Source organism: Pseudomonas sp. JL2, from assembly GCF_031570495.1.
Lineage (GTDB): Bacteria > Pseudomonadota > Gammaproteobacteria > Pseudomonadales > Pseudomonadaceae > Aquipseudomonas > Aquipseudomonas rhizophila.
Window position 1 is genome coordinate 172,340 of the sequence record NZ_JAKUDH010000008.1, and the last position, 47,305, is coordinate 219,644.

The window sequence follows — 47,305 nt, forward strand, 5'->3', positions numbered from 1 at the left end:
ACGGCGCCGCCGACTTTATAGATCTGCATAAAAAACCTCCGTTGGTCTGACAGGATAACCTTTGCGCCAGGCCTTCGGAGGTGGAAACGGGTTCAAAGATGAATGACAGCCAGGTCCAACCGGCCATAATCTCCTTCGGTTTGCTCGGTTCTGGGGGGCACGTGATGGGTTTTCATCACCTGCTCGCCTTGCAGGGTTTCGAGATGGATGTCGAACCCCCAGAGGCGGTGCAGGTGCTTGAGGACTTCATCGGTTGAGTCGCCCAACGGTTTGCGATCATGCGCCTGATGGCGCAGCGTCAGCGAGCGATCGCCCCGGCGATCGATGCTGTAGATCTGAACGTTGGGTTCGCGGTTGCCCAGGTTGTATTGCGCCGCCAGTGTCTCGCGGATGACGCGATAACCGCTTTCATCGTGGATGGCAGGCACCAGCAGGTCATCTTTCTGGTCATCATCGAGGATGCTGAACAGTTTCAGGTCGCGGATGACCTTGGGCGAGAGGTACTGGAGGATGAAGCTCTCGTCCTTGAAGCTGCTCATGGCGAATTTGATAGCGGACAACCAGTCCGAGCCGGCGATGTCCGGGAACCAGCGCCGATCCTCCTCTGTGGGGTTTTCACACATGCGCCGGATATCGCGGTACATGGCAAAGCCCAGTGCATAAGGGTTGATGCCGCTGTAATACGGGCTGTCGAAACCGGGCTGGAACACCACGCTGGTGTGGGACGTGAGGAACTCCATCATAAAACCGTCGGTGACCAGGCCTTCGTCGTACAGGTCGTTCATGAGCGTGTAATGCCAGAACGTGGCCCAGCCTTCGTTCATGACCTGGGTCTGGCGTTGCGGATAAAAATATTGAGCGATCTTGCGCACGATGCGCACGATCTCCCGCTGCCACGGCTCCAGCAGCGGCGCGTGTTTTTCAATGAAATAGAGGATGTTTTCCTGAGGCTCGGCAGGGAAGCGCGCGTTGTCTTTCTCGCTGTACTTATCCGCCCCTTTGGGAATGGTGCGCCACAGATCGTTGATCTGCTTTTGCAGATGTTCTTCGCGGTCCTTTTGGCGACGGCGTTCTTCTTCGGCGGAAATCGGATACGGCCGTTTGTAGCGGTCCACGCCGTAGTTCATCAGCGCGTGGCAGGAGTCCAGCAGGTCTTCCACGGCATCGATGCCGTGACGCTCCTCGCATTGCATGATGTATTGCTTGGCAAATACTAGGTAATCGATGATCGAGCTGGCATCGGTCCAGGTGCGAAACAGGTAATTACCCTTGAAGAAGCTGTTGTGGCCGTAGCACGCATGGGCCACCACCAAGGCCTGCATGCAGATGGTGTTTTCTTCCATCAGGTAGGCGATGCAAGGGTCGGAGTTGATCACGATCTCATAGGCCAATCCCATCTGGCCGCGGCTGTAGGACTTCTCGGTACTGAGGAAGTGCTTGCCGTAGGACCAGTGATGATAGCCCAGTGGCATACCGACCGAGGCGTAGGCGTCCATCATCTGCTCGGCGGTGATCACCTCGATCTGGTTCGGATAAGTGTCCAGGGCATAACGGTCCGCGATACGGCTGATTTCCCGGTCGTAGGCCTGGATCAGCTCGAACGTCCATTCGGAGCCGGTGGAGATGGGTTGACGCTTCTGCTCTTTTTTGGCGGTCATGTCACTAACCTGCGCTGGAAGAGTTCACGGAAGACCGGGTAGATGTCCCCGGCCGAGACCAGTTGCTGCTGGGCAAATGTGTCGGAAAACGCTTCGGCAATGCGTTCATATTCGTACCACAAGGCCTGATGTTCCCGTGGAGTAATTTCCACATAGGTGTAGTACTGGACGAACGGCATGATCTGGTTAATCAGGATGTCGCGGCAAATGGGTGAATCATCGTTCCAGTTGTCGCCGTCGGACGCTTGGGCTGCATAGATGTTCCATTCATTGGCTGGATAGCGTTCGGCCATGATTTCCTGCATCAGCTTCAGGGCACTGGAAACGATCGTGCCGCCGGTTTCCCGGGAATAGAAGAACTCCTCTTCGTCCACTTCCCTGGCGCTGGTGTGGTGGCGGATGAACACCACATCTATCTTGTCGTAGTTCCGTTTGAGGAACAGGTACAACAGGATGAAGAACCGCTTGGCAATATCCTTGGTGGCCTGGGTCATGGACCCCGACACGTCCATCAGGCAGAACATCACGGCCTTGGAGCTGGGGTTGGGTTGTTTCACCAGCAGGTTGTACTTGAGGTCGAAGGTATCGAGAAATGGCACACGGTGAATCCGCGCGCTAAGTTTTTCGATCTCCGCTTCCAGCTCCTGAATATCGCCAAAATTGTCGGGTTCTTCGCGCTTGAGGCGGGCGAGCTCCTCCTTGGTCTCGCGCAACTTTGCCCGGCTGCTGCCAGACAGCGCGATGCGCCGGGCATGGGCCGAGCGAAGCGTACGGATAATGTTGATACGCGAAGGATTGCCTTCATTGCTGATGCCGGCGCGCACCGTCTTGAACGTATCGGTGCCGGTCAGGTTGCGCTTGACCAGATTCGGCAGCTCGAGGTCCTCGAACATGAACTCCAGGAATTCCTCCTGGGTAATCTGGAACACGAATTCGTCCATGCCCTCGCCGGAGTTACCGGCCTTGCCCGGACCTCTCCCGCCACCTCCGCCTTGCGGACGCGGAATGTGTTCGCCGCTGGTGAATTCCTTGTTGCCGGGGTGCACGACAGTCTGTTTGCCGCCACGCCCGTGGTGAAGCACCGGCTCGTCGATGTCGCGTCCGGGGATGCTGATCTGCTCGCCATGTTCCATGTCGGTAATGGAACGGCGACTGACCGCCTCTTCGACGGCCTTCTTGATATGGTCGCGGTAACGCCGCAGAAACCGCTGGCGGTTCACCGTGCTTTTGTTCTTGCCATTAAGGCGTCGGTCGATCACATAGCTCATAGGTGGCCCTCTGGGCAGCTTCAAGTTCTCAGCTTCAAGCTGCAAGCCGCAAGCGCAGGGACGGTGAGCGCCCCTGCAGCTCATGGCTTGAAGCTTGCCGCTGCTTCACTGCCTCACTGCGATTTCCGGACCCGCAGGTACCACTCGGAGAGCAGTCGTACCTGTTTGTCGGTGTAGCCACGTTCGACCATGCGTGTGACGAAGTCGTTGTGTTTTTGCTGGTCCTCCTTGCTGGCCTTGGCGTTGAAGCTGATGACTGGCAGCAGGTCTTCGGTGTTGGAGAACATTTTCTTCTCGATGACCACCCGCAGCTTCTCGTAGCTGAGCCAGGTCGGGTTCTTGCCGTTGTTGTTGGCCCGGGCCCGCAAGACGAAGTTGACGATTTCGTTGCGGAAATCCTTGGGGTTGCTGATCCCGGCCGGTTTCTCGATTTTTTCCAGTTCCTCGTTCAGCGCCACGCGGTTGAGGATTTCGCCGGTTTCCGGATCGCGGTATTCCTGATCCTGGATCCAGAAGTCCGCGTAAAGCACGTAGCGATCGAAGATGTTCTGCCCATATTCGCTGTAGGACTCCAGGTACGCGGTCTGGATTTCCTTGCCGATGAACTCGATATAACGCGGAGCCAGATACTCCTTCAGGAAACGCAGGTAACGCTCGCGGGTTTCCGCCTGGAATTGTTCCTGCTCGATCTGCTGTTCCAGCACATACAGCAGGTGAACCGGGTTGGCTGCGATCTCGTGTGGATCGAAGTTGAAGACCTTGGACAGGATCTTGAAGGCAAACCGTGTGGACAGACCATTCATCCCTTCGTCGACCCCCGCGTTGTCGCGGTATTCCTGGATCGACTTGGCCTTCGGATCAGTGTCCTTGAGGTTCTCACCATCATAGACGCGCATCTTCGAATAGATGTTGGAGTTTTCCGGCTCCTTCAGGCGCGACAGCACCGTGAACTGGGCAAGCATCTTCAGTGTATCGGGGGCGCAGTGGGCCTTGGACAACGAGCTGTTGAACAGCAGCTTGTCGTAGATCTTGACCTCATCGGTGACTCGCAGGCAGTAGGGCACCTTGACGATGTAGATCCGGTCGATGAAGGCTTCGTTGTTCTTGTTGTTGCGGAAGGTGTGCCATTCCGATTCGTTGGAGTGCGCCAGCAGGATGCCGCTGAACGGAATCGCCCCGAGGCCTTCAGTGCTGTTGTAGTTGCCTTCCTGGGTTGCGGTCAGCAGGGGGTGCAGCACTTTGATGGGCGCCTTGAACATTTCGACGAATTCCATCAGGCCTTGGTTGGCCCGGCACAGCGCACCCGAATAGCTGTAGGCGTCGGCGTCGTTTTGAGGAAACTCTTCCAGCTTGCGGATATCGACCTTGCCCACGAGGGCCGAAATGTCCTGGTTGTTTTCATCCCCCGGTTCGGTCTTGGCCACCGCGATCTGGTTGAGGATCGAAGGGTAGAGCTTGACCACCCGGAACTGGCTGATGTCACCGCCGAACTCGGCCAGGCGCTTGGTGGCCCATGGCGACATGATGGTATTGAGGTAGCGGCGCGGAATACCGAAGTCTTCCTCCAGAATCGCGCCATCTTCGGTAGCGTTGAACAGCCCCAGGGGGGATTCGAACACTGGAGAACCCTTGATGGCGTAGAAGGGCACCTTTTCGATCAGCTCCTTGAGCTTCTCGGCCAGGGACGATTTACCGCCGCCGACGGGACCAAGCAGGTACAGGATCTGTTTCTTTTCTTCCAGACCCTGAGCTGCGTGGCGGAAATAGGACACGATCTGGTCGATGCACTCTTCCATGCCATGGAAGTCCTGGAAGGTCGGATAGCGGCGAATCACCTTGTTGGAAAAGATCCGCGAAAGCCTCGAATTGGCCGAGGTATCCAGCAGTTCCGGTTCTCCGATTGCCAGCAACAGGCGTTCCGCAGCCGATGCGTAGGCGCTGCGGTCCTGCTTGCAGAGATCGAGGTATTCCTGCAGCGAGTATTCCTCCTGCCGCGTGGACTCGAAACGTTGCTGGAAGTGGCTAAAAATACTCATGACGTCACCTCGCTCGATACGTGGAGCCGGTGTCGGATCAATCAGTCGATGCTGGTCGGCCGCTGGGAACCCAGCTGCCGTTTACCCCCCAGAATGCTTTCAGAAATGCCGTCTCCTGAAAGCTGTCTCCCGATGAACCCGCGCGCCGGTGTACCGGCTCTCCCCTGTTTTGGATGGCCTGAGGCTAAGGATAGTTCGGAATCGGAGAGGTAAAGGTTGAATGCGTAATTAGTTGTGGCAGACCGTTCGTCCGCCATCACCCAAACCCGCGGTTCACGTGGGCTTGGGCGTCATAAAAATTATTCCGGGTTACCTGGGGCTGTTTCTGCAGGATAAGTCGTGCGCCACAGCTCAAAACCGCCGTCCAGGCTATAGACATCGGAGAAGCCTTGGCTGACCAGGTAAGCGGCTGCGCTCTGGCTGGAGTTGCCGTGATAACAGACCACCACCACGGGGGCATCGAGGTCCGCATTGCGGATGAAATCGGAGAGGGAGTGGTTATCCAGATGGGTCGAGCCGCTGATGTGCAGGGCGGCGAAGGTGGCCGGATCTCGAACGTCGACGACAACCGCGCCTGTTTCACGCAGGGCCTGGGCCTGCTCTGGGGGGATGCGTTTAAAAGCGGTCATTTGGGACTCCTGTAGCCTGACGCGCGGCATCGATCAAACGATGGTAGCGGCCGTTACTGATGCAATGGTCGGATGATGAAGGGATTTGGCGTGACCCTGTTCGTCACACTCGCAACGCAGTTGCTCGCCAGAGTCGACGTTCATCAGCGTCATCGCGCTACCCCATACACATCCGGTGTCGAGGGCGAAAACCCCAGGTTCGTCGGATTGGCCTTCCAGTGCCGCCCAGTGCCCGAAAATGATCTTCAGATTACGGGTCTTGCGCTCTTTGTGTTTGAACCAAGGGGCGTAGCCAGGTGGCGCGGTCTCGATGCCTTCCTTGCCCTTGAGGTCCAGCTTACCGTCGCGGGTGCAGAAGCGCATGCGGGTGAAATAATTGGTGATGACTCGCAGACGGGCGGTGCCGGTGAGATCGTTGTCCCATTTGACCGGTTCATTGCCGTACATGCCATCCAGGTAGGGGCCGAACAGGTTGTCGTCGCGTAGCGCGTGTTCGACTTCGCCGGCGTACTTGAGCGCCTTGCGCAAGGACCACTGGGGTGGGATGCCGGCGTGCACCAGCGCCAGGTTGCGTTGCTCGTCGTAGTGCATGAGCTTTTGCAGGCGCAGCCATTCCAGCAGCTCGACGCAATCGGGGGCATCGAGGATCTCGCTCAAGGTATCGGATTTTTTCAGGCGTTCGATGTTCTGCCAGGCGGCCAGCAGGTGCAGGTCGTGATTACCGAGCACGCAGACCAGCGAATCGCGGATGTTGTAGAGAAAGCGCAAGGTCTCAAGCGATTGCGGGCCGCGATTGACCAGATCGCCCACCAGCCACAGCGTGTCTTTCTGTGGGTCGAAGGTGACCCGTTCCAGCAGGCATTTGAGCGGGTCCAGGCAACCTTGCAGATCGCCGACCGCATACGTGGCCATCAGTGCAAGGCTCCGGGCACCGCCAGGCGAAACGGCTTGATGATCGCGTCGAAACGCGTGCCGTCCTCCGCCAGCATCTGGTACGTGCCCTGCATGGTGCCGACCTTGGTCGTCATGACCGTCCCGCTGCTGTAGCTGTGGCTTTTTCCAGCGTCGATCAGCGGTTGCTGACCGACCACACCCTCGCCCCGCACGTGCTCAACATGACCATCGCCGTCGGTGATGACCCAGTGGCGTGATAGCAGGCGGGCTGGCAATGAGCCGTTATTGCTCACGGTAATGGTATAGGCGAAGGCGAAACGGTTGTGCTCAGGTTGCGACTGTTCTGCCAGAAAGCGGGTGGCGACGCTGACGTCGACCTGATAACGAAGATCGGACATGCAAAAAGGCCTTAAAAGCGAAGCGGGACGCGGGCGTAGCTGAGAAGATCAGTCTAGGCCATGTATCGGGTAGTAGACCAGACGTCCCTCCCGATAGCGATGAGCTTGTCAGATGGCGTCGGCTTTGGGCGTTACCTGTTCGCTGAGTTTGTCGGCCAGGCGCACGAACGCCGCCAGGTCCAATTGCTCGGGACGCAGGCTGCCGTCAACGCCGGCGGCTTCGATTTCGGCGCTGCTGAGCAATAGCTTCAGGGTGTTGCGCAGGGTTTTGCGACGCTGATTGAAAGCTTCGCGTACGACGCGCTCCAGCAGGCGATGATCCTTGGCCGGGTGCGGCAGGACGGCATGGGGTACCAGGCGGACGATGGCCGAGTCGACTTTGGGGGGCGGGTTGAATGCCCCAGGGCCTACGTTGAACAGATGTTCGACCCGGCAATGGTACTGAACCATGATCGACAGGCGACCCCAGTCACCGCCGCCAGGGCCTGCAGCGAGCCGTTCGACCACCTCTTTTTGCAGCATGAAGTGCATGTCGCGGATCAGGCCAGCGTTGCTCAGCAAATGAAAGATCAGCGGCGTGGAGATGTTGTACGGCAGATTCCCCACCACCCGCAGGGTATTGGGCGCAGCCTCCAGGCTATTGAAGTCGAACTTCAGCGCGTCGCCCTGGTGCAGGTTGAAATTGCTCATGCCAGCGAACTGCTGGTTGAGGATCGGGATCAGGTCCTTGTCCAGTTCCACCACATCCAGTTGCGCACCGCTGCCGAGCAGGCCTTCGGTCAGCGCGCCCTGGCCCGGGCCAATCTCCAGCAGGCGATCGTCGGGTTTGGCATTGATGGAGCGCAGGATGCGATCGATTACGCCAGCGTCATGCAGGAAGTTCTGGCCGAAGCGCTTACGCGCGCGGTGTTGGTATTGCTCGGTCATAAATGGGTCTCGGCCATCTGGTAGGCGGTTTCCAAGGCGACCTGCAGGCTGCCGGTATCGATCCTGCCACTGCCGGCCAGGTCCAGGGCGGTGCCATGGTCCACCGATGTGCGGATGATCGGCAGGCCCAGGGTTACGTTGACTGCCGCGCCGAAGCCTTTGTACTTCAGTACGGGCAGGCCCTGATCGTGGTACATCGCCAGCACCGCGTCGCAGTGCTCCAGATATTTGGGGGTGAACAGAGTGTCGGCAGGCAGCGGGCCACGCAGGTCCATGCCCTCGCTGCGCAAGCGCTCCAAGGTGGGTTCTATGGTGTCGATTTCTTCATGGCCCAGATGTCCGCCTTCACCGGCATGGGGGTTGAGCCCGCACACCAGGATACGGGGCCGGGCGATGCCGAACTTTTCCTGCAGGTCGGCGTGCAATATCCGCGTGACCCGCTCCAGGCGTTGCGGGGTGATGGCCTCGGCGACGTCCCGCAAGGGCAGGTGCGTGGTCACCAGTGCCACGCGCAGGCCGCGGGTGGCGAGCATCATTACCACCTGCGTGGTGTGGGTCAGGTCCGCCAGGAACTCGGTATGCCCGGAAAAGGCAATCCCGGATTCGTTGATCACGCCCTTGTGCACCGGAGCGGTGATCATGCCGGCGAAACTTCCGTCCAGGCAGCCCTGGCCAGCGCGGGTCAGGGTTTGCAGGACGAATGCCGCGTTGGTCTTGTCCAGTTGCCCGGTAACCACCGGGGCGCCCAGTGGCGTATCCCAGACATACAGGCTGTTGGCGGGTGCCGGAACATCCGGCCAGGCTCCCGGTGTCACCGGCAGCAGGTCGACGACCACCCCCAGCTGCGCAGCCCGCTCGAGGAGCAGGTCGCGGCTGGTGATGGCTATCAGGGGATGTGGCTGGGGTTGCGAGGCGAGCAGCAGGCACAGGTCGGGACCGATGCCGGCAGGCTCGCCGGGTGTCAGCGCGAAACGCTTGGGTTTCACTGCGCTGCCTGGTCTGCACCAGGGAGTTTGATTTCGACGTAGGCTTCATCGCGAATCTGACGCAGCCAGGTTTGCAGCTCTTCGTCGTATTTGCGGTTGCGCAGCACGGTCATCGCCTGTTGTTCACGAGCCTGGGTGGTGCTGTCGGTGGCGCGGCGGCCAAGGACTTCCAGTACGTGCCAGCCATAAGGGCTCTTGAACGGCTTGGACAACTGGCCTTGTGGTGTCTCGGCCATCACCTGGCGGAACTCGGGCACCAGTGCGTTCGGGTCAACCCAGTTCAGGTCGCCGCCGTTGAGGGCTGAACCCGGGTCTTCCGAGAAGCTCTTGGCCAGCTCGGCGAAATCTTCACCCGCTTCGATGCGCTCATAAAGCTTTTCCGCCAGACGCTGGGTCTCGGCTTCGCTGCGGATCTCGCTTGGCTTGATCAGGATATGACGAACATGCACTTCGTCACGCACCTGAGCACCGCCACCGCGCTTTTCCAACAGCTTGAGGATAATGAAGCCGCCGGGCGTGCGGGCTGGTTGAGTGATGTCACCCACGGCCATGCTGCTCAGTTCGCGATCGAACGGAGGGGGCAATTGGGCGGCTTTGCGCCAGCCCATATCACCACCTTCCAGGGCGTTGTCACTGCCAGACCTGGCAATGGCCATCTGACCGAAGTCGGCGCCTTGCTTGAGCTGCTGGTAGATGTCCATCGCCTGACGGTAAGCATTCTGGATGGCTTCGGAGTTGGCGCTTTCCGGGGTAGGAACCAGGATGTTCGCCAGGTGCAGTTCCTCGGAAAGCTGCATCTTGCCCAGATCGGAGGCGAGGAAGTTTTTCACTTCCTGCTCGGACACCTGGATGCGTTCGGCTACACGACGCTGGCGCACACGGCTGATGATCATCTCGCGGCGGATCTGATCGCGAGCGTCCTCGTAAGAGAGGCCGTCGCGAGCCAGGGCGGCGCGGAACTGGTCGACGCTCATGTTGTTGCGCTGGGCAATGGTGCCGACGGCCTGGTTCAATTCTTCATCAGTGATGCGGATGCCCGAGCGTTCGCCAATCTGCAATTGCAGGTTTTCGACGATCAGGCGTTCGAGCACTTGTTGATCCAATACGCCCGGAGGCGGCAGGCCACCACCGCGCTTGGCGATGGTCTGCTGCACTTCATGGACGCGCTGGTCCAGCTGGCTTTGCATGACCACGTCGTTGTCGACGATAGCCACCACTTTGTCGATGGGCTGTACCGCAGCGTTGGCCGCGGTACCCAGGAACAGCGCGCCCAGCATCAGCGGGCGCAGACAATCAGAAAGCTTGGTCTTCACGTTCACGATAACCTTGGATGCCTTTGTCGAGGAAGCTCTCTACCTTGGCGCCGGTGAGGCCGCCGAGTCCCTTCAGGACAATTTGGAGGAAGATGCCGTGGTCGCCCTTCTCGTTTTCCGGGGCGGCTTGACTGAACTCTTCATAGTCGACCCAGTAACGGTTGATCAGGCGCAGTTTCCAGCAGCAGTTGTCGTATTCGAAACCACCAAAGGCTTCCAGGGTACGGTTGCGGTTGTAGTCATACTGCCAGCGGCTGATGAGATTCCACTGCGGCACGACAGGCCAGATGACCGAGAAGTCGTGCTGCTGGATCTTGTAGTAGTCCTTCACGTAGCCCGGAGTGCCCGGAGTGCCATAGTCGCCGCCGCCCACGGACCATTGGCCAGTAGTCTGGTCGTAGCGCACCTGGTCGTTGCGGTAGCGGTAACCGGCGTTGATGACCTTGTTCGGGTTGTCTTCAGGCTGGTAGTGGAACATCGCGCTGCCCGAGCGAGGGCTGCGGGTGTCCGGGTCCCAGTTGTAGGTAGCCGTGGTTCGCCAATCGCGGTTCCAGCGGAATTCGTACTCCAATGCATAAGGAGATACGTCTGACTTGGCATCTTCACGCGTGTTGAAATCGATGCCTGGCAGTTGAACTTCGCGGTCCTTGAAGTAAAAGGCCTGGCCAACGCTGACACGCTGGCGCTCGAAACCGTTTTCCTGGATCCAGCGGCTGGTCACGCCCAGGGAGAGTTTGTTCTCGTCGCCGACACGGTCGGAGCCGGAGAAACGGTTGTCCCGGAACAGCGAGGAGTAGCTGAAGGTGGATTCGCCAGTGTCGAAAACCGGGATGTCGCTCTGATCTTTCTCTGGAACATAGAGGTAGAACAGGCGCGGCTCCAGGGTTTGACGGTAGTTACTGCCAAACCACTGGGTGTCCCGGTCGAAGTACAGACCGCTGTCGATGCTGGCGATTGGGACGCCGCGGCTCTGGCTGCCACTATAAGTACCCCGCAGGCGATCAGCCTCGGCAGACTGTGCGGCGATTTGCGACTTGCCCGTACCATCCAGGTCCAGATCGTATTGGGTGTACTGGTATTTAAGCGACGGCTTGATGAAGCCATAGCTTGCTTCCATCGGAAGGCTCACAACCGGCGACAGGTTCAGGCGATTGCCGTTAGCCCGTGCCAGGCCGCGAACGTTGGTATCCAGCCATGGCTCGAAGTTGCCGTCCTCATCGGTGTAATTGCCGGTCCGCAAATCCCGATCAAACCGCACCAATTCCGTCTGGTAAGCGAAATCCAGACCATACGGGTGCTGCGGCAGTGCGCCATTGAAGGTGATCTGCGGTAGGCGGTTGTACGGCGTGATCTTCGAAATCGTCGCCATCTGGTAAGCCTGTACATTCAGCCGCGCAACGTAGTAGTCACCCCGATAACTGACTGCACCCTGCTGGTTTACCCGGTCATTGGACTCAACACCAATCTGGTCGGACTGCAGATCCTGGAAGTAATAAGGATCGCTGATCTTGGTGTAGTCGACTTCCGTCAGCACGCGCGAATCGAGCCCGCCCTTGTGCTGCCAGTTGTACATGTAGCGGGTCTTGTCGTAGTCGGACTGGCCGCTGCGTTCATCGTCTTCATCGTTGAGGTACGCCGCACCGAACTGACCTTCGCTGGACTTGGTCAGGTAGCGGAATTCGCCTTCCATCAACAGGCCGCGCTTGCTCATGTAGCGCGGATACAACGTGGCATCGTAGTTGGGTGCCAGGTTGAAGTAATACGGGGTGACCAGCAAAAAGCCGGTATCGCTGCCGGTGCCGATGGTCGGCGGCAGGAAGCCGGACTGGCGACGGTCATCGATCGGGAAATAGATGTACGGCGTATACAGGACCGGGAAGTCCTTGACCCGCAGCGTCACGTTGGTGGCGGTGCCGAAGCCGGTAGCCGGGTTCAGGGTGATGTTGTTGCCCTTGAGCGCCCAGGCGTTGCTGCCCGGCTCGCACGTGGTGTACGTACCGTCCTTGAGGCGGATGATCGCGTTTTCGGCACGCTTGGCGTACAGCGCGTTACCGCGGATGCGCGACTTGTGCATCACGTATTCGGCGTTGTCGACTTTGGCTTCGCCAGTGTCCAACTGCACATCGGCGTGGTCGCCGACGATGAGCGCACCGTTATCGCGAACGCGCACGTTGCCGCTCAGCTCGCCGCGGTTTTCAGCCTGGTACAGGTTGGCCTCGTCGGCCTCGACCTGCATGCTGCCTTGACGCATGACCACGTCGCCGGCCAGCGTTGCCACCTGCTCTTCCTGCTGGTAGCGCGATGCTTTGGCGCCAAGGAAGGTCGGAGCGTCGCTTTTGTCCGTCTTGTCATTCATGCCAGGACGAACGGGCTCGATATAGGCGCCGGCGCAATAAGGACCGGTTTCGGCCAATTGGGCAGGGGTGAGGTTCTCCCGTGGAACCCAGTCCAGGTGACTGTAGTCCGCACTGCGAGACTTCAGGCCGCGGCCTTTGGCTTCGGTGACGAGCACGGGCTTGTCGCCGGCTTCTTCGCCCGAGCCGCTGTCGGCCGGGGCCTCGCCGCTGGCGGAAACCGCACTGCCGTCATGCACCGGACGTGGCGGCAATGCAGCAGCCGGCGTCTTGGGCGAACAGTCCCAGGCACCCGAAGCGGAGACGGAGCAGTCATACTGCTCTGCCGCGACGACGAATGAAGAGGCCAAGGGTTGCAGGGCCAGCAGACTGCCGGTGACCAGCAACGGAAATTTTTTACGAAACGCGGGGGATTTCAATGCCATCTTATTAGTCCGGGCTTCCTGCGTGCCATCTGCCCGCGGTGTGGGCCGCACGCCTCTCGATGGTCTGAAAAAGATGCTGGATAATAAAGCATGACCCGCTTGACGGCTAGCGCCGTCGGAGACCCTTGCAATGCCTGACCAAGATGTACGCCTGCAACACCTGAAAGTTTGGCTCGATGAGCAGCTGCCGATCCTTTTTGTTCAGCAGGGCTGGGGCGCCGTACCCCCGGCCACGTTGACTACGGCCAGCAGCGACGCGAGTTTCCGCCGTTATTTCCGCTGGGAAGGCGAGGGCCGCAGTTTGATCGTGATGGATGCGCCACCGCCCCAGGAAAACTGCAAACCCTTCGTGGACATTGCTTTTTTGCTGGCTAAATCCGGCATCAACGTGCCAAAAATTTATGCCGAAGACCTTGAACGCGGTTTTCTTTTGCTCAATGACCTGGGCAATCAGACGTATCTGGATGTGATCAACGGCGACAATGCCGACCCATTATTCCGTGACGCCCTCCAGGCCCTGCTGGCTTTCCAGCAACTGCCGATGGTCGCGCCACTGCCCAGCTACGACGTCGCTTTGCTGCGCCGGGAGCTGGAGCTGTTTCCTGAGTGGTACGTCAAGCATGAGCTGGGTATCGAATTCGATGCTGCTCAACAAGCGCTCTGGCAGCAGGCCAGCGACCTGCTGATCAACAGCGCGCTGGCTCAGCCCAAAGTGCTGGTTCATCGCGACTACATGCCGCGCAACCTGATGCTCAGCGAACCGAACCCCGGCGTACTGGACTTTCAGGATGCGGTCTACGGCCCGGTGACCTATGACGTCACGTGTCTGTTCAAGGATGCCTTTCTCAGTTGGCCCGAGGAGCGCGTGCGTGGCTGGCTCGAGGATTACTGGCAGCAGGCCGGTGCGCTTGGCATCCCGGTCCAGCCGGACTTCGAGGATTTCCTGCGGGCCAGCGACCTGATGGGCGTGCAGCGCCATCTCAAGGTCATCGGGATTTTCGCGCGTATTTGCCACCGCGACGGCAAGCCGCGCTATCTGGGCGATGTGCCGCGCTTCTTTGCCTATATAGAAGCGGTCATTGCCCGTCGCCCTGAACTGGCGGAACTGGATCAGTTGCTCTCCAGCCTGCGTCAGTCGGCCGGAGCGACGGCATGAAAGCGATGATCCTGGCGGCGGGTAAAGGGGAGCGGATGCGGCCCTTGACCCTCACCACGCCCAAGCCGCTGGTTCGTGCCGGCGGCGTTCCCTTGATCGAATACCATCTGCGTGCCTTGGTTCGGGCCGGGTTCAAGGACATCGTGATCAATCACGCCTGGCTCGGTCAGCAAATCGAAGATTATCTGGGGGACGGTTCACGCTTTGGCGTGAGCATTCATTTCTCGCCCGAAGGTGAGCCGCTGGAAACCGGCGGTGGCATTTTCCGCGCCCTGCCGTTGTTGGGCGACGAGGCGTTCCTGGTGGTCAACGGCGACATCTGGACCGATTACGATTTCAGCGCCTTGCGCCGACCTCTGGACGGCTTGGCGCACCTGGTACTGGTGGATAATCCCGAACACCATCCGGGCGGCGATTTCCTCCTGGCCGACGGACAGATTCATGATGGCGGGGCGGCTGCCGACAAACTGACCTACAGCGGCATTGCCGTCTTGCATCCGCGGTTGTTCGAGGGTTGCCTGGACGGCGCGTTCAAACTCGCACCGCTGCTACGCAAGGCCATGGCCGAGGGCCAGGTCAGCGGCGAGCATCTGAAGGGACACTGGGTGGATGTGGGGACTCATGAACGTTTGGCGCAGGTTGAAACCTTGATAGAAGCGAGCCGTTGATATGTGGTGGCCAGGGACTCTGATTGGAGCCGGGGCGGGCTTTGCCATAGCCAGCATTCCGGGGGCCATGCTGGGAGCGTTATTAGGACAGGCGCTGGATCGGCGACTTAATCTGCAAGGCTGGGCGCAGCTGCGCGAGCGTTTGGGTGGCCGTCCGGCATTGCGCAACGATGAGTTGCTGTTTGTATTGCTGGGCCGGCTGGCCAAGAGCGATGGACGAGTGGTGGATGGGCACATCCAGCAGGCGCGTCAGGAGATGCGCGCGCTGGACCTGAGCGAGCCAGCGCAACGCCGGGCCGTCGCCGCATTCAACCGGGGCAAAACCGGAAACGACCATTTGCGCGGTTATTTGCGTCGCCTTGCGACCCAGCCCCATGCGGCTGAGGGTGTGCTGCGCGCCTGCTGGCGGATGGTCTGGGCCGACGGTCGCGCGGGCATAGCCGAGCGTGAGTTGCTTGCTCAGTGGGGCAAATGGCTGGGGTGGACGCCGCAACAGGTCCAGGCACTGGCGGCGGATTACGAACCACACAAACAGTCGTTGCCCAACAGCGGCGCGACCTATCAGGAGGCGTTACGCTTGCTGGGAGTTTCGGCCACCAGCGAGCCGTCGCAGATCAAGCGGGCTTATCGCCGTCTGCTCAGTCGTCACCACCCGGACAAGATTGCCGGCAGTGGGGCGACGCCGTTGCAAGTGCGTGACGCCACCGACAAGACCCGGGAGTTGCACAACGCCTATCGGTTGATCCGCGAGCGCCGGGACTTTCGCTAGAAGGGGATCACCACGGTGGCTGGCTTGGGGGCTTGTCTAAGCCTCACTCCCCCGGCTTCTGCGGGTTCAACCAACCCCGTACCCGACGAAACAGCTGTTCTTGCTGCGCCGATGAGTTGGGCACCGCTTTGAGTGACACCTGACTGAAGCTCGACCCTTTAAGACGCTTACTGGCCTGTAAACGCTCCAGCGCTGCATTGCGATCCTGCGGTTTGTCCATGTAGAACATATCGGCGGTGGCCAGCTTCAAGGTGGGGGTCAGTTCGGCCAGGGCGGGCTTGACTGCGAGCGGGGTCTGGGCGGCGACCATCACGAAACGCTCGATCTGCGAGGGCTGTTTTTCATTCAGGTAACGTGCCGCCCAATAGGCGCCGGTGCCGTGGCCCAGCAGAACAATACTGCGGGCGCCCTGCTGTTCGGCGTAGGCCAGTGCCGCATCGATGCGGGCATAGATACGTTCGGCATCGGCCAGGAGGTGTTCCTCGCTGGTTTGGGCAACGACCGGATCCACAGCGTCAGCCTCGCCGCCCGCCACTTGTTCAATCGGTGCTGCGGTCGTGGCGTCCGGTGCCGCGCCAGCCACGTCGGCCGGTTTGGTCTCGGGCGGTGTTTCCACCACGCGCGGTGCGATGACGTCGCTTTGCAGGTCCGGCAGGGTGATACTCAGGCTGCTCCACTCGATATCCGGTAACTTTTTGCGCATCGGGCCGATCACTTGAGGCCAGTCAGCGGTTTCGCCGGCGCCGGGGACTATGATGACCGCACCCTTGGGTTCGCTGGTGTTGGCTGGTTTCCAGAGAGCCAGGAAGGTGTCGCTGCCGGTTTGTAGCTGTTGTTGCTCCTGGACCGGGATCTCCCGTTCAAGTGCTGTCGCTTCTTCTTCGCTGCGCTCGAGCAAAGGCGGACGTTCGACCGGTTTTTCCTCGGTGGCTTGATCCGCCGCCGCGGGGGCCGGTTCTTCAGCCTGTACAGAAAAGGCACTCGGCAGGATCAGCGACAGGCACAATGCTGGCAATGCCAGGCGATAAACAAAGGGCATCGGATATTCCATGACCAGAAGTATTTCCGGCAGCCTAATGGGTTGGTCAGTATTTGTCAGTGCATGAGACTTCGATGATGCGTTTTTGCTGCCTGTGGGTTATCGGCTGTTTATGGCTTCCCTTGATGGCGTGGGCCGCGCCCGCACCGTCGTTGACTGGGGTGCAACTAGACGCGGGCCAGCGACAATGGCTGCTCCAGCATCCGCAACTGCGCGTCGGCCTCGTGTTGCAGGCGCCCTATGCGCAATATGACCGGCGCTTGCAGCGTCTGTCCGGCACCAATGTCGAGCTGATGCAGTGGTTGGGCAAGGCGTTGAATGTCGAACTGACCTGGCGCAATTTCCAGGACGTGGCGCAGTTGGAAGCCGCGTTGCGCTCCGGTGAGGTGGATATTGCCCCAGGGCTGACCCAGACCCCGGCCGGGCTGCGACTCTGGCGGTTTTCCGACCCCTACATGCGCGTGCCGCAATTGATCGTGGGCCAGAAGAAGGGCGCCGAAGGGGTCGAGCTGGAAAAGCTCGATGCTCAAGTGCGGGTGGCGGTGCGCATGCCCAGTACCACGGCCGATTATTTGCGTAGCAACTACCCGACGTTGAATCTTCAAGGCGTACCGTTGGAGCGTCAGGCGCTGCAACTGTTGTTGAGCCAGCAGGCCGGTTACGCGGTGGTCGATGAGGCGCAGTTGGGGCGACTGATGGTCGAGCCTGAGTTCTCCGGGCTGGTGGTCGTAGGCGATATCGGCCTGCCGCAACTGTTGCGCGTCGCCACTCGCCGGGATTGGCCTGAGTTGGCCGACATCATCGAGAGCGGTTTGCAGGCGATCCCGGCCAAGGAACTTGAGCAACTGCACAGTCGCTGGCTCAAGCCCAAATATCCGCGGCTGACCGACACCCCAGGTTTCTGGCAAAACCTGACCCTATTGCTGCTGGCCCTGCTCTTGAGCTGCGTGGCGATCGTGTTTTGGCAGCGCCGCGAGCAAAGGGCGCTGGAGCGGCGCCTGCGCAATGCGCGAAATGATATCGCCCAGCGGGCCGCCAGCGAGGAAGCCCTGCGCCTGACGCAATTTTCCATCGACCAAAGCACTGTCGGCATTCTCTGGGTCAATTGGGATAGCCATGTACGGTATGCCAACCGCGCCGCCGAAATCATGCTGGGCTATGCGCCGGGCGCGATCATTGAACGCCCCTTGATCGACTTCGAACCGGGCCTGCACATGGATCGCTGGCTGAACCTGTGGAAACGCGCCCGGGCCAGCGAGGAGGGGCCACAGAGTTTCGAAACCGAATGCGTGCGGGCCGATGGAAGTATCCTCCCGGCCGATGTTTCCTTGAGCTTCCTGCGTTTTCGCGATGCCGAATACCTGGTGGTCTACATAAACGACGTCACCGAGCGCCGTCGCGCGCTGGCGGCGCTGCGCGAGAGCGAGGCGCGCTTGCAGGGGATCGCTGCCAACGTCCCGGGCCTGGTCTTTCGCCTGGAGCGGGCGCCGGTAACCGGGCAGATCGACTTTGCCTACATCAGTGAGGGTAGCGAAAGCCTCGTGGGGTATTCGCCCGCGACCCTGGCCCGTAGCGACACCGGCCTGCGCAGCCTCGTACACCCCCAGGACAAGGCCAGTTATCACCGCACTCAGGATCAGGCGCTGGACAGCGACAGCGACTGGTCGTGGCAGGGGCGCATCCTGACCCGCGAAGGCCGGGAGCGCTGGGCCGAGATCAAGGCCATTACCCGTCGTCTCGAAGACGGCGCTTACGTGTGGGACGGTATCGTCTGGGACATCACCGAAAGCAAGCGCATCGAACTGGAGCTGGCCAGCTCCAGGGAGCAGCTGCGCGAATTGTCGGCGCACCTGGAGAGCGTGCGGGAAGAGGAAAAGGCGCGCATAGCTCGGGAGGTCCACGACGAGTTGGGGCAAATGTTGACCGTCTTGAAGCTGGAAACGTCCATGTGTGAACTGGCCTATGCGCAGCTCGACCCGGGCCTGCAAGAGCGGCTCAACAGCATGAAGCGCCTGATTGCCCAGTTGTTCCAGTTGGTGCGGGACGTGGCGACGGCATTGCGACCTCCGATCCTTGATGCGGGCATCGCCTCGGCCATCGAATGGCAGGCGCGGCGTTTCGAGGCGCGCACGCAGATCCCATGCCTGGTGCAGGTGCCGGACAATCTTCCGCCCTTGAGCGACGCCAAGGCCATCGGTCTGTTTCGAATTCTCCAGGAAGCGCTGACCAATGTGATGCGCCATGCTCAGGCGCATACTGTAGAACTGACGCTGGTGCAGGAAGACGACCAGCTTTGTCTGACGGTGAGCGACGACGGTGTAGGATTCGTTCCCGCCACGGGTCGGCCGACCTCCTTTGGTCTGGTCGGCATGCGGGAGCGGGTGTTGATCATGGGCGGGCAGTTATCGTTGGAAAGTGAGCCAGGGGAGGGGACGACCCTGGCGGTGCGGGTACCGGTGAATGAGGCCTGATGATTTTTGTTTGGCTTGGCTTGGCTGACGCTATCGCGAGCAGGCTCGCTCCCACATTGATTGAGATGCACACACGCACAACCCTGTGGGAGCGAGCCTGCTCGCGATGAGATTCTGAATCTGGAGAAAAACGTGATCCGTGTACTGGTAGCCGAAGACCACACCATCGTGCGCGAAGGCATCAAGCAGTTGATCGGCCTGGCGAAGGACCTGGTGGTCGTGGGGGAGGCGAGCAATGGCGAGCAATTGCTGGAGACCCTGCGGCATGTGCCCTGCGAAGTGGTGCTGTTGGATATCTCCATGCCTGGCGTCAATGGTCTGGAGGCGATCCCGCGGATCCGAGCGTTGAACAATCCGCCGGCCATCCTGGTGTTGTCGATGCACGACGAGGCGCAAATGGCGGCGCGCGCGCTGAAGGTCGGCGCCGCCGGCTACGCGACCAAGGACAGCGACCCGGCCTTGCTGCTCATGGCGATTCGCAAGGTCGCGGCCGGCGGACGTTACATCGACCCGGAACTGGCCGACCGCATGGTTTTCGAAGTGGGCCTGACCGACAGCCGACCGCTGCACTCGCTGCTGTCCGAGCGCGAATTCTCGGTCTTCGAGCGCCTGGCCCAAGGGGCCAACGTCAATGACATCGCCCAACAATTGGCCCTGAGCAGCAAAACCATCAGCACTCACAAAGCGCGGCTGATGCAGAAACTCAACATCACTTCCTTGGCGGAACTGGTGAAGTATGCGATGGAGCATAAGTTGCTCTAAGCCCACCACAATCCCCTGTGGGAGCGAGCCTGCTCGCGATAGCATTGGACCATTCAGCATCTTAGTTGACTGACACACCGCCATCGCGAGCAGGCTCGCTCCCACAGGGGCAGTGTGTCGGCATATCCATTTGCGACACGCCCCAACACCGCTTTTGTCCCTGCTTGCAGCTTGCAGCTCATAACTCACGACTGTCCTTATCCAATCCCGCCATCCTTGTAGGGAAATCCCTACACCGACTCTTCCATCCGGCTGAGGCGATTCTCTCCTGCGCCCCGATTTGCGCAGGCCCCAGGCTCCACTAGGCTTGATTCACAAGCAGTCATCAATACAAAAGGTGCGGGTATGAGCCAGGTCGATTCAAGCGCGGGGGCCAGTGATGTGCTGGTCAGCTTTCGTGGTGTGCAAAAGAGCTACGACGGCGAGAACCTGATCGTCAAGGACCTCAACCTGGACATTCGCAAAGGCGAATTCCTGACTCTGCTCGGGCCGTCCGGTTCCGGCAAAACCACCAGCCTGATGATGCTCGCCGGGTTTGAAACACCCACTGCCGGTGAGATCCAGCTGGCCGGACGCTCCATCAACAACGTGCCGCCCCACAAGCGTGACATCGGCATGGTGTTCCAGAACTACGCTTTGTTCCCGCACATGACCGTTGCCGAGAACCTGGCCTTCCCGCTGACCGTGCGCGGCTTGAACAAAAGCGACGTGAGTGATCGGGTCAAGCGCGTCTTGAGCATGGTCCAGCTGGACACGTTTGCCCAACGCTACCCTGCGCAGTTGTCCGGCGGCCAGCAACAGCGCGTGGCCCTGGCCCGGGCGCTGGTGTTCGAACCGCAACTGGTGCTGATGGACGAACCCCTTGGCGCCCTGGACAAACAACTGCGTGAACACATGCAGATGGAGATCAAGCATCTGCATCAGCGCCTCGGTGTCACCGTGGTCTATGTGACTCACGACCAGGGCGAAGCCTTGACCATGTCCGACCGGGTAGCGGTGTTCCATCAAGGCGAAATCCAGCAGATTGCCCCGCCACGCACCCTCTACGAAGAGCCAAAGAACACCTTCGTCGCCAATTTCATCGGCGAGAACAACCGTCTCAACGGCCGCCTGCACAGCCAGACCGGCGATCGTTGCCTGGTGGAGCTGGGGCGTGGTGAAAAGGTCGAGGCCCTGGCGGTGAACGTCGGCAAACCCGGCGAGCCGGTGACCCTGTCGATCCGCCCGGAACGGGTGAGCCTCAACGGCGCAAGCGAACAATGTGTCAACCGCTTCTCAGGGAGGGTGGCGGAATTCATCTATCTGGGCGACCACGTCCGGGTTCGCCTGGAGGTCTGTGGCAAGAATGACTTCTTCGTGAAACAACCGATTGCCGAACTCGATCCCGGGCTCGCTGTTGGGGACGTGGTTCCGCTTGGCTGGCAAGTCGAGCATGTGCGTGCGCTCGATCCCCTTCTAGAGGCGAATTGATCGCCCCCTGCTGTACCAACACCAACCCTGCACGTGGAGAGAACAATAAATGTTGAGATCCCTGAAGTTCACAGCCCTGACCCTGGGCATGATGGGTGCGGCAAGCGCGATGGCGGCGGGCCCGGACCTGACTGTGGTGTCTTTCGGTGGGGCGAACAAGGCGGCTCAGGCCAAAGCCTTCTACGCGCCGTGGGAAGCAGCCGGCAACGGCAAGATCATCGCTGGCGAATACAACGGTGAAATGGCCAAGGTCAAGGCCATGGTCGACACCAAGAGCGTTTCGTGGGACTTGGTGGAAGTCGAGTCCCCGGAGCTGTCCCGTGGTTGTGACGAAGACATGTTCGAGCAACTGGACCCGGCTCTGTTCGGCAAGGCCGAAGACTACGTCAAGGGCGCCATCCAGCCTTGCGGCGTGGGCTTCTTCGTGTGGTCCACCGTGCTGGCCTACAACGCCGACAAACTGAAAACCGCACCGACCAGTTGGGCGGATTTCTGGGACACCAAGCAATTCCCAGGCAAGCGTGGCCTGCGTAAAGGCGCCAAGTACACCCTGGAATTTGCCTTGATGGCCGACGGCGTCGCGCCGAAAGACGTGTACAAAGTGCTGGCCGGCAAAGATGGCCAGGATCGTGCCTTCAAGAAGCTCGACGAACTCAAGCCGAACATCCAGTGGTGGGAGGCCGGCGCCCAGCCGCCGCAGTACCTGGCTTCCGGTGACGTGGTCATGAGCTCGGCCTACAACGGTCGGATCGCCGCGGTGCAGAAGGAAAGCAACCTGAAAGTGGTGTGGAACGGCGGCATCTACGACTTCGACGCATGGGCAATTCCACGCGGTCTGGACAAGACCCGCGCCGAAGCTGCGAAGAAATTCATCGCTTTCTCGGTGGCACCGCAGCAGCAAAAGATCTACTCGGAAAACATCGCCTACGGCCCGGCCAATACCCAGGCTGTACCGCTGTTGTCCAAGGATGTCTTGAAAGACATGCCGACCACCCCGGAAAACATCGCCAACCAGGTGCAGATCGACGTCAGCTTCTGGGCTGACAACGGTGAGCAACTGGAGCAGCGCTTCAACTCCTGGGCGGCGAAGTAACCGCTGACAGAGATCGTTCCCACGCTCCGCGTGGGAATGCCGCCCAGGACGCTTCGCGCCCTTTGTGACGCAGTGCGTCATTGGATGCATTCCCACGCGGAGCGTGGGAACGATCCCCTCAGAGGCCAACGTTTCAAAAGAACAGAAGCGGCACGCCGCTTCTGTAACGATCAAAAAGATTTGCGGAGTTCGCCATGGCCATCGCCGTTCCACTGAACGCGGGCACCAGCCCCACCCTGAAGCAACGGCTCAAGCGCGCCGAGCGGGTCAACCGCTGGAAGGCCCAGGCCTTGATCGCGCCGCTGGTGTTGTTTCTGTTGCTGGTGTTCCTGGTGCCAATCGTGGCGCTGCTGTTCAAAAGCGTCAGCAACCCGGAAGTGGTCAACGGCATGCCGCGCACTGTCGCCGCGGTCGCTGCCTGGGACGGACGTGGGTTGCCAGGCGAGCCGGTATACAAAGCCGCCAGCGAAGACCTGGCCGAAGCGCGCAAGAATCAGACCTTGGGCGATTTGTCCAAGCGCCTGAACATGGAACTGGCCGGCTATCGCAGCCTGCTGACCAAGACCGCCCGTGCGCTGCCGTTCGCCACCGAGCCGGTTTCCTATAAAGAAGCGATGGAGAGCCTCGACGAACGCTGGGGGGATCCGGCGTATTGGCAGGTGATCCGCCGCAACACCAGTGATGTCACCCCGTATTACCTGCTGGCGGCCGTCGATCATCGCATCGATGATCTTGGCGAACTGGCCCCGGCCACCCCCGACCAGGCGATCTACCTGGATATTTTTGCCCGTACGTTCTGGATGGGCCTGGTGATTACCGCGATCTGCCTGGTGCTGGCCTATCCGTTGGCCTACCTGCTGGCGAACCTGCCGTCGCGCCAAAGCAACCTGCTGATGATTTTGGTGCTGTTGCCGTTCTGGACGTCGATCCTGGTGCGGGTGGCGGCGTGGATCGTGCTGCTGCAATCGGGCGGGCTGATCAACAGTGGCCTGATGGCCATGGGCATTATCGATAAGCCTCTGGAGTTGGTGTTCAACCGCGCCGGTGTCTACATCTCCATGGTCCATATCCTGCTGCCGTTCATGATCCTGCCGATTTACAGCGTGATGAAAGGCATCTCTCCGACTTACATGCGTGCGGCGATTTCCCTGGGCTGCCATCCGTTCGCCAGCTTCTGGCGCGTGTATTTCCCGCAGACCTATGCCGGTGTCGGCGCCGGTTGCCTGTTGGTGTTCATCCTCGCCATCGGCTACTACATCACTCCGGCGTTGCTGGGCAGCCCGAGCGATCAGATGGTCAGCTATTTTGTCGCGTTCTACACCAACACCAGCATCAACTGGGGTATGGCCACGGCGCTCGGCGGGTTGTTGTTGCTGGCAACCGTCGTGCTGTATCTGATTTACAACTGGCTGGTGGGCGCCAGTCGCCTGCGCCTGAGCTGAGGGGAGATTGAAATGCTGAGTCCTTACATGTCCCCCGTCGAGCGGGTGTGGTTCTACAGCTTGCGCATATTCTGCGGGCTGATCCTGTTGTTCCTAATCCTGCCGGTGCTGGTGATCATTCCATTGTCGTTCAACTCCGGCAGCTTCCTGGTGTACCCGTTGCAAGGCTTTTCGTTGCAGTGGTACCACGATTTCTTCGCTTCGGCGGAGTGGATGCGAGCGCTGAGGAACAGCGTCATCGTCGCCCCGGCGGCGACGGTACTGGCGATGGTCTTCGGTACCCTGGCGGCGATTGGCCTGACCCGTGGTGATTTCCCAGGCAAGGCGCTGGTGATGGCCCTGGTGATCTCGCCGATGGTGGTGCCGGTGGTGATCATCGGGGTGGCCAGTTACCTGTTCTTCGCGCCGCTGGGGATGGGCAACAGTTTCTTCTCGCTGATCGTGGTCCATGCCGTGCTGGGCGTGCCGTTCGTCATCATCACGGTGTCGGCGACTCTGCAGGGCTTTAACTACAATCTGGTTCGGGCCGCCGCCAGCCTTGGGGCTTCGCCGTTGACGGCGTTTCGTCGAGTGACCTTGCCGTTGATCGCCCCGGGCGTGATCTCCGGCGCACTGTTCGCCTTCGCGACCTCGTTCGATGAAGTGGTGGTGACGCTGTTCCTGGCCGGTCCCGAGCAGGCAACTCTGCCAAGGCAGATGTTCAGCGGTATCCGCGAGAACCTCAGCCCCACCATCGCCGCCGCCGCGACGCTGCTGATCGCCTTTTCGGTGATCCTGTTGCTGACTCTGGAGTGGTTGCGTGGGCGTAGCGAGAAGCTGCGTACTGCGCAGGTCTGACGGTCAGTATTGTACCCTGTGGGAGCGAGCCTGCTCGCGATAGCGGAGTGTCAGTCGATAAAAATGTCGAATGTTCTACCGCCATCGCGAGCAGGCTCGCTCCCACAGGGGATTTGCGGTGTATTCATGGGCTGAATGGAAGACAACCTTAAATACCGAGCTATCCTTGTGCCAGCCCATACGCGAATAAGAGGCCGCGCACATGAGTCTTTCCTCATTCAAGATCGCCCACAAACTGATCACCGGTGCCGCTGCCATCGAGCAACTGGCGGCCGAGCTGACGCGGCTGGATGTCGATAACCCGCTGATCGTCACCGACGCTGCGCTGGTCAAGTCCGGCACCGTGGAGCTGGCGCTGCAGCATCTGGGCGGGCGCGACTACGAAATTTTCGATCGGGTCATGCCGGACCCGGAAATCGCCATCGTTGAAGACTGCATGCAGGCCTACCGTGACGGCGGCCATGATGGCTTGATCGGCCTGGGCGGCGGCAGTGCCATCGACATTGCCAAATGCGTGGGGGTCTACGCCGGTTACCACGGCGAGCTGCAGGATATGTTCGGGGTCGATCAGGTCCCGCGCAAAGGCGCGCCCATGATCGCCATCCCCACCACGGCCGGGACCGGCTCTGAAGTCACCAACGTGGCCATCCTCTCCGACAAAGCCGCGCAACTCAAGAAAGGTATCGTCAGCGATTATCTGCTGCCGGACGTGGCGCTGGTCAGCCCGCAGATGACCCTTACCTGCCCCCGGAGCGTGACCGCCGCCAGTGGCGTCGATGCACTGGTGCATGCCATCGAGTCCTACCTGTCGCTCAATGCCTCGCCGATCACCGATGCCTTGGCTATCGGCGCAATAAAACTGATCACCCGCGCCTTGCCCAAGGCCTACGCCAACCCCGCTCATTTGCAAGCTCGCGAAGACATGGCCACTGCAAGCCTGATGGCCGGCATGGCGTTCGGCAATGCTGGGGTCGGGGCGGTGCATGCGCTGGCGTATCCGCTGGGGGGGCGCTTTCACGTGTCCCATGGTGTGGCAAACGCCTTGTTGCTGCCGTATGTCATGGCGTGGAACAAGATGGCTTGCGTCGAGCGCATGCGCGACATTGCCGAAGCCATGGGCATAAAGACCGCGCACCTGAGTGACCTTGAAGCCGCTGATGAAGCCGTGGAGGCCATGGTTGCGCTGTGTGCTGCCGTGGAAATCCCCCAGGGCCTGAGCAGCCTTGGGGTGACGGACGAAGTGATACCGTCCATGGCGGTGGAAGCAGCCGGGATCGAGCGACTGATGCGCAATAACCCACGCAAACTGAGCGCCAGCGATATCGAGAAGATCTACCGCGCGGCGTATTGATCGTCTGCCACGGTGGGCGCGCCAAATCTTGAGGTATACAATGCGCGCCATCGTGATTTCGCTCAAAACAGGTGCGTCATGCAGCCCTTCGCTATTGCTCCGTCGATTCTCTCCGCCGACTTCGCCCGCCTGGGCGAGGAAGTGGACAACGTTCTGGCCGCCGGCGCCGACATCGTGCACTTCGATGTCATGGACAACCATTACGTACCCAACCTGACCATCGGCCCGATGGTCTGCGCAGCGCTGCGCAAGTACGGCGTCACGGCGCCGATCGACGCGCACCTGATGGTCAGCCCGGTGGATCGCATCGTCGGCGACTTCATCGAGGCCGGTGCCACCTACATCACCTTCCACCCCGAAGCCACCCAGCACATCGACCGCTCCCTGCAGTTGATTCGCGAAGGCGGATGCAAGGCCGGCCTGGTGTTCAACCCGGCCACGCCCCTGGACGTGCTCAAGTACGTGATGGACAAGGTCGACATGATCCTGCTGATGAGCGTCAACCCCGGCTTCGGCGGGCAGAAGTTCATTCCTGGCACACTCGACAAGCTGCGTGAAGCCCGCGCGCTGATCAAGGCATCGGGCCGTGATATCCGCCTGGAGATCGACGGTGGCGTGAACGTCAATAACATCCGCGAAATCGCAGAGGCCGGTGCCGACACCTTTGTCGCAGGCTCGGCCATTTTCAATGCGCCGGACTACAAAGAGGTCATTGAAAAGATGCGTGCCGAACTGGCCCTGGCCCGTCTATGAGCGGCTTTGAGCAGCTGTTCCCCGGCAGCCTGCCGCGTCTGGTGATGTTCGACCTCGACGGCACGCTGGTCGACTCGGTGCCGGACCTGGCGGCGGCCGTGGACAACATGCTGCTCAAGCTCGGTCGCCCGGCCGCCGGAATTGACGCCGTGCGCCACTGGGTCGGCAACGGTGCGCCCATGCTGGTGCGGCGGGCCCTGGCCAACCATATCGATGCCCAGGGCGTCGATGACGCCGAGGCCGAGCGGGCGCTGGAGTTGTTCAACGAAGCCTATGAAGGCAATCACGAACTGACGGTCGTCTACCCCGGTGTGCGTTCCACCCTCAAGTGGCTGCACAAGCAAGGCGTTGAAATGGCCCTGATCACCAACAAGCCGGAGCGCTTTGTCGCGCCGCTGCTGGATCAGATGAAAATCGGTCGTTATTTTCGCTGGATCATCGGTGGCGATACCCTGCCACAGAAAAAACCTGACCCGGCCGCGCTGTTTTTCGTGATGAAAATGGCCAACATCCCGGCCTCTCAATCGCTGTTCGTCGGCGACTCGCGCAGCGATGTGTTGGCGGCGAAAGCCGCCGGGGTCAAATGTGTGGCGCTGAGCTACGGCTACAACCATGGCCGGCCGATCGCCGAGGAGTTTCCCGCGCTGGTGATCGACGATTTGCGCCTGTTAATTCCCGGTTGCCTGGACCCGGCCGCTGAGATAACGTTGCCCGACGCTGTTCAATCCTCTTCTGGAAACGCCATCGTGGTGGTCACTCGCAAACTCTGGATGAAAGTCATGAAGGCCCTGGCCCGCTGGCGTTGGCGCGCCTGACCTGATCCTGGCCGGTTATCCGGCGCGTTTGCATACCTGACTGTCAGCTCCTCCTGCCACGAGGCACACCATGATCCGCGAAGAATTCCTGCGTCTAGCCGCTGCCGGCTATAACCGTATCCCGCTTGCCTGCGAAACCCTGGCCGACTTCGACACGCCGCTGTCGATCTACCTCAAGCTGGCCGATGAGCCCAACTCATACCTGCTCGAATCGGTGCAGGGCGGTGAGAAATGGGGCCGTTATTCCATCATCGGCCTGCCGTGCCGCACGGTGCTGCGGGTCCATGACCATCGTGTCAGCGTGACCCATGACGGCGTCGAGATCGAAAGCCTGGAGGTCGAAGATCCGCTGGCCTTCGTCGAAACCTTCAAGGCTCGCTACAACGTGCCTACCATCCCCGGCCTGCCGCGGTTCAACGGTGGCCTGGTGGGTTATTTCGGCTACGACTGCGTACGCTATGTGGAAAAGCGTCTGGGCACCTGCCCGAACCCGGACCCGCTGGGCGTGCCGGACATTTTGCTGATGGTCTCTGACGCAGTGGTCGTCTTCGATAACCTCGCCGGCAAGATGCACGCGATTGTCCTGGCCGATCCGTCCCGGGAAGACGCCTACGAGCAAGGTCAGAAAAGTCTTCAGGCGCTGTTGGAAAAACTCCGGCAGCCGATCACGCCGCGTCCTGGCCTGGATTTCAGCAAACAGTCGGCGGCCGACCCGGTGTTCCGTTCCAGTTTCACTCAGAACGATTACGAAAGGGCCGTCGATACCATCAAGGAATACATCCTGGCTGGCGACTGCATGCAAGTGGTGCCGTCGCAACGGATGTCCATCGACTTCAAGGCTGCGCCCATCGACCTGTACCGGGCGCTGCGCTGTTTCAATCCGACGCCTTACATGTACTTCTTCAACTTCGGTGACTTCCACGTTGTAGGCAGTTCACCCGAAGTGCTGGTGCGGGTCGAAGACAACCTGATCACTGTGCGGCCTATCGCTGGCACCCGCCCTCGTGGGGCCACGGAGGAAGCCGACCGGGCGCTGGAAGAGGACCTGCTGTCGGATGACAAGGAAATCGCCGAGCACCTGATGCTGATCGACCTGGGCCGCAATGACACCGGGCGCGTCTCGGAAGTCGGTTCGGTGAAGCTCACCGAAAAGATGGTCATCGAGCGTTATTCCAACGTGATGCACATCGTCTCCAACGTCACGGGCCAGTTGAAGGCCGGGCTGACGGCGATGGACGCCCTGCGGGCCATCCTGCCGGCAGGAACGTTGTCTGGCGCCCCGAAAATCCGCGCCATGGAAATCATCGACGAACTGGAACCGGTCAAGCGTGGGGTGTACGGCGGGGCCGTGGGCTATTTTGCCTGGAACGGCAACATGGACACTGCCATTGCCATCCGCACCGCCGTCATCAAGGACGGTGAGCTGCACGTGCAGGCCGGCGGCGGGATCGTGGCCGACTCGGTGCCGGTGCTGGAGTGGGAAGAAACCCTGAACAAGCGCCGGGCAATGTTCCGTGCCGTGGCGCTGGCCGAGCAGACCCCAAGCGACTGAATGGAAGCTGATCAACTGTGGGAGCGAGCCTGCTCGCGAGGCGATGCATGTGTCGAACATGCCGGCCTCATCGCGAGCAGGCTCGCTCCCACACAGGGTTATCTCGATCAGAAATCCAGACTGACCCCGACATTCACGCCCTGCTGGGTAAAGTCATCGTCCTTGCGCAGCGTATAACCGCCCCGCAGGGCCAGATCGTTGGTCAACTTGTGGCTGACCCCCAGGCTCAGGCGATTCAAATGGCTCTGCGGCGTATAGCCTTCAAGCGTGAAATCATTGGCCGGCAGACTGTTGAGGGCGATGTTCACCTTTTGGGTGTCGTCTTCGTACTCGCGTTCGTGGGCATATTCCCCATACACCTGGGTCTGACGGGTGAAGTTGTATTTGCCTTGCAAGCCAATGCCCAAGCGTTTCGAGTCCCGGGTCTGGTCATCGAAAGTCAGGGCGGTGGAGCGGCTGCTCTTTTCTGAATACCCGTCGACTTCCACCTTCGCATAATCGGCGCTGATAAACGGTGACAGGTGCCACTGACTGCCCGGCTGGGCAATGTCGTAGCCCAGGCGCGTGCTGAATGCCCACAGGTGACCGTCGGTGTCACCTTTCTCTTGCGCCTGGCTGACGCCCAGGTCGAACTTGCGCTCCAGGTTGTCGTAGTCGAGCTTGCCGCCGGTCAACGCGGCATCGGCCCACCAGCGGTTCTGCTGGAACTGGGCGAAAGCGGTGGCCAGGTAGCTGTTGAGTTTGTAGTCCGAATCGGCGCTGCCTGCCTCCATGTCCTGGCGGTAGAAACCGGCGGCTACACCCACGCGCCAAGCCTCGTTGAGACGATAGCTGCCACCCACGTTCAGGCTGTAGCCGCTGCCGTCGGCGCTGGCGCCACTGTTTTGGCTGTCGATGTCCAGGTGCTGGCCGCCGCCTGCGACGATCGCCCGCCATTGGCCGACGGCTTGCCAGTTCTCCCAGTCCGATTGCCACTGGCTGCGTAATTCATCCTGGTGGGCGCGCAGGGTCGAGTGGGCCATTTCCGGCAGCAATGTCAGCTCCCATGGCGCCGCGAGCAGGGAAAAGGCGTAATCGGCGATCAGTTGCTGTCCGGTCTCGGTGGGGTGGACCGAGTCGTTATAGATCAGCTTGGTGGGGTCTGGCGTCGCGCTGTTGATGCCATAGGTGGGGTTCTCCGTGCAGCCGTTGCCGCTGAAGCAGGTGGCGGTGAGGTTCTCGCCGGTGGCGAGGCCGAATCGTGCTGGATCGGCGAAACTTTCCTGCAGCAGTAGCGGAACGTTCAGTGGAATGATTTCGGCATCAATGCCTTGCAGCCGCGTGACCAGTTGCTGGTTGAACTGGTTGCTGAGCTGCGAAACGGCGTCTTGCAAAGGCGTGCCATTGAGCGCAGGGGTCAGGCCCAGGTCGGGCAGCAGCCAGACCATCACATAACGGGCTCCGGCGGTTTGCAGCACCTGGACACTGTCGGCCAGGCGGTCCGCGGCGGCGTTCGCCTGGGCGGGGGTCAGTACCAGGCCCTGGAGGAAGTCGTTACCGCCCCCGGAAAGGTAGTACAGCGCGTTCGGGTCGGCACGCAAGCCGTTGGACAGCAGGTATCCGTCACGGCTGCGTTCGCCAGTGTCGGAAACGCCGGTAATCGACTCGAGGATCTGGTCGGTGCGATACCCGCCCACGGCCCAGTTGTTGCCATCGGCCTGGCCTTCGCTGGCACGAACCGCCGAGGTGGATGCCGCGGTTTCATCATCGGAAAAGCCCAACCGTCCGCCCAGCAGTTGGGTGGAATTGAGGGAATAGGATTCGCCGCTGCCGTCGAGATAGAGCGGGCCGGTGCGGTTGGTAAAGCGTTGCGTGGCCCCGGACGGACCGTCCGGGTCGGCAAACTGGCCGGCATCGTTGAGGCTGTCGCCAAACACGATGAATCTGGAGTAGGGATTGGGCGCGGCGCTCGCCTGGGCGCAGGCCATTGCCAGCAGACAGCCGGCCATTGGTACGAATAACGTTTTTCTTAGCATGAGAAAGTCCGTTTTTATCTTATTGTTGTTAGAAAACGAAACGACAGTACCAAAAACTTCCGGCGTTTTGCCATCCATCAGGTTCGTCGCGATTGTTTCAAAGCCCTTCGGGGGTCGTCATATTGCGTGCACCGTCCAGCTAAGCTACTGTGCCGGAACGTATGAACGAGACTTCCCCTGTGTCGATTGTCAGCAAACTTCTGGATCAATTGATCAAGGCACACGCCCGTTGGCGTTGGCGCGCCTGAACGTTCTCTGCCGGCTTGGCCGGACCTGTACCGATTTGCCTTCTTTACCCGCTTGAAAGTCGCTTCGCTGGCTCATCACACGCCTCGCCAAGCGCAACACCGCGCGGGTCACTCTCCGAAGGCTGTATTTCAAGTCAGTGAATTCAATAGGTTGCTTACGCCATGTTGCTGATGATCGATAACTACGACTCTTTTACCTACAACGTTGTGCAGTACCTGGGCGAGTTGGGCTCCGAGGTCAAGGTCGTGCGCAACGACGAACTGACCATCGCCGAAATCGAAGCCCTCAAGCCCGAGCGCATCGTGGTCTCTCCCGGTCCTTGCACGCCGACCGAAGCGGGCATTTCCATCGAAGCCATCAAGTATTTCGCCGGCAAGCTGCCGATCCTGGGTGTCTGCCTGGGGCACCAGTCGATCGGCCAAGCCTTTGGCGGCGACGTGGTGCGCGCCCGGCAAGTCATGCACGGTAAGACTAGCCCGGTATTTCACGAGAACAAGGGCGTGTTCGAAGGTCTGAATCTTCCGCTGACCGTCACCCGCTACCACTCCCTGATCGTCAAGCGCCAAACCCTGCCAGATTGTCTGGAACTGACCGCCTGGACTCAGCTCGAGGACGGCTCTGTGGATGAAATCATGGGGCTTCGTCACAAAACGTTGAATATCGAAGGCGTGCAATTTCACCCCGAGTCTATTCTCACCGAACAGGGTCACGAGCTGTTCGCCAACTTCCTCAAACAAACCGGCGGCACGCGCTAAGGACTTTTCATGGATATCAAGACAGCCCTGAGCCGTATCGTCGGCCATCTCGACCTGAGCACCGACGAAATGCGCGATGTGATGCGCGAAATCATGACCGGCCAATGCTCAGATGCGCAGATCGGCGCGTTCATGATGGCCATGCGCATGAAGAGCGAGAGCATCGATGAGATCGTCGGCGCGGTTTCGGTCATGCGCGAGCTGGCGGACCAGGTCGAACTCAAGACCCTGGATGGCGTGGTGGATGTGGTGGGCACCGGCGGTGACGGCGCCAATATCTTCAACGTCTCCACTGCCTCGGCCTTCGTCGTCGCCGCGGCCGGTTGCACCGTTGCCAAGCATGGCAATCGTGCGGTCTCCGGCAAGAGTGGCAGCGCCGACCTGCTGGAGGCGGCCGGGATCTACCTGAACCTGACGCCAGTACAGGTGGCGCGTTGCATCGATAACGTGGGCATCGGTTTCATGTTCGCCCAGACCCACCACCGCGCCATGAAGTACGCCGCCGCGCCGCGTCGTGATCTGGGCCTGCGGACGATGTTCAACATGCTCGGCCCGCTTACGAATCCGGCCGGTGTGAAGCATCAAGTGGTCGGTGTGTTCAGCCAGGCATTGTGCCGGCCCCTGGCCGAGGTCTTGCAACGTCTGGGCAGCAAGCACGTGCTGGTGGTCCATTCGAAGGATGGCCTGGACGAATTCAGCCTGGCTGCACCCACGTACGTGGCTGAATTAAAAAATGATCAGATCAGCGAGTATTGGGTCGAACCTGAAGACCTGGGCATGAAGAGCCAGAGCCTGCATGGGCTGGCGGTGGATGGGCCGGCCCAGTCGCTGGAGCTGATTCGCGATGCCTTGGGGCGCCGCAAGACTGAAAATGGCCAGAAGGCCGCCGAGATGATCGTGCTCAATGCGGGCGCCGCGTTGTATGCGGCGGATCACGCCAGCAGCCTCAAGCAGGGCGTGGAACTGGCCCATGATGCGTTGCACACCGGCCTTGCCAGGGAAAAACTCGAAGAGTTGGGTGCATTTACCGCCGTATTCAAAGTGGAGAACGAAGGATGAGTGTGCCAACGGTTCTGGAAAACATTCTGGCTCGCAAGGCTCAAGAGGTTGCCGAACGCAGTGCTCGGGTCAGTCTGGCAGAGCTGGAAACCTTGGCGCGGGCAGCGGATGCGCCGCGTGGCTTTGCCAAGGCGCTGATCGATCAGGCCAAGAGAAAGCAGCCAGCGGTGATTGCCGAAATTAAAAAGGCTTCCCCCAGCAAAGGCGTGATTCGTGAACACTTCGTCCCCGCCGACATCGCCAAGAGCTATGAGAAGGGCGGTGCGACTTGCCTTTCGGTGCTGACCGATATTGATTTTTTCCAGGGCGCCGATGAATACCTCAAACAGGCGCGGGAGGCGTGCAAGCTGCCGGTGATTCGCAAGGATTTCATGATCGATCCTTACCAGATCGTTGAAGCCCGAGCCCTGGGCGCAGATTGCGTGCTGTTGATTGTGTCCGCCCTGGACGATGTAAAAATGGCCGAGCTGGCGGCGGTCGCCAAAGGCGTGGGCCTGGATGTCCTGGTAGAGGTCCACGATGGCGAGGAGCTGGAGCGGGCCTTGAAGACCCTCGATACTCCGCTGGTCGGGGTGAACAACCGCAACCTGCATACTTTCGAAGTCAGCCTGGAAACGACTCTGGATTTGTTGCCGCGTATTCCGCGTGATCGCTTGGTGATCACCGAGAGCGGGATCCTGAACCGAGCCGATGTCGAGCTGATGGAAGTCAGCGATGTGTATTCGTTCCTGGTGGGCGAAGCGTTCATGCGCGCGGAAAATCCGGGTACCGAGTTGCAACGTCTGTTCTTCCCTGAACGCGGCGTTCCGATAAGCGGTTCGACGCTGGATTGATTCAATGTCGCCGGTGATTTCCCTGACCGTCGAAGCCGGACTGCAAGCCGAACAGGATTTGCTGGCCAGCATCTGTGCAGGCGACGCTGAGTTCGGCTTGTTGTTCTGGCAGCCCAATGATCGCGCGCTGGTCATGCCTCGTCGTTTGAGTCGTTTACCGGGGTTCGAACACGCCTGCCAAATCTCGGCGGCCCACGACTGGCCAGTGCTGCTGCGCGAAACCGGCGGTGAGCCGGTGCCGCAGTCTGCCGCCACCGTCAATATCGCCCTGGTTTACGCTCCGCCGCGTAGTGAAGGCGACCATGGTCGCATCGAAACCGGTTATCGCCGGTTGTGTGATCCGATCTGCCAGTTATTGGATGAGCTGGGTGGGGTGGCTTCGTTGGGTGAAGTCGAGGGTGCGTTCTGCGACGGTCGATTCAACGTCAATCTCGACGGCCGGAAAATGGTCGGCACTGCTCAGCGCTGGCGTCAGAGCAAGGGCGGCCAACGCCCGGTGGGTCTGGTGCATGGAGCCCTGTTGCTGGAGAACGAACGCGAATCGATGGTTGCCGCGGTCAATCGTTTCAATGAAGCCTGTGGCCTGGCGCAGCGAGTGCGCGCCGAGAGTCATATTGCCTTGCATGAAAAATTTCCGGCGCCTCACGCGTTGCAGCGGCTTGAGGCGCTGTACCGGGAACTGCTGACCAGGCTGCTCGCCTAGCGCGTCCCAAACACCACCATGGTCTTGCCTTTGACGCTGACCAGGTTGCGCTCTTCCAGATCCTTGAGCACACGACCGACCATCTCCCGCGAGCAACCCACAATCCGGCCGATTTCCTGGCGCGTCACCTTGATCTGCATGCCGTCCGGGTGGGTCATGGCATCGGGTTGCTTGCACAGTTCCAGCAAGCAGCGGGCGACGCGACCGGTCACGTCGAAGAAGGCGAGGTCGCCCACCTTGCGGGTAGTGTTGCGCAGGCGCTGTGCGATTTGTCCGCTGAGGACGTAAAGAATGTCGGGATCCTGCACCGACAGTTCCCGGAACTTGCTATAGCTGATCTCCGCGACCTCGCATTCGACCTTGGCCCGTACCCAGGCGCTACGTTCCTGTTCTTTGCCTGCCTGTTCAAACAATCCAAGTTCGCCGAAGAAATCCCCGGCGTTGAGATAGGCGATGATCATTTCGCGACCGTCATCATCCTCGATCAGGATCGTGACCGACCCTTTGATGATGAACGACAGGGTGTCGGAGCGATCGCCCGCGCAGATGATGTTGTGCTTGGCCGGGTAGCGGCGACGCTGACAATGCATCAAGAGTTTGTCGAGATTCTTGATCTTGGGTGTGGGAGTAATGGCAACCATGGTTGTATCCCGAAAGACTGCGCGGTGTATTGGTTTGGATTTTTTGTGGGGCGCGAATGGCAATCGCTATAGCTGGCCATACGCCAGCTAATTGGCGCCAGCTTAACAGAGGCGTCCCTAATTGATTTGAGAATTTACCTACACGTATTTGTCATGCGTCCTAAGGCAGAAACCGCCGTGGCGGGGGGCTGTGCTAAGCTGGCGACCCTTTTTTCAGACAGTGGAGTCTTGGCGATGAAGGCACGCATCCAATGGGCTGGCGAAGCCATGTTCCTCGGTGAGTCAGGTAGCGGTCATGTGGTCGTCATGGATGGCCCGCCAGAAGCCGGAGGTCGGAACCTGGGTGTAAGGCCGATGGAAATGCTCCTGCTGGGCGTGGGCGGCTGCAGTAACTTCGACGTGGTCAGCATTCTTAAAAAATCGCGCCAGGCCGTCGAAAGTTGCGAAGCTTTCCTGGAAGCGGAGCGCGCCACCGAAGACCCGAAAGTGTTCACCAAGATTCACATGCATTTCGTGGTGAAGGGGCGTGCCTTGAAGGAAGCCCAGGTCAAGCGCGCCATTGAGCTGTCAGCCGAGAAATATTGCTCGGCTTCCATCATGCTCGGCGCCGCCGGTGTTGAAATCACTCACGATTATGAAATCATCGAATTGGGTTGAATCGACATCCAACCATCATAAAAGCAGTGCAAGCTCTGGCGATCAGAAGCCGACCTCTGCATAATGCGCCACTTTTTTCAGGGCAGTGATCGGTCCTCCGGCCGGTCCCTTGTCTGGACAGACAACCAAAATCGCCATCGCGAAGAGGTGTTAACCGTCCTACGCAGGTGCGTCGTTCGCATCTGACGGGCATGCTTGATCACGCGGCCAGGCCGCAATACATAGAGAGTTTTCAAACGGTGAAAAGCAAACTCAAGCTCCATGGGTTCAATAACCTGACAAAGACCTTGAGCTTCAACATCTATGACATCTGCTATGCGGAAACCCCGCAGGACCAGCAGGCCTACGTCGAGTACATCAATAAAGAGTACAACGCCAAGCGCCTCACGCAGATCCTCACGGAAGTTGTCGATATCATTGGTGCCAACATCCTGAACATCGCCAGTCAGGACTATGAACCCCAAGGCGCCAGCGTGACCATTCTGATCTCGGAAGAACCGGTGACACCGACCGACAGCCAGATCGAAGAGTCCCCGGGCCCATTGCCGGAAATCATCCTGGCCCACCTCGACAAGAGCCACATTACGGTACATACCTACCCGGAAATCCACCCGGTGGATGGCATTGCGACGTTCCGTGTGGACATTGACGTGTCGACCTGTGGCGTCATTTCACCGCTCAAGGCACTCAATTTCCTGATTCACCAGTTCGACTCGGACATCGTGACGGTGGATTATCGCGTGCGTGGCTTTACCCGCGACGTTGAAGGCCACAAGCACTTTATTGATCACGAGATCAACTCGATTCAGAACTATCTCTCCGAAGACACTCGCGACGCGTACCAGATGACCGACGTGAACGTGTATCAGGAAAACCTGTTCCACACCAAAATGCTGCTCAAGAATTTCGAGCTTGATAACTACCTGTTCGGGGACGCTACCAGCAACCTTTCTGCTGAACAGCGGGATCAGGTGGAAGACCGTGTGAAACACGAGATGCTGGAAATTTTCTACGCGCGCAACATGCCACGCTGAAGGTTTCAGCTACAAAAAAGGCGGCTCCCCATGGGAGTCGCCTTTTTTAGTTTCTGTAGAACGTGGATGAACGCTCAGGCCTGCAACGCTGTGGCGTGGGTATAACCCCTTCGCCACCCTTGCACGATCAGATTCGATAGGTGCTCTTGGTCATGACCTTGGCCAGCAGGCTCATGCCGAACTTCACCGGCGCTGGAAAACGAAACCCTCCGGCCTCGAGTGCACTTTCGGCGTGCTGCTCTTCATCCTCGCGCATCTGCTTGAGAATCGCCCGGGACTTTTCGTCCTCGGCCGGCAACTGCTCCAAGTGCTCATTCAGGTGTTTGCACACCTGATGTTCAGTGGCCGCCACAAAGCCGAGGCTGACTTTGTCGCTGATCAGCCCGGCCACTGCGCCGATTCCAAATGACATCCCATAAAACAACGGGTTCAGGACGCTGGTATGGCTGCCCAGTTGGTGAATGCGTTGTTCGCACCAGACCAGATGGTCGATTTCTTCCTCGGCGGCATGCTCCATCGCCTCACGTACCTGGGGCAGCTTCGCCGTCAGCGCCTGGCCCTGATACAGCGCCTGGGCGCAGACTTCACCGGTGTGGTTGATGCGCATCAGCCCAGCGACATGGCGGGTTTGCTCGTCACTCATTTGCACGTCTGGCTGCACGATAGCCGGCGATGGACGGTAGGGCTGACCACTGAAGGGCAGCAGCGTACGCATCGCGGTATCAGCTTGCAGCAGTAGACGGTCAATCGGTGAGTAGTGACGTTGGGTAGTCATGCTTACCTCCGGGAAAAATCTCGGCGGCCAGTTTAACTCAATCGGCCGCTCAGGATTTGCGTTGGGTCAGGGTATCAACCCGGCGGCCAGTTCATCTGGCGCTGCCCAAGCACATGCATATGAATGTGATAGACGGTCTGTCCCCCAAGTTCATTGCAGTTCATCACCACACGAAAACCTTCTTCGCAGCCCAGTTCAAGCGCCAGGCGCTGGGCAGTGAACAGGATATGCCCGGCCAAGCCTTTGTCTTCTTCGGTCAGATCATTGAGCGTGCGGATTGGTTTCTTTGGGATGACCAGGAAATGCACAGGTGCTTGTGGGGCGATGTCGTGGAACGCCAGAACTTGATCATCTTCGTAAATGATCTTGGCCGGAATCTCCCGGTTGATGATCTTGGTAAACAGAGTATCCACAGCTGTTTCTCCATTGGGTTAGTCGAGCTTGAGTGTACTTAAGGCGCGATTGGCGAGCCCGGGTTTTCACGGCAAAAGGCATTCAGCGGGGGCAGCAGGCCTTGTTGGTCATGCCGGCAATCGTGCGAACCAGCCATCGCGGGCCCAGCCGCGGCAACGCTGCCAGCCAGCGATTGCGGCGCCCGGGAATGATGATCGCCCGGTTTTTTTCCAGTGCGCGCACGGCATACAGCGCGACTTCCTCCGGGCTCATCAGGGTTTGACTGTCGTTGAATTTCTGTTCATTGAGCTGCGCCCGGGCGAAAAAGCCGGTTCGTGTCGGGCCAGGGCAAAGCACCGATACCTTTATTGCGCTTTTTTTCAGCTCGACCCGCAGGGCTTCGGAGAAATGCAGCACGTAAGCCTTGCTGGCGTGATAGGTGCTCATCCAGGGGCCAGGCTGGAACGCGGCGATCGATGCAACGTTCAGGATCTGGCCACCGCCCTGCAGCGCCATGCTGTTGCCTACCGAGTGACAGAGCCGCGTCAAGGCGAGGATGTTGACTTCGATCAGGTCCTGCTCGGTCATCCAGTCCTGGCCCAGGAACGGCCCGCTGGTGCCGATACCGGCACAATTGACCAGCAGGTCGATCTGTCGCTCGCCTTCTTCAAGCTCGAGCAGAAAGCCTGAAAGCCTCAGCGGTTCCCCCAGGTCACAAGCCCGGAACAACACCTCCACGCCAAAACGCTGAGTCAATTCGATTGCAATACTTTCCAGCCGATCACGCTGTCGAGCCACCAATATCAGGTCGCGACCGCGGCGGGCGAGTGCTTCGGCCATTGCCAGGCCAATGCCACTGGAGGCGCCAGTGATCAGAGCGTAACGGGTCATGCAGTTCTCCATCGCAACGGCCCGTCACCAGTGTACTGAGCTGTCACCGGCACGAAGCGCGCTTATTGTTCCTCTTCATAGTCTACAGAAGGCGCAGCAGGCTCGGCTGCTTCGACGGCTGGTTCTGCAGTGTCTTCATCAATGAGCTCGCTGCTCTCATAGCTGCTCAAGGAACTGCTGTCGTATTCCTCTGTGATGCCGCTGAATGCCCCGGCCATTGCGGCAAGGAAAGCCACCACGATCATGACAATCCACAGCGACGAAAGTACCTTGACCGCGGTGCTGTTGGGCGGCGGCGGGGGGCCATAGCGATTGGCGCCGGTGTTGCCGGGCAAGGCCATGAGTACGAAGGGGAAGACACTGCCCACGAACGGCACCAGGTTGAGCAGCCACAACCACCCGGACCAACCCAGGTCGTGCAGGCGCTGGACGCTGAACTGGATGCTTACATAAGCAAAGCCCAGTGCGATGATCAGTCCCAGCAGGCCGCCGACGATCATTGCCGCCGTGGAGCTGGAGGCGAGGATCCAGGTCAAGCCCAATGAAAAGGCTGTGCCCACCACAAACAGCATGACCAGCGTCAAGGCCATGGTCCAGCCCAGGAAGCGCAGTCGTCCGATGCGCCCATCGAAGCTGAAGGGCTTGAGCGTGCTGTACTCGGCCATTGCTTCACCCACCTCGGCTCGGGGTGGCGCGTAGGGCGATACCGGGTCGATGATTGAGTCCGGGTGGCGTCCGTTCGACGGCGGCGAATGCTGTACCTCGTCCAGGTTCAGTTCGAGGGAAGGTTCGGCTTCGATTCGCGCATCGATCCCGCTCTTGTTGAGAGCCTCCAGGTACTTCTGCGCTTCGGCCTGGGACAGGTTGCTTTTAAGCGCCACCTTGCGCCCGCTGAACAACCGTTCAATGGCACTGACATCGCTTTTGAACAGTTCAGCCAGGTTGAGCTTGGCTGTGGTGGTTTCGACACCCGGCAGCAGGGCTCCATCAAATACGATATTGAAACGGGTTTCGCTCATGCCAGGCATCCTTGTCTCATAAGGTTAAGCAATGGTTTTGATCCGGTTGATTTCAGCGGGGCCATTGGCCGCCGAGTTGTGTCGCGCGGGCCAGCGCTTGCCGGTATTCTTCATCCAGGCGTGCCACTAGCTGATCGACACTGGGCAGATCATGGATATCACCCACGCCCTGGCCTGCGGACCATACGGTTTTCCAGGCCTTGGCTTCGTCGTTCAGTGGCTTGAGTTTGGAACCGAAATCCACCTCGCCCTTGCCCTGCAGGGCGGCCAGGTCGAAACCGGCGTTTTCCAGGCTCTGGCGCATGAAGCTGGCCGGCACCCCGGACACCGCAGGAGTATGCACGATGTCTGCGGCTCTGGATGTGAGCAACATCTCCTTATAAGCGTCAGGCGCATGGCTTTCGGTCGTGCCGATGAAGCGTGTGCCGAAGTAGGCCAAATCCGCGCCAAGCAGTTGGGCGGCCAGAATCTGATGGCCGTGGTTCAGACATCCCGCAAGCAGCAGGGTTTTGTCGAAGAACTGGCGGATTTCGGCGACCAGTGAGAAAGGGCTCCAGGTCCCGGCGTGGCCACCTGCGCCGGCGGCGACCGCTATCAAGCCGTCGACACCGGCTTGGGCAGCTTTCTCGGCATGACGGCGCGTGGTGACATCGTGAAATACCAGCCCACCATAGCTGTGAACCGCATCCACCAGTTCTTTCACGGCGCCCAGGCTGGTGATGACAATCGGCACCTGATGTTCGATGCAGATGGCCAGGTCGGCCTGAAGCCGTGGGTTGCTATGATGGACGATCAGGTTCACGGCATAGGGTGCCGGGTTTTCCATTGTTGCCAGGCCCGCTTCGATTTCTTCCAGCCAAGCCTTGAAACCACTGCTTTCGCGCTGGTTCAGCGCCGGAAAGCTGCCGACGATTCCGTTGCGGCAGCAGGCCAGTACCAGCTGTGGATTGGAAATCAGAAACATCGGCGCTGCCACGACGGGCAGGCGCAAACGTTGTTCAAGCAGAGCGGGCAGCGACATCGGAAGTACCCCGGATAAGGTGGTGCTGATTGAAAGTTAGAACGGCCGAACCACGACCAGAATTACGATAGCCAGCAATATCAGAACCGGCACTTCATTGAACCAGCGATAAAAGACATGGCTGCGGGTGTTTTCGCCACGGGCGAAGCGCTTCAATTGCGCGCCGCACATATGGTGATAGCCGATCAGCAATACCACCAGGGTCAGCTTGGCGTGCATCCAGCCGCCTTGAGTGAAGTAGGCACTAGCGTTGAGACTCAGCAGCCAGATGCCGAATACGAGGGTGGCGATCATCGCCGGCCCCATGATGCCGCGATACAGCTTGCGCTCCATGACGATGAAGCGTTCTTTACTGACGCTGTCTTCGCTTTGGGCGTGATAGACGAACAGGCGAGGCAGGTAGAACAGGCCGGCGAACCAGCAGACCATGCTGACGATATGAAGTGCTTTGAGCCATAGATAGAGCATTTTTTTGTATTCCCAGATTCACGGTAGCCCGATAGTAGAGGCTAGAGCGGCCACACGTCACCTTGGCGGTTGTCGCCGGGCCGCGCGGCCCCTATCATCGACAGCTTTCCAGTGGGTTCGTTGAGGGCAGGTATATGGTCAAGGTCGGTATCGTCGGCGGCACGGGTTACACCGGTGTCGAACTGCTGCGTCTGTTGGCACAGCATCCGCAGGCTGAGGTGGTGGTCATTACCTCCCGATCCGAGGCTGGACTGGCCGTCGCCGACATGTATCCGAACCTGCGGGGCCATTACGACGGCCTGGCGTTCAGCGTTCCGGACATCAAGACCCTCGGGGCCTGTGATGTGGTGTTCTTCGCCACGCCTCACGGTGTTGCCCATGCCCTGGCAGGCGAACTGCTGGCCGCCGGGACCAAGGTCATCGACCTGTCGGCAGATTTCCGTCTGCAGGACGCTGAAGAGTGGGCCAAATGGTACGGTCAGCCACACGGTGCGCCAGATCTGCTGGACGAGGCGGTCTACGGCCTGCCGGAAGTCAATCGCGAGAAAATCAGGCAGGCACGGTTGATCGCTGTCCCGGGCTGCTATCCAACGGCAACGCAACTGGGTTTCCTGCCGCTGCTCGAGGCGGGGCTTGCTGATGCGTCGCGTCTGATCGCCGACTGCAAGTCGGGTGTCAGCGGTGCCGGCCGTGGTGCCAGTGTCGGCTCGTTGTACTCCGAGACGTCGGAAAGCATGAAGGCGTATGCCGTCAAAGGCCACCGTCATCTGCCGGAAATCCGCCAGGGGCTGCGTCGCGCGGCAGGCAAGGATGTCGGCCTGACTTTTGTGCCGCACCTGACGCCGATGATTCGGGGCATTCACTCCACGCTGTACGCAACCGTCGTCGACCGTTCCGTAGACCTGCAAGCGTTGTTCGAGAAGCGTTACGCCAACGAACCGTTCGTCGATGTGATGCCGGCTGGCAGCCACCCTGAAACTCGTAGCGTACGCGGCGCGAACGTTTGCCGGATCGCGGTGCATCGCCCACAGGATGGCGATCTGGTAGTGGTGTTGTCGGTCATCGATAATCTGGTCAAAGGCGCGTCCGGCCAGGCTGTGCAGAACTTGAACATCCTGTTCGGGCTGGATGAGCGTCTGGGTCTGTCCCACGCTGGGATGTTGCCTTAACTCCAATCTGAGGCTGCAAGCTTGAAGCGCCAGGCTTGCAGCTCATAACGTGTAGTTTGCGCCTGCCTCTCAAATAGTTGACCGATTTTCTAGGAGAAGCGGATAATGCGCGTCATCACGCATTATGGCGGCGTAAGCGCCGGGAGATATTCAGCATGAGCGTCGAAACCTTCACCCCCACGGCTTTGCAATTCACCCACGGTGCCGCGCACAAGGTGAAGAGCCTGGTCGATGAGGAGGGGAATGATCGTTTAAAGCTGCGCGTTTTTGTGACGGGCGGCGGTTGTTCGGGTTTTCAATACGGCTTCACTTTCGATGAGGAAGTGGCTGATGACGACACCATCGTCGAACGCGAAGGTGTCAGCCTCGTGGTCGATCCGATGAGCTTCCAGTACCTGGCGGGTGCTGAGGTGGATTATCAGGAAGGGCTGGAAGGGTCGCGCTTCGTCATCAAGAACCCTAACGCCACCACAACCTGTGGATGCGGTTCTTCGTTTTCGATCTGAGGCTTTAAATAAGAACGCCGCAGCGCCTTACGGCTCTGCGGCGTTTTGCTGTGCGGCGAAAAATGGATTCAGGCGGGATAGATTGCGCCGAGTATGCGCAAACCCCGTGCGCCGGTGACACTTGGGCGATTCGCTGAAATGCCTTCAAGGCAGCAATGGGCCAGCCAGGCAAAGGCCATGGCTTCGACCCAATCCGGGTCTACACCGTAAGTGGCCGTGCTGCTGACTTGGGTGTTTGGCAGTAAGTCGGCCAGCCGCTTCATGAGTGTGCGGTTGTGCGCGCCGCCGCCGCAAACCAGCAGCTCTTGAGTGTTGGTCTGGGCATTCTGCAGTGAGTGGACGATGGTCAGGGCCGTCAGTTCGAGTAGCGTTGCCTGCACGTCTTCAGGGGCGAAGACCGGTAGGTGCGACAGGTGCTGGGTCAGCCAGGACAGGTTGAACACTTCGCGCCCTGTGCTTTTAGGGCCTTGAGTGACAAAGAAAGGGTCGCCAAGCAGAGCCTTTAGCAGAGCCGGTTCGACTTTTCCGCTGGCAGCCCACAGACCATCGCGATCAAAGTGCTCGCCCCGTTGCTGATGTATCCAGGCGTCCAGCAATACGTTGCCAGGGCCGCAATCGAAACCGGCTACCGGCTTTTCGGGTTCTATCAGGCTGAGATTGCTGAAGCCGCCGATATTCAGCACGGCACGATTGCCGGCCCGTTCTTCAAACAGTGCTTCGTGAAACGCAGGAACCAGCGGGGCGCCTTGTCCGCCAGCAGCAACATCGCGACTGCGAAAATCGCTGACGACGGCAATGCCGGTCAATTCGCTCAACAATGCGGGGTTGCCGATCTGCACGGTAAAGCCGCGGGCCGGCTCGTGTCGAATGGTCTGACCATGACTACCGATTGCCCGGATACCTTCAGGTTTGAGCTTCTGTGCGTCGAGCAGCGTGTGGACGCCCTGCGCAGCCAGCCTTACCCAGTTTTGTTGGGCAATGGCTGAGCGAGCGATCTCATCGGGCCCGCTGCTGCATAACTCGAGCATTTCGGTGCGCAGGGAGGCGGGCATGGGGATGTAGTGCGTGGCGACCAACTTGATCGCCGGAGTCAGTTCGATCAGCGCGATATCCAGTCCATCCAGGCTGGTGCCAGACATCACGCCGATATAGTGCGCCATGGTTTAGCGCTTGCTTGAGGCGAGCATGGTGGCTTTTTCCTGGTCCATGCGAGCCATCAAGGGTTGGCTCTGAGCCAGGAAGCGTGAGCGCTCGGACTTGGCAATCGGATCGGCCATGGGGAGCTTCTGGCCCAGCGGATCAACGTGGACGCCGTTGACCTGGAATTCATAATGCAAATGCGGCCCGGTGGACAGACCGGTAGTGCCAATATAGCCAATCACCTGGCCTTGCTTGACGCTGCCGCCGGTTTTCACGCCTTTGGCGAAGCCCTGCATATGGCCATACAGTGTACGGTAAGTGTTGCCGTGCTGGATGATCACGGTGTTGCCATAGCCACCCCGGCGTCCGGCCAACAGCACTTTGCCGTCTCCGGCGGCCTTGATTGGGGTGCCGCGGGGAGCTGCGTAGTCGACGCCTTTATGGGCGCGGATCTTGTTCAGGATGGGATGTTTGCGGCCTACGGAGAATCTTGAGCTGATGCGGGCGAAATCAACCGGCGTACGGATAAATGCCTTGCGCATGCTGTTGCCGTCGGCAGTGTAATAGCTGCTGTTGCCTTGTTTGTTGGTGTAGCGCACCGCCGTGTAGGTCTTGCCGCGATTGGTGAAGCGGGCGGAAAGAATAGGGCCGTTGCCGACGCTTTTTCCGTTGACCATTTTCTGTTCGTAAATGACGTCGAACTCGTCACCCTGGCGAATATCCTGAGCGAAGTCGATGTCGTAGCCAAACACGCTGGCCATATCCATTGTCAGGCTATGGGAAAGGCCGGCGCGTGCGGCCGATTGCGACAATGAGCTGTTAATGACGCCATGAGCATAGGCTGAGCGCACGGTTGGTTTGGTGATGACGCGGTTGAACGCATAACCCTTGTCGTTTTTGCTCAGGGTGATGCTTTCCAGGTCACTTAGTTTGGTATGCAGGCTGGTCAGTTGTCCGTCTGGGCTGAGTTCGAACTCGAGTTTCTGACCCCTCTGGAGCCGAGCGAACTGTTTGGCCTTCTTGTCGCTGGCCAGGATCTCGTGGACCAGGGTCGACGGCAGCCCAACCTTTTCGAAGAGAGTGGAGAGCGTGTCGCCTTTGGCAACTATGACCTCATGGTGGCCCGGGTCTTTCTTTTCTTCGATCGCAGGCTCCGCTTGGGCGGACGCGGGCGTGTCTTCAGCGTTGTTTTCGATCTGCGCGAAGGGGGAGGCTGCGGCCTCGTTTGTGGCTTGGACGGCTTCGGCAGCGTCTTGATCTTGTGTCAGTTGTTCAGCAGGACTTTCCAGTTCGAGACTTAGCGTCGTCTTTTTGGCTTCAACATCGCTGGAGGGAAACACCAGGAGCGCCAGGCTAAGAAGGGCGGCAATACCACTTGCAGCGAGCAGGTGGGTCTTGGGGTAAAGCGGCGGCGCTTTGGATGGTTCTGTGGTCATAGGTAATTTGACTTTTGAAGAGATGAATTGGAAAAGATGAATGACATGATGAAGATGAAATAACTGTATAAAATATAACCAAATCACCTGCGAAGCAAGCCCGCGGACACTCTGCCCGTGGATTGGTGTCCGCGCACCCGGCAAACCTTGTATTTGGTGCGCGATCTTGTATGGTTGGGTCCCTTTGAATCTGAGCCTTGCGGGTCTGTTATGAAGTCGGTTGAAGAGCAGCTAGCGCTGATCAAGCGTGGTGCAGAAGAGTTGTTGGTCGAGTCCGAGCTGATTGAAAAGCTCAAGCGTGGGCAGCCGCTGCGTATCAAGGCTGGTTTCGACCCGACGGCACCCGATCTGCACCTGGGTCATACCGTGCTTATTAATAAGCTGCGTCAGTTCCAGGACCTGGGGCATCAGGTCATCTTCCTGATAGGTGACTTCACTGGGATGATCGGCGATCCGAGTGGTAAGAGCGCAACGCGCCCACCGCTGACGCGCGAGCAGGTTCTTGATAATGCCGAGACCTACAAGACTCAGGTCTTCAAGATTCTTGATCCGGCCAAGACCGAAGTCGCTTTCAACTCCACCTGGATGGATCAGATGGGGCCGGCGGATTTCATTCGCCTGACCTCCCAATACACCGTGGCTCGTATGCTCGAGCGCGATGATTTTGACAAGCGCTATAAAACCAGTCAGCCGATCGCCATTCATGAATTCCTCTATCCGCTTGTTCAGGGCTATGACTCGGTGGCGTTGCGTGCTGACGTCGAGCTCGGCGGTACGGATCAAAAGTTCAACCTGCTGATGGGGCGCGAGCTTCAGCGTGGTTATGGTCAGGAAGCCCAGTGCATTCTGACCATGCCTTTGCTGGAGGGGTTGGATGGTGTGAAGAAGATGTCCAAGTCGTTGGGTAACTATGTGGGTATCCAGGAAGCGCCGGGTGTTATGTACGGCAAGCTGGTTTCCATTCCTGACGTGCTTATGTGGCGTTACTTCGAATTGCTCAGCTTCCGTTCCATGGATGAGATCAACGCATTCCGTGCGGATGTTGAGGCTGGGGCAAATCCGCGGGACATCAAGATCAAGCTGGCTGAGGAGATTGTCGCCCGTTTCCATGGTGAGGAGGCGGCGGCTAATGCTCATCGTGCGGCGGGCAATCGCATGAAGGATGGCGAATTGCCGGATGATCTGCCTGAGATCGAATTGACTGCGGCCGAGGATATGCCGATTGCGGCTGTCCTTAATAAAGCAGGCTTGGTCAAGAATGCTGCGGCAGCGCGAGATCTTCTTGGTTCGGGCGGCGTGCGCATCGATGGTGAAGTGGTGGATCGCGCCTACATATATAAGCTGGGCGCTACCCATGTCTGTCAGGCTGGCAAGAAGGCTTTTGCGCGTATCGTGCTGAAGCCGGAATAAAAGCCAAAATTAGTGCTTGACGGAAAATTCTGGACGTCTATAATTCGCCCCACTTCCGGCGCAGT

Annotated in this window: 44 protein-coding genes (1 of these 44 only partly in view); 22 read left to right on the forward strand and 22 right to left on the reverse strand. The window is 59.6% G+C overall.

Annotated features, from left to right (window positions below; genetic code table 11):
- The 11 genes from MKS85_RS13350 to MKS85_RS13400 all read right to left on the reverse strand — a co-directional run.
- On the reverse strand, positions 1-29 hold the 5' portion of the coding sequence (locus MKS85_RS13350) for a multifunctional CCA addition/repair protein (RefSeq protein WP_188251803.1). Its footprint begins 1,198 nt before the window's first position; 29 of the gene's 1,227 nt are visible here — the first part of the coding sequence; it begins with the start codon at positions 27-29; the stop codon falls past the left edge of the window.
- A 63-nt stretch (positions 30-92) separates the two neighbouring features.
- On the reverse strand, positions 93-1,658 hold the full coding sequence (locus tag MKS85_RS13355; RefSeq protein ID WP_047228077.1) for a SpoVR family protein: 1,566 nt from the start codon (positions 1,656-1,658) through the stop codon (positions 93-95).
- The gene (locus MKS85_RS13360) at positions 1,655-2,926 is read right to left on the reverse strand and encodes a YeaH/YhbH family protein (RefSeq protein WP_047228076.1); all 1,272 of its coding nucleotides are present in this window, start codon (positions 2,924-2,926) and stop codon (positions 1,655-1,657) included. Before MKS85_RS13360 ends, MKS85_RS13355 begins: the two co-directional genes overlap by 4 nt.
- Before the next feature lie 113 nt (positions 2,927-3,039).
- A complete protein-coding gene (locus MKS85_RS13365) occupies positions 3,040-4,962 on the reverse strand; it encodes a PrkA family serine protein kinase (RefSeq protein ID WP_047228075.1) in 1,923 nt (640 codons plus the stop codon).
- Between the two features lie 299 nt (positions 4,963-5,261).
- Positions 5,262-5,591 (reverse strand): thiosulfate sulfurtransferase GlpE, encoded by a 330-nt coding sequence (gene glpE, locus MKS85_RS13370; protein ID WP_047228074.1) that lies wholly within the window; start codon positions 5,589-5,591, stop codon positions 5,262-5,264.
- 33 nt (positions 5,592-5,624) lie between these two features.
- The gene (locus MKS85_RS13375; protein ID WP_047228073.1) at positions 5,625-6,503 is read right to left on the reverse strand and encodes a symmetrical bis(5'-nucleosyl)-tetraphosphatase; all 879 of its coding nucleotides are present in this window, start codon (positions 6,501-6,503) and stop codon (positions 5,625-5,627) included.
- Entirely contained in the window at positions 6,503-6,883 is a 381-nt protein-coding gene (apaG, locus tag MKS85_RS13380; RefSeq protein ID WP_047228072.1) for a Co2+/Mg2+ efflux protein ApaG, read from the reverse strand. The genes MKS85_RS13375 and apaG overlap by 1 nt, the downstream gene beginning before the upstream one ends.
- Positions 6,884-6,991: 108 nt before the next feature.
- Positions 6,992-7,810 (reverse strand): 16S rRNA (adenine(1518)-N(6)/adenine(1519)-N(6))-dimethyltransferase RsmA, encoded by an 819-nt coding sequence (rsmA, locus tag MKS85_RS13385; protein ID WP_139049026.1) that lies wholly within the window; start codon positions 7,808-7,810, stop codon positions 6,992-6,994.
- Positions 7,807-8,796, reverse strand: a complete 990-nt coding sequence (gene pdxA / locus MKS85_RS13390; RefSeq protein WP_139049027.1) for a 4-hydroxythreonine-4-phosphate dehydrogenase PdxA — start codon at positions 8,794-8,796, stop codon at positions 7,807-7,809. Before pdxA ends, rsmA begins: the two co-directional genes overlap by 4 nt.
- Entirely contained in the window at positions 8,793-10,109 is a 1,317-nt protein-coding gene (gene surA, locus MKS85_RS13395) for a peptidylprolyl isomerase SurA (RefSeq protein WP_139049028.1), read from the reverse strand. Before surA ends, pdxA begins: the two co-directional genes overlap by 4 nt.
- A complete protein-coding gene (locus MKS85_RS13400; RefSeq protein WP_188251802.1) occupies positions 10,090-12,888 on the reverse strand; it encodes an LPS-assembly protein LptD in 2,799 nt (932 codons plus the stop codon). Before MKS85_RS13400 ends, surA begins: the two co-directional genes overlap by 20 nt.
- Before the next feature lie 130 nt (positions 12,889-13,018).
- Between MKS85_RS13400 and MKS85_RS13405 the strand changes: the two genes are divergently transcribed.
- From MKS85_RS13405 to MKS85_RS13415, 3 genes are read left to right on the forward strand one after another with little or no spacing between them, the layout of a single operon-like run.
- Positions 13,019-14,044, forward strand: a complete 1,026-nt coding sequence (locus MKS85_RS13405; RefSeq protein ID WP_139049030.1) for an aminoglycoside phosphotransferase family protein — start codon at positions 13,019-13,021, stop codon at positions 14,042-14,044.
- Entirely contained in the window at positions 14,041-14,712 is a 672-nt protein-coding gene (gene murU, locus MKS85_RS13410; protein ID WP_047228067.1) for an N-acetylmuramate alpha-1-phosphate uridylyltransferase MurU, read from the forward strand. The genes MKS85_RS13405 and murU overlap by 4 nt, the downstream gene beginning before the upstream one ends.
- 1 nt (position 14,713) lies before the next feature.
- Complete coding sequence (locus MKS85_RS13415) at positions 14,714-15,481, forward strand: TerB family tellurite resistance protein (RefSeq protein ID WP_047228066.1); 768 nt, start codon at positions 14,714-14,716, stop codon at positions 15,479-15,481.
- 43 nt (positions 15,482-15,524) lie between these two features.
- Here the strand turns inward: MKS85_RS13415 and MKS85_RS13420 are convergent, their stop codons facing one another.
- Positions 15,525-16,520 carry an alpha/beta hydrolase family protein gene (locus tag MKS85_RS13420; protein WP_139049031.1) on the reverse strand — a complete coding sequence of 332 codons (996 nt, stop codon included), beginning with the start codon at positions 16,518-16,520 and terminating at the stop codon, positions 15,525-15,527.
- Positions 16,521-16,594: 74 nt separating this feature from the next.
- Between MKS85_RS13420 and MKS85_RS13425 the strand changes: the two genes are divergently transcribed.
- The 10 genes from MKS85_RS13425 (at position 16,595) to trpE (ending at position 29,066) form a co-directional block, all read left to right on the forward strand.
- A complete protein-coding gene (locus MKS85_RS13425) occupies positions 16,595-18,991 on the forward strand; it encodes a PAS domain S-box protein (protein WP_139049032.1) in 2,397 nt (798 codons plus the stop codon).
- A gap of 132 nt (positions 18,992-19,123) precedes the next feature.
- Positions 19,124-19,753, forward strand: a complete 630-nt coding sequence (locus tag MKS85_RS13430; RefSeq protein ID WP_076383435.1) for a response regulator transcription factor — start codon at positions 19,124-19,126, stop codon at positions 19,751-19,753.
- A 345-nt stretch (positions 19,754-20,098) separates the two neighbouring features.
- Positions 20,099-21,223, forward strand: a complete 1,125-nt coding sequence (locus MKS85_RS13435) for an ABC transporter ATP-binding protein (RefSeq protein ID WP_139049033.1) — start codon at positions 20,099-20,101, stop codon at positions 21,221-21,223.
- Between the two features lie 49 nt (positions 21,224-21,272).
- Positions 21,273-22,316, forward strand: coding sequence for an ABC transporter substrate-binding protein (locus MKS85_RS13440; protein WP_047228061.1), 1,044 nt, complete (start codon positions 21,273-21,275; stop codon positions 22,314-22,316).
- Positions 22,317-22,510: 194 nt separating this feature from the next.
- Positions 22,511-23,758 (forward strand): ABC transporter permease, encoded by a 1,248-nt coding sequence (locus MKS85_RS13445; RefSeq protein ID WP_047228060.1) that lies wholly within the window; start codon positions 22,511-22,513, stop codon positions 23,756-23,758.
- A 12-nt stretch (positions 23,759-23,770) separates the two neighbouring features.
- A complete protein-coding gene (locus MKS85_RS13450; RefSeq protein WP_047228059.1) occupies positions 23,771-24,595 on the forward strand; it encodes an ABC transporter permease in 825 nt (274 codons plus the stop codon).
- A gap of 202 nt (positions 24,596-24,797) precedes the next feature.
- Complete coding sequence (locus MKS85_RS13455) at positions 24,798-25,946, forward strand: iron-containing alcohol dehydrogenase (RefSeq protein ID WP_047228058.1); 1,149 nt, start codon at positions 24,798-24,800, stop codon at positions 25,944-25,946.
- Positions 25,947-26,024: 78 nt separating this feature from the next.
- Positions 26,025-26,699, forward strand: coding sequence for a ribulose-phosphate 3-epimerase (rpe, locus tag MKS85_RS13460; RefSeq protein ID WP_047228057.1), 675 nt, complete (start codon positions 26,025-26,027; stop codon positions 26,697-26,699).
- Complete coding sequence (locus MKS85_RS13465; RefSeq protein WP_047228056.1) at positions 26,696-27,514, forward strand: phosphoglycolate phosphatase; 819 nt, start codon at positions 26,696-26,698, stop codon at positions 27,512-27,514. Before rpe ends, MKS85_RS13465 begins: the two co-directional genes overlap by 4 nt.
- A gap of 70 nt (positions 27,515-27,584) precedes the next feature.
- Complete coding sequence (trpE, locus tag MKS85_RS13470) at positions 27,585-29,066, forward strand: anthranilate synthase component I (RefSeq protein ID WP_047228055.1); 1,482 nt, start codon at positions 27,585-27,587, stop codon at positions 29,064-29,066.
- A 107-nt stretch (positions 29,067-29,173) separates the two neighbouring features.
- Here the strand turns inward: trpE and estP are convergent, their stop codons facing one another.
- Complete coding sequence (estP, locus tag MKS85_RS13475; protein ID WP_188251801.1) at positions 29,174-31,081, reverse strand: esterase EstP; 1,908 nt, start codon at positions 31,079-31,081, stop codon at positions 29,174-29,176.
- Between the two features lie 410 nt (positions 31,082-31,491).
- On the opposite strand from estP, the gene MKS85_RS13480 reads away from it, so the two are divergent.
- From MKS85_RS13480 to MKS85_RS13495, 4 genes are read left to right on the forward strand one after another with little or no spacing between them, the layout of a single operon-like run.
- Positions 31,492-32,085, forward strand: coding sequence for an aminodeoxychorismate/anthranilate synthase component II (locus MKS85_RS13480; RefSeq protein ID WP_047228053.1), 594 nt, complete (start codon positions 31,492-31,494; stop codon positions 32,083-32,085).
- A 9-nt stretch (positions 32,086-32,094) separates the two neighbouring features.
- Positions 32,095-33,144 carry an anthranilate phosphoribosyltransferase gene (gene trpD, locus MKS85_RS13485; RefSeq protein ID WP_092400967.1) on the forward strand — a complete coding sequence of 350 codons (1,050 nt, stop codon included), beginning with the start codon at positions 32,095-32,097 and terminating at the stop codon, positions 33,142-33,144.
- On the forward strand, positions 33,141-33,977 hold the full coding sequence (trpC, locus tag MKS85_RS13490) for an indole-3-glycerol phosphate synthase TrpC (RefSeq protein WP_047228051.1): 837 nt from the start codon (positions 33,141-33,143) through the stop codon (positions 33,975-33,977). The genes trpD and trpC overlap by 4 nt, the downstream gene beginning before the upstream one ends.
- Positions 33,978-33,981: 4 nt before the next feature.
- A complete protein-coding gene (locus tag MKS85_RS13495; RefSeq protein WP_047228050.1) occupies positions 33,982-34,680 on the forward strand; it encodes a lipoyl protein ligase domain-containing protein in 699 nt (232 codons plus the stop codon).
- Here the strand turns inward: MKS85_RS13495 and crp are convergent.
- Positions 34,677-35,321 carry a cAMP-activated global transcriptional regulator CRP gene (gene crp / locus MKS85_RS13500; RefSeq protein ID WP_047228049.1) on the reverse strand — a complete coding sequence of 215 codons (645 nt, stop codon included), beginning with the start codon at positions 35,319-35,321 and terminating at the stop codon, positions 34,677-34,679. The two genes, MKS85_RS13495 and crp, sit on opposite strands and share 4 nt — an antisense overlap.
- Before the next feature lie 234 nt (positions 35,322-35,555).
- Here crp and MKS85_RS13505 point away from each other — a divergent pair, with 234 nt between their 5' ends.
- Both MKS85_RS13505 and speD read left to right on the forward strand, forming a co-directional pair.
- Positions 35,556-35,978: an OsmC family protein gene (locus tag MKS85_RS13505; RefSeq protein WP_003206127.1), complete on the forward strand. Its 423-nt coding sequence runs from the start codon at positions 35,556-35,558 to the stop codon at positions 35,976-35,978.
- A gap of 239 nt (positions 35,979-36,217) precedes the next feature.
- Positions 36,218-37,012 carry an adenosylmethionine decarboxylase gene (speD, locus tag MKS85_RS13510; protein WP_047228048.1) on the forward strand — a complete coding sequence of 265 codons (795 nt, stop codon included), beginning with the start codon at positions 36,218-36,220 and terminating at the stop codon, positions 37,010-37,012.
- A gap of 127 nt (positions 37,013-37,139) precedes the next feature.
- On the opposite strand, the gene coq7 is transcribed toward speD, so the two are convergent.
- The 6 genes from coq7 to hemJ form a co-directional block, all read right to left on the reverse strand.
- Complete coding sequence (gene coq7, locus MKS85_RS13515; protein ID WP_047228047.1) at positions 37,140-37,787, reverse strand: 2-polyprenyl-3-methyl-6-methoxy-1,4-benzoquinone monooxygenase; 648 nt, start codon at positions 37,785-37,787, stop codon at positions 37,140-37,142.
- A 74-nt stretch (positions 37,788-37,861) separates the two neighbouring features.
- Positions 37,862-38,200: a histidine triad nucleotide-binding protein gene (locus tag MKS85_RS13520; RefSeq protein WP_003316306.1), complete on the reverse strand. Its 339-nt coding sequence runs from the start codon at positions 38,198-38,200 to the stop codon at positions 37,862-37,864.
- An 82-nt stretch (positions 38,201-38,282) separates the two neighbouring features.
- Positions 38,283-39,071 (reverse strand): SDR family oxidoreductase, encoded by a 789-nt coding sequence (locus tag MKS85_RS13525; protein ID WP_047228046.1) that lies wholly within the window; start codon positions 39,069-39,071, stop codon positions 38,283-38,285.
- Positions 39,072-39,133: 62 nt separating this feature from the next.
- Positions 39,134-40,090: a DUF805 domain-containing protein gene (locus MKS85_RS13530; protein ID WP_188251800.1), complete on the reverse strand. Its 957-nt coding sequence runs from the start codon at positions 40,088-40,090 to the stop codon at positions 39,134-39,136.
- Between the two features lie 52 nt (positions 40,091-40,142).
- Positions 40,143-41,111 (reverse strand): nitronate monooxygenase family protein, encoded by a 969-nt coding sequence (locus MKS85_RS13535; protein ID WP_188251799.1) that lies wholly within the window; start codon positions 41,109-41,111, stop codon positions 40,143-40,145.
- 36 nt (positions 41,112-41,147) lie between these two features.
- Positions 41,148-41,579 (reverse strand): protoporphyrinogen oxidase HemJ, encoded by a 432-nt coding sequence (gene hemJ, locus MKS85_RS13540; protein ID WP_092455622.1) that lies wholly within the window; start codon positions 41,577-41,579, stop codon positions 41,148-41,150.
- A gap of 134 nt (positions 41,580-41,713) precedes the next feature.
- On the opposite strand from hemJ, the gene argC reads away from it, so the two are divergent.
- Positions 41,714-42,748, forward strand: a complete 1,035-nt coding sequence (gene argC, locus MKS85_RS13545; RefSeq protein ID WP_047228042.1) for an N-acetyl-gamma-glutamyl-phosphate reductase — start codon at positions 41,714-41,716, stop codon at positions 42,746-42,748.
- Between the two features lie 155 nt (positions 42,749-42,903).
- Positions 42,904-43,254 (forward strand): iron-sulfur cluster insertion protein ErpA, encoded by a 351-nt coding sequence (erpA, locus tag MKS85_RS13550; RefSeq protein ID WP_003206114.1) that lies wholly within the window; start codon positions 42,904-42,906, stop codon positions 43,252-43,254.
- 68 nt (positions 43,255-43,322) lie between these two features.
- Here erpA and MKS85_RS13555 read toward each other — a convergent pair whose 3' ends face one another.
- Together MKS85_RS13555 and MKS85_RS13560 are read right to left on the reverse strand one after the other, a co-directional pair.
- Positions 43,323-44,414: an anhydro-N-acetylmuramic acid kinase gene (locus tag MKS85_RS13555; protein ID WP_188251798.1), complete on the reverse strand. Its 1,092-nt coding sequence runs from the start codon at positions 44,412-44,414 to the stop codon at positions 43,323-43,325.
- Between the two features lie 3 nt (positions 44,415-44,417).
- Entirely contained in the window at positions 44,418-45,830 is a 1,413-nt protein-coding gene (locus MKS85_RS13560; RefSeq protein WP_188251797.1) for a peptidoglycan DD-metalloendopeptidase family protein, read from the reverse strand.
- Positions 45,831-46,040: 210 nt separating this feature from the next.
- Between MKS85_RS13560 and tyrS the strand changes: the two genes are divergently transcribed.
- A complete protein-coding gene (tyrS, locus tag MKS85_RS13565) occupies positions 46,041-47,240 on the forward strand; it encodes a tyrosine--tRNA ligase (protein WP_076383442.1) in 1,200 nt (399 codons plus the stop codon).
- Positions 47,241-47,305 lie beyond the last annotated feature (65 nt).

Bases quoted from the DNA above. Each gene is read 5' to 3' on its own strand.
- MKS85_RS13355 (WP_047228077.1), bottom strand. From the start codon at position 1,658: ATGACCGCCAAAAAAGAGCAGAAGCGTCAACCCATCTCCACCGGCTCC.
- MKS85_RS13360 (WP_047228076.1), bottom strand. From the start codon at position 2,926: ATGAGCTATGTGATCGACCGACGCCTTAATGGCAAGAACAAAAGCACG.
- MKS85_RS13365 (WP_047228075.1), bottom strand. From the start codon at position 4,962: ATGAGTATTTTTAGCCACTTCCAGCAACGTTTCGAGTCCACGCGGCAG.
- glpE (WP_047228074.1), bottom strand. From the start codon at position 5,591: ATGACCGCTTTTAAACGCATCCCCCCAGAGCAGGCCCAGGCCCTGCGT.
- MKS85_RS13375 (WP_047228073.1), bottom strand. From the start codon at position 6,503: ATGGCCACGTATGCGGTCGGCGATCTGCAAGGTTGCCTGGACCCGCTC.
- apaG (WP_047228072.1), bottom strand. From the start codon at position 6,883: ATGTCCGATCTTCGTTATCAGGTCGACGTCAGCGTCGCCACCCGCTTT.
- rsmA (WP_139049026.1), bottom strand. From the start codon at position 7,810: ATGACCGAGCAATACCAACACCGCGCGCGTAAGCGCTTCGGCCAGAAC.
- MKS85_RS13400 (WP_188251802.1), bottom strand. From the start codon at position 12,888: ATGGCATTGAAATCCCCCGCGTTTCGTAAAAAATTTCCGTTGCTGGTC.
- MKS85_RS13405 (WP_139049030.1), top strand. From the start codon at position 13,019: ATGCCTGACCAAGATGTACGCCTGCAACACCTGAAAGTTTGGCTCGAT.
- murU (WP_047228067.1), top strand. From the start codon at position 14,041: ATGAAAGCGATGATCCTGGCGGCGGGTAAAGGGGAGCGGATGCGGCCC.
- MKS85_RS13415 (WP_047228066.1), top strand. From the start codon at position 14,714: ATGTGGTGGCCAGGGACTCTGATTGGAGCCGGGGCGGGCTTTGCCATA.
- MKS85_RS13420 (WP_139049031.1), bottom strand. From the start codon at position 16,520: ATGCCCTTTGTTTATCGCCTGGCATTGCCAGCATTGTGCCTGTCGCTG.
- MKS85_RS13425 (WP_139049032.1), top strand. From the start codon at position 16,595: ATGATGCGTTTTTGCTGCCTGTGGGTTATCGGCTGTTTATGGCTTCCC.
- MKS85_RS13435 (WP_139049033.1), top strand. From the start codon at position 20,099: ATGAGCCAGGTCGATTCAAGCGCGGGGGCCAGTGATGTGCTGGTCAGC.
- MKS85_RS13440 (WP_047228061.1), top strand. From the start codon at position 21,273: ATGTTGAGATCCCTGAAGTTCACAGCCCTGACCCTGGGCATGATGGGT.
- MKS85_RS13445 (WP_047228060.1), top strand. From the start codon at position 22,511: ATGGCCATCGCCGTTCCACTGAACGCGGGCACCAGCCCCACCCTGAAG.
- MKS85_RS13450 (WP_047228059.1), top strand. From the start codon at position 23,771: ATGCTGAGTCCTTACATGTCCCCCGTCGAGCGGGTGTGGTTCTACAGC.
- MKS85_RS13455 (WP_047228058.1), top strand. From the start codon at position 24,798: ATGAGTCTTTCCTCATTCAAGATCGCCCACAAACTGATCACCGGTGCC.
- rpe (WP_047228057.1), top strand. From the start codon at position 26,025: ATGCAGCCCTTCGCTATTGCTCCGTCGATTCTCTCCGCCGACTTCGCC.
- MKS85_RS13465 (WP_047228056.1), top strand. From the start codon at position 26,696: ATGAGCGGCTTTGAGCAGCTGTTCCCCGGCAGCCTGCCGCGTCTGGTG.
- trpE (WP_047228055.1), top strand. From the start codon at position 27,585: ATGATCCGCGAAGAATTCCTGCGTCTAGCCGCTGCCGGCTATAACCGT.
- estP (WP_188251801.1), bottom strand. From the start codon at position 31,081: ATGCTAAGAAAAACGTTATTCGTACCAATGGCCGGCTGTCTGCTGGCA.
- MKS85_RS13480 (WP_047228053.1), top strand. From the start codon at position 31,492: ATGTTGCTGATGATCGATAACTACGACTCTTTTACCTACAACGTTGTG.
- trpD (WP_092400967.1), top strand. From the start codon at position 32,095: ATGGATATCAAGACAGCCCTGAGCCGTATCGTCGGCCATCTCGACCTG.
- trpC (WP_047228051.1), top strand. From the start codon at position 33,141: ATGAGTGTGCCAACGGTTCTGGAAAACATTCTGGCTCGCAAGGCTCAA.
- MKS85_RS13495 (WP_047228050.1), top strand. From the start codon at position 33,982: ATGTCGCCGGTGATTTCCCTGACCGTCGAAGCCGGACTGCAAGCCGAA.
- crp (WP_047228049.1), bottom strand. From the start codon at position 35,321: ATGGTTGCCATTACTCCCACACCCAAGATCAAGAATCTCGACAAACTC.
- MKS85_RS13505 (WP_003206127.1), top strand. From the start codon at position 35,556: ATGAAGGCACGCATCCAATGGGCTGGCGAAGCCATGTTCCTCGGTGAG.
- coq7 (WP_047228047.1), bottom strand. From the start codon at position 37,787: ATGACTACCCAACGTCACTACTCACCGATTGACCGTCTACTGCTGCAA.
- MKS85_RS13525 (WP_047228046.1), bottom strand. From the start codon at position 39,071: ATGACCCGTTACGCTCTGATCACTGGCGCCTCCAGTGGCATTGGCCTG.
- MKS85_RS13530 (WP_188251800.1), bottom strand. From the start codon at position 40,090: ATGAGCGAAACCCGTTTCAATATCGTATTTGATGGAGCCCTGCTGCCG.
- MKS85_RS13535 (WP_188251799.1), bottom strand. From the start codon at position 41,111: ATGTCGCTGCCCGCTCTGCTTGAACAACGTTTGCGCCTGCCCGTCGTG.
- hemJ (WP_092455622.1), bottom strand. From the start codon at position 41,579: ATGCTCTATCTATGGCTCAAAGCACTTCATATCGTCAGCATGGTCTGC.
- argC (WP_047228042.1), top strand. From the start codon at position 41,714: ATGGTCAAGGTCGGTATCGTCGGCGGCACGGGTTACACCGGTGTCGAA.
- erpA (WP_003206114.1), top strand. From the start codon at position 42,904: ATGAGCGTCGAAACCTTCACCCCCACGGCTTTGCAATTCACCCACGGT.
- MKS85_RS13555 (WP_188251798.1), bottom strand. From the start codon at position 44,414: ATGGCGCACTATATCGGCGTGATGTCTGGCACCAGCCTGGATGGACTG.
- MKS85_RS13560 (WP_188251797.1), bottom strand. From the start codon at position 45,830: ATGACCACAGAACCATCCAAAGCGCCGCCGCTTTACCCCAAGACCCAC.
- tyrS (WP_076383442.1), top strand. From the start codon at position 46,041: ATGAAGTCGGTTGAAGAGCAGCTAGCGCTGATCAAGCGTGGTGCAGAA.